Raw genomic sequence first — 43,779 nt, forward strand, 5'->3', positions numbered from 1 at the left:
TTGTGACGTTGACATGGGCGCTCCCCAAACACTAAAAGTGTTAGAGAAATTTCCAAATGTTCCGCGCTTTCAAGACTTTCGCAAGATGTTTGATCAAATGGGAAATCAAATCGAGGCGGTAGCTATTGGTGTACCAGATCATTCCCATTTCCCTATTACGATGATGGCGCTTGGATTAGGGAAACACGTTTTCGTTGAAAAACCGATGGCACGTACCTTTCAAGAGATTGAACTCATGATGGCGGCGGCCAAAAAGCATTCTAAATTAGTTACCCAAATGGGAAACCAAGGTCACTCGGAGGCTAATTTCTTCCAATTTAAAGCATGGAAAGAAGCAGGTATAATCAAAGATGTTACCTCAATGACAGCCCACATGAACTCCCCACGCAGGTGGCATGGTTGGGATCCAAAGATCAAAAGCTTCCCAGCGGCAGAACCTATTCCATCTACATTGGACTGGGATATTTGGCAAGGAGTAGCGCAAACGCATGATTATCAGAAGGATTTTGTTAATGGCCAATGGCGCTGCTGGTTCGATTATGGTCTGGGCGCATTGGGAGATTGGGGTGCACATATTATGGACACTGCACATGAATTTTTGGAATTGGGATTACCGACCGAGATAAATATGCTTCGCGCGGACGGCCATAATGCATTTTTCTATCCGATGTCGTCAACCATCCAATTCAAATTCCCGAAACGCAAGGATATGCCCGCTATGGACATTACCTGGTATGATGGTTTAAATAACCTTCCATCTGTTCCTCAAAACTATGGGACAACTGAATTAGATCCGAATATTCCGCCGGCTAGTAATGGTAAAATCCAACCCGCTAAATTGAATCCGGGTAAGATTATTTATGGTAAAGATTTAACGTTCAAAGGAGGGTCACACGGCTCATCATTATCCATTTTAGGTGATGCAGCCAAAGATTTGAAATTACCTGAAGTACAAAAAAGCCCATCCAACCATTATGCTAATTTCCTTAAAGGGTGTATGGGACAAGAACAAACGCGTTCTCGTTTTGAAATCGCGGGACCATTGAGTCAAGTGTTTGCCTTAGGGGTGTTGGCCCAACGGTTAAATGCGAAGTTGACATTCGATCGCAACACAAAACAAATCACAAATAACGCCTTGGCAAACAAGTTACTTGCGGGCCCTGAACCTAGAAAAGGCTGGGAACAATATTATAAAATCTAATTTCTACCGTAAATATTCGGGTAAAATTTGATTTGGCCGTCGGCATCAAAATCAACCAAACTATACCAAATCACCAGTGGAATAGATCGGTTGATTTTGATGTATCTCGGCGTCAAATCTGAATATGCCGCGTTAACATCTAACGTATCCACCGCCTTGGAATCGGGCTTGAGTAAAAACCGTCCCAAATCAATTGGGCGCTCAACACGGATGCAACTATGACTATAAAAGCGCTTCTCATTTTTAAATAATTTTTTCTCCGACGTATCATGTAGGTACATCCGAAACGGATTGTCAAACTGAAACTTCATGATGCCCAATGTATTCCATTTGCCCGAACGCTGACGCATTTCATAAGGGAAATAATTAGCGTTTAAGCGTGACCAAGGCACTTTTTCAGGCGCAACCTTTCTCCCCTTTGTATCAAATATTTCTAAATGACTAGCATAAAAATACCGTATATTTTTACGAATCTCCGGAACTAATTCCTCTACACTTATACTCCGGGGTACATGCCAATACGGCGTAATGATGACATTTTTTATCGGACTTACTAACGTTTTAGATGGCCTTGAAGCTTTACCTACCACCACGCGCATGGAGGCCTTTTCCACCTGACCATCATATGCCCGTAAAATTGTCGATGGAATATTGACCAAAACAACGGATCGATTTTGGCGCAAGGTGCTAAGCCAACGGTATTCATTGACGGCTTTGATGAGTAAATCCTTTTTTTCGTCTGAGATATTCACTGAATCACGAAGCATGGCCAACAACCGAACCACTTCAGGTGATCGATTAATTAGATGATTAGCTAATGATTTAAAATTTGATGTCAGTTGTATATTTTTACGATCAATTTTCAAACCTTGATAGCGTAAATTAGGTGTTCGATTTCCATCGCGTAGATCTTTAAAAAAAGTTTGCGCAAAGGTATTTACAACTAATGAGTCAATGGGTTTTTGGCCTGTTATCATTGAATCCAATGCGCCACGATTGTAATCTGCTATACGCAAGGCTAGCGATGGAGCAGAACGAATCAAGCTATCTAGGGTGAGCAACTCAGCCAGGGGCATCGTCTTTTTTTGACCTAAACTCGAAAAACCTATGAATAGGCATAAAACGAAAAACATTAAAAAATTCCTCATATGGGCGAATTTAGCCATTATTTAAGGAAATTTAGTTTCCACTCGTCTGTTTCTTGAAAGTTGACGGAGACACCCCAACCCGCTTCTTAAACAATCGGGTAAAGTAGGGCAAATTCTCAAATCCAGCCTCATAACATGTCTCACCAACATGACGTCCTTGGATAAGTAATTTTTTGGCATAATTGACCCTATATTGATTTACAAAGTCAGTATAGGTCAAATGCGTTGCCTGTTTAAAATATCTGCAAAAGGCAGGAACCGACAAACTTACATGCTCTGCAATGAGATGCGTATTGATTGGCTCTAAAAAATGAGCCTCTACATATTGGTACACCTGATGTATGCGTGCTTGCTTTTTCAAAACCAATGCATTCGCAACGGGTCGCGCACCCAATTCCATGTATTCTGCACTCGCGGCTAAATCTTGAAAGATGCCCATCAACTCTATAAATTGACTAAATCGGTCTAAATGATGTAGCTTTTTTAACCTATCTCCAGCTATCCGCTTCGTCTCACCCGTAAATGCCAAACCCTGTTTTGCCCGAGCAACAAGTTCTACAACCTGAGTTAATTCTGGAATTCGTGCCAAACCTTGTTCAAAATAATCCGCCGGAAACTGAATCACCACGGTCTCCACCGTCGCTTTTACTCCATAATCAAAATTCAAATGTGGAATGTACGAACCAATCAGAGCCAGATCACATCCTTCATAGGTAGCTAAATGATCCCCAATATGGCGAATACCCTTTTCTGCTTCTACGTAAACCAACTCAATCTCCGGATGAAAATGCCAATAAAACACCTCATTTAAATTAGGTGTCTGCAAAAATCGAAACGAACTATCCGCATCAGGACGGATGGACTCCAAAGCTATTTTCATACCTAAATTTACCAATTTAATGTATATGTCAAATTAAATTATCAATGCAGGTCAAAAATTGGCGAATACAAAGAAATTCACCTATCGATAAATAGTCGAAATTTGATTCAAGAAAAACAAACTGCATGGAAACGAAAATCCCCAATAATGCTCATTATGAAATTCCTGGCAACCCATCTACTGCAAAAAGTAGCGCACTCAAACTGAATGATCGAAAAAACGGTCGTGCACTTCGTGTGTTAAGCGATGAAGATTGGACGTTTTGGATAACGAATGGCTACGTGGTTATCAAACAGGCAGTTCCGCGCGAGCAAGCGTTAAAAACAGCCGATTTTTTATGGGAATTTGAGGAAAAAGATCCCCATGATTCAGCTACCTGGTACACCGCCCCACGTGCAGAAATGAAAATGAAAGAGTTAGCCGGCACGGGCATGGTAGAATGCTACAATAACCAATTATTATGGGATAATCGATCGCAAAAACGCGTCTATGACGCCTTTGTTGATGTATGGGGAACAGAAAAACTTTGGGTCACCATTGACCGAGCCAATCTGAACTTTCCTATTCGACCTGGCCACGAATACAAAGCCTTTATTCATTGGGATTATGACCCAGAAACAAAACCGGTCAATGTACAAGGGGTACTCGCTTTAGCGGACCAACTCGACGAAAACATGGGAGGATTTCAGTGCATCCCTGAATTATTTCGTTCCTACGATACCTGGAAATTAACCCAACCCGATGACCGCGACCGCTTCAAACCAGATATCACCGGTTTTACCCCCACCAAAGTTAAGTTGGCAGCCGGTGATTTATTAATCTTCAACAGCACTCAGCCACATGGAATTCGTGCAAACAATAGCGACAAGGTACGCTGTGCCCAATATATATCCATGATGCCAGCTGAAGAGGACAATGCTTCATTGAAAGATTGGCGCATCAACTCCTGGAAAGACCGCATAGCACCCGAGGGATATGCATTTCCAGGCGACCCAAGGAAATGGGAACAAACAAAATACACTACTGCTAAACTAAATGATCTAGGCAGAAAAATTCTAGGCCTCGATGCTTGGTAAAGCATTTTTGACCTCAAATCAAGTTCTTGATTTTAAGTTTAGGAGAGGATCAAAATCCCCCATTTCCCCCTACCTTTGGCAAACCTTGGAGGATTGCCAAAGGTAAGTTAAAAACCATTTTTGTAAAGCTGCAAAATTTCCGCTTCCGTCAGAGTTCGTGACCATATCCCAAGCTCATCGATTTGCCCTTCGGCGTTAAGTCCCTTCGGAAAACCACCTCCCATTCGATTCACACCTGAAGATTCCAGCGCATTCAAAAAGACAGCCCCCACCGTTTGTTGCATAAATCGAACCCCGTTTTTATACACCGTCACTTCACCCGAAGTCGTAATCCCCTTCACCTCCGAAAATTGAATCACATAAAATTCCCATAAATTTGGCGTAAACGGAATATTCATTCGAAAAATAGACAAAACGCCTAGCTTTAGCTCCAACGAATAATTTTGACTACTCCCCTCAGCCCCCAAACTAAAACCATAGCGTGAACTAGCTGTAATTCCTGCAACCTTTTCTTGACGTTCAAATTGATTGTCCCAAATAAATAATGGCAACTTGGCATCTGATTTTTTGGCCCAAAAACAGATGGTACTCGTTTGTTTCAACAAACCTGAAGGCACCTCAGCAGCGGTAGGTTGAACGGACGAGAAAACTAAAGAAGCCTTGGATTTCCCCAAATGATCCACTGAGAAAACAGCCTTATCCAACTTAGCATGTCGCAGGTTTCCCGATACATCCAATAGATTCCCATTCAGGGGATAATATGCGACCAATCCGTCTTGAAGCGATTTGGCAACGGGGGAAATTGATTCCTGTTTGGAACATGAAGCCAAACCAAGTGCCAATGAAAAGAAAAAAATCAGTTTCATTAAATACAAATTAGTTCGTTAAAAGGTGTGTGCAAGATATCTTTTTTCTACATAAATCAGCCTGGCACATCAACGAATTGTGCAAGAACTAGTCTTGATTGTATAATCCCCCAACTCATTTTGGTCGGCATACTATTCCCCCTAACCTTTGGCAATCCTTAAAGGTTTGCCAAAGGTAAAGGTTAGGAATTTGAAAAATTAAAAATTGGAACGAAATCCAAGAAGCTGGACAAAAAAATCAGTTTTTACCTTATCGCCACATTCCCAAAACACTACCTTTGGCAATCCTCCAAGGTTTGCCAAAGGTAAGGGGAGGCTTTTCTTTTAGCCGCTTTTCAAGTACTTTTGACATCCATGAGCACAAAAAATCCGAAAGTATTTTTTATAACCCCACCATTTACACAATTAAATACGCCCTACCCAGCAACGGCTTATTTAAAGGGATTTATGAATACGAAAGGATTGGCGTCTTGTCAGGCCGACTTAGGTTTGGAGGTTATCCTACAACTATTTTCAAATACAGGACTCCAACAATTATTTGAATACATTGAAGGATCTGGAGAAAAACTGAATGAGAATGGTCAGCGGATGCTCCGACTCAAAAAGTCTTACCTGCGAACCATCGACCCGGTTATATCCTTTCTGCACGACAAAAATCCAACAATGGCGCACGTCATTGCCGAACAGAATTACCTACCTGAGGCATCCCGTTTTCAGCAAATAACGGATTTAGAATGGGCTTTTGGCAGTATGGGTACACGTGATAAAGCGAGGCATTTGGCAACACTTTACCTAGAAGATATTTCAGATTTAATCATAGAGGCCGTTGATCCACATTTTGGTTTCAGCCGCTATGCTGAAAGGCTTGGTAGATCAGCATCAACATTTCATGAATTACACCAAGCACTTGATGCACCTCTTACGTACATCGATGAATTACTGGTCGCACTTTTAGACTCCAAAATCCAACAAGAAAAACCCGATCTAGTCGCCATAACGGCACCATTTCCAGGTAATTTATACAGTGCATTGCGCTGTGGACAATGGATTAAAAAACACCATCCACATATTAAAGTAGCTTTTGGTGGTGGATATGCAAATACTGAATTGCGCTCCTTAAAAGAACCTCGTGTTTTTGAATTTGTCGACTTCATCACGTTGGATGATGGGGAAACGCCTTTGATGAATCTTTTGGAACATCTACAAGGCAATCGAGAGTTGAAAGATTTGAAACGAACCTTTTGCTGCATTGATGGATCTGTTACCTACCTGAATGGATCGAAGGATTCTGACGTGAAACAAAAAGATGTGGGCACCCCAGATTACACCGGTTTACCATTAGAAAACTATTTGTCGGTGATCGAAATTGCCAATCCGATGCACCGCTTGTGGAGTGATGGCCGATGGAATAAATTGACCTTAGCACATGGCTGTTATTGGGGTAAATGTACCTTTTGTGACATCTCATTATCTTATATCAAAGACTACGAATTCACCTCGGCACCCATGTTAGTTGACAGGATTGAAGCCATGATTACCCAAACCGGCAACAACGGTTTTCATTTTGTAGATGAAGCTGCACCGCCGGCATTGATGCGTGATGTGGCATTGGAAATTATCCGCAGGGATTTGACGGTTGTTTGGTGGACAAATATTCGATTTGAGAAGAGTTTTACAAAGGATTTATGCCAACTCCTGGTGAGGTCAGGCTGTATTGCCGTTTCGGGTGGATTGGAAGTTGCCTCCGACCGATTATTGACATTAATCGACAAAGGCGTTACGGTCGAACAAGTTGCCCAGGTAGCTGACCATTTTACACAAGCAGGCATATTAGTGCATGCTTATTTGATGTATGGCTTTCCAACACAAACTGCACAAGAAACGGTTGATTCGCTGGAAGTGGTTCGTCAATTCATTGAAAATGGGGTGATACACTCTGGTTTTTGGCATCAATTTGCCTTGACGGCGCATAGTCCAGTGGGCCTAAATCCGGACGCATATCACATCAAAATACTAAACCCTGAACCCGGTAGCTTTGCTAATAATGATTTAGAACATGCGGATCCGACGGGAACGGATCATGCCCAATTTAGTGAGGGGCTAAAAAAATCGTTGTTTAATTACATGCATGGCATTGGATTAGACATGCCGCTACAGGAATGGTTCGATTTTAAGATTCCTCGTACACAAATTCCTAAAAACTACGTTGCACGTATTTTAGCCCCAAAACCAGAAGAATTCCCCAAACCCAATGCTAAAATTTGTTGGCTCGGACCCATTCCTTCCATGGAAAAACGCTCTCGAGGTAAGTACATATTGCAAATGAGTTTGGGACGGGACGAGGAGGAATTAATAGTTTCTGAGCAATTGGGTATGTGGCTTGTTAACATATTAGCGCGCATCTCACTTGGACCTACCAAAACATGGACATTTGAGGAATTCCAAAAGGAGTTTAATCAATCAGGTTTGAGAGATTTTAGAAATTTTTGGGAGGGAGAAATCGTAGATGAATTGCGGGAAATGGGATTGCTGGTGATATAGCAATAAATAAAAAAGCCTCAGATTTCTCTGAAGCTTTAACCAAGTTGGCGGTCCGGACGGGACTCGAACCCGCGACCCCATGCGTGACAGGCATGTATTCTAACCAACTGAACTACCGGACCGTTTGGTATTTGGTGGCACAAAATTAGGAAAATTCTACTTGGATGCAATAGGTCTACTAAAAAAATAGTAAAAATATAGGCTTAAATTGAGCTAATTGCTTTATCCAATTGAAAATCACGGCTTTGCAAGTTTGCCAAATGAATGGTTCCAAATCTAAAAAAAATCAGTTACTCGATATTCTTTATCATTTAATCAAATCAAAAATTCCCTTTTCCCCCCTACCTTTGGCAAACCTTGGAGGATTGCCAAAGGTAAGTGAAAAAAATAACTCTAGAAATGCATTTTCCTGCCAACTACGAATACCCGAATGCTCCATACTTTGCGGAATACTTGAATTTTCCTGTTGAGGCAAATCTCTTCGAAGTATACGAAACGCAAACGGCTGAAATTCTACATATTTACAACAAACTCAGCGAGCAAGAGGGCAATTATGCCTATGCCGAAGGAAAATGGAGTCTGAAAGAACTTCTCGGCCACATGGTCGACTCGGAGCGTATTTTTGCTTACCGCGCCTTGGTTATTTCCCGTGGAGAAATGCAATCCCTACCCGGCTTTGACGAGAATGAATACATGCAACATGCCGGTTATGAAAACCAGTCCTTGGCAGCAGTTATAATACAATACCAAACCACACGAGCCGCAACCATAGCACTAGTTCAATCCTTCACGCTAACGCAAGGAAATGCAATTGGGCTTGCCAATGGTCACAAAATCAGTGTACGCGCATTAGCCTGGATGATCGCCGGACACGAAAAACATCATCTTAACATAATTCAAGCTCGATACTTAGCACATTTTTCTTAATTTCGTCCATGCAATTTTATAAATACCAAGGAACCGGGAACGACTTTATCATCATTGATGACCGAAGCCTAACGTTTCAACTCGACACTGCAGGGATTGCCCAACTCTGCCACCGCCGTTTTGGCATAGGCGCTGACGGACTAATGTTATTGCAAAATGAAACTGGCTACGATTTCCGCATGGTTTATTTCAATGCAGATGGTACCGAAGGAACCATGTGTGGAAATGGTGGTAGATGTTTAGTTCAATTCGCAGCAGAACAAGGTATCGTACAAGAAAAAGCACATTTTATTGCGATGGATGGACCGCATTTGGCTCACATCACTCCTGAAACCATATCATTACAAATGCAAGATGTAGCGAACATCGCCCAGCATGACGATGACTATTTTACCAATACCGGTTCCCCGCATGTGGTGCGTTACGTCCAACAAGTACAATTCACGGATGTGAAGAACATTGGTGCAGCAATTCGTTATTCGGAAGCTTATCTAGGCCAAAACGGAACGAATGTGAATTTCGCTGAGAAATTAGATCCCCAAACCCTCTTCGTTCGGACTTACGAGCGTGGCGTGGAAGATGAAACCTACTCGTGCGGAACGGGCGTTACAGCAGCTGCTTTAGTTTCAAACGCCACCAAAGGCATGAGCAGCCCCATTCAAATCAAGACTTTAGGCGGCGAATTAGCCGTGCAATTCGAAGGCAATAGCACCGACGGATACACCCAAATATTTTTAATTGGCCCAGCCAAACACGTTTTTACCGGAGAAATTTAGGATATGACATTTGACGCAACGACCCAAGCAAACATCGACCAATGGTTAAACGGCCCGTACGACGCCGAAACCAAAGGACAAATCCAAGCGTTGATCGTAGCCGGCGAACAGACCGCTTTGACGGATTCCTTCTACAAATCCCTGGAATTTGGGACGGGCGGGATGCGCGGCGAAATGGGCGTAGGTTGCAACCGCATGAATCAATACACCGTGGGCGCAGCGACGCAAGGTTTTGCGAATTACCTAAACAAATGTCTTCCGGGTCAAAAAATCAAAGTGGCTATCGCCCACGATTCCCGAAACAATTCCCCGGAATTTACACGCATCGCCGCAAATATCTTCACGGCCAATGGCATTGAGGTTTACCTCTTCCCTGCCTTACGCCCTACCCCACAATTATCGTTCACGGTACGCGAGTTGGGCTGCCAAGCCGGCCTAGTCATCACCGCATCCCATAACCCCAAGGAATACAATGGCTACAAGGCATATTGGGCCGATGGCTCGCAGGTCGTAGCGCCGCATGATAAGAACATCGTGGCGGAAGTGAACGCCATATCAACGGTTGCTGATATCAAATTTGAAGGAAATGATTCCTTATTACACTTATTGGACGAGTCGATTGACACGGCTTATTTGAAAACCATCCAAGCGAATTGTCGGAAACCGGAGGTCATTCAGCGTCAAAAAGACTTAAAAATTGTCTTCTCTCCGATCCACGGAACGGGCATTACCCTAGTACCAAAAGCATTGGAACTTTTAGGTTTTGAGGCGGTAACGGTCGTGGAAGAGCAAGCGATTCCAGATGGTAATTTCCCAACCGTCGTATATCCGAATCCAGAGGAAAAGGAAGCGATGACGTTGGCCTTAAACAAAGCCAAAGCAATCGATGCGGATTTGGTAATTGCAACGGATCCAGATGCGGATCGCGTGGGAGCGGCAGTGAAGAACCAGCACGGCGAATGGGTACTGTTGAACGGCAACCAAATGGCGAGTTTGATTCTATATTATTTATTGAAAGTGACGGATTTGAAAGGGAATGAATTTGTTGCCAAAACGATCGTTACCACGGATTTGATTGATAAAATGTGTGCGTCCAAAGGCGTCACATGCTACAATACCTTAACTGGCTTTAAATATATCGCGCAGGTTATCCGCGAGTTAGAGGGCAAAGAAAAGTTCATTGGCGGTGGCGAAGAGTCATACGGCTATTTAATTGGCGATGCAGTCCGCGACAAAGACGCTGTGGCCTCTTGTGCGATGATTGCAGAATTAACCGCTTATGCCAAAGATCAGGGCAAATCCCTGTTCGACTTCCTAGCAGAAATGTACATCGAGAACAATTTCTATTATGAAGGTCTTATTTCGCTTACCAAAAAGGGTAAAGTGGGTGCCGAGGAAATTAAGCAAATGATGATCAATTTACGTTCGAACGTCCCTGCATCGGTAGCTGGATCTAAACCGGTAACTGTTTTGGACTACGAAGGCCTGGTTTCCACAGACCTATTGACGGGAAAACAAACGCCTATTGCAGTTGGCCTAGGCATCGAAGCCTCCAACGTTATTCAATTAATCCTCGCCGACGGCTCAAAAGTCTCCGCCCGACCTTCCGGCACGGAACCGAAGATCAAATTCTATGTATCTGTGAATGCGCCTTTAGCGTCTGCAGCTGATTTCGATAAGACTTTCGCCAACTTGCAAGAGAAGGTTGGGGTGATTCAGAAGGATTTAGGATTAGTGTAGCTCTTTGGCAAACCTTTCAGGATTGCCAAAGTTTGAGATGCGTAGCATCGATTCTCATGAATAAATTAAACAAAGTAATCGGCGCGAAAAGCGCCTCAAACTTTGGCAAAGCTTGAAGCTTTTCCAAAGAGACTAGGCCAACTTAAACTCACTTGTAAAGTGGAATTCAATCTCGGGATTGTTCGTTTGGTTCATGCGAAGAATCCAATCGGAATCCGCCAAGAACACGTAATTCCCATCTTTATCTTGGGCAATGTTTTGGCCTTTTAAACGCACAAATTCTTGTAGTTTTTTCGGGTCTTCGGAGGTAATCCAACAAGCCTTAGTCACCGACATTCCATCAAAGCGACATTTAGCGCCGTATTCATGCTCCAAACGGTACTGAATAACTTCATATTGTAAATCTCCCACCGTTCCCACAATCTTGCGATTGCCTAATTGGGGCTGCGTAAATAATTGAGCAACACCCTCGTCGGTAAGCTGATCAATCCCCTTTTCCAATTGCTTGGACTTCATCGGGTCTAAGTTGATGAGTTCCTTGAAAATCTCCGGCGAAAAGCTCGGAATTCCTTGGTAATTCATAACCTCCCCTTCCGTCAAAGTATCGCCAATTTTAAACGTACCTGTATCATATAAACCAATTACGTCGCCCGGGAAACCTTCGTCAACGACCTCTTTATCTTGGGCCATGAAATTATAGGGATTCGCGAAACGGACATTCTTCTTCAAGCGAATATGTTGGTAAAACGTATTGCGGTGAAACACGCCTGAGCATATACGTAAAAACGCAATTCGGTCGCGGTGTTTCGGATCCAAATTCGCGTGAATCTTAAATACGAATCCAGTAAATTTCTTCTCATTAGGTTCCACCATACGCACGTCGGTTCCACGCGCTTGGGTAGATGGAGCGATTTTGGTGAAAGTGTCCAACAATTCTTGTATGCCAAAGTTGTTGACCGCCGAGCCGAAAAACACAGGTGCTAACTCACCGCGTAGATATTCTTCTCGATCAAAAGTTTCGTACACGCCTTCAATCAAATCCACATCTTCACGTAGCTGATTCGCGTCACGTTCTCCCACGCGCGTATCCAATTCAGGCGTGGCAATATCGACCGATACTACATTCTTCTCAATCTTCGTTTTGTTGGCTGAGAACAAGTTCAACGAGCGATCCAATAAATGATAAACGCCTTTGAAGTTTTGACCCATATTAATTGGCCAAGTCAGAGGACGTACTGAAATTTTCAATTTTTGCTCTAATTCATCGAGTAGGTCAAAGGGATTCTGACCCTCACGATCCATCTTGTTGATGAATATAATCACCGGCGTCTTCCGCATGCGACAAACTTCCATCAAACGCTCGGTTTGTTCCTCGACACCCTTCACGCAATCGATGACCAAAATCACTGAATCCACAGCCGTCAAAGTCCGATATGTATCCTCCGCAAAGTCCTTGTGACCGGGGGTATCCAAGATGTTGATTTTTACATCATTATACTCAAATGTCATGACGGAAGTCGCGACCGAGATACCTCTTTGGCGTTCAATTTCCATAAAGTCGGAGGTCGCCCCCTTCTTAATCTTATTCGATTTCACCGCCCCAGCCGTTTGAATAGCCCCTCCAAAAAGTAGCAATTTTTCCGTTAGCGTCGTTTTTCCCGCATCGGGGTGAGAGATGATACCAAAGGTCCGTCGTTTGGCAATTTCCGCGTCAATCTTTTGCATAATGATAAATCAAGGTGCAAAAATACGCCAAAAATATCGCTTAGGCAAAGGCCCTTGTCTCTTTGGCGAAGCTTGGCGCTTTGGCAAAGTTTGAGATGCGTAGCATCGATTCCCCCTAGGCTAAAGCCTAGGGTTAGCAATAACCCCAAATTTAAACCTGAGACACTTCGGTACTTGATCAACAAGTTGATATTGTGATTACCGGCACCCGTAACCTAGCTATTTCCTATTAGCTTCCATTATGAAATACTATCTATTCATTGATGAATGCGGGGACCATGGTCTGACTAAAATTGACTTTCATTTCCCTATGTTTCTCATCTGCGGCATACTTATAACCGACAATGAAAACGAAAAATTAAAATCAAAAATGTCTAAAATGAAAACGTTTTTTTGGCAAGACCATACCCCCATTTTTCACTCTCGTGAAATAAGAAAATGTGCTAATGAATATAAAATATTGCTTGATAAAAAAACTAAATTAAAATTTTACCGAGAACTAAATAAAATTCTTGAGAGACAAACATATTCGATTATTCCTGTTGGCCTTAATAAATTCAACTACGTGAAAAAATATGGGAATTTGGGAAATGACCCCTATGAATTGTGCCTTTCTAATGTCTTTGATTTATGTATTTCATATTTAAAGAAACAATCACATGCAAATGAATTAATAATCGTTTTAGAAAAAAGAGGTGAAAAAGAAGACAATAAATTAGCCTCTCACATCACTAAAATTATTTCGAAAGGAACCTTTAAAAACTCGATTGAATCTTTTAAATCATTTCGTATTACCTTCAAATTCAATCATAAAAAAGAAGATTTAATCGGCTTACAAATTGCAGATTTAACAGCATATCCAATTGCCAAATATCTATTGAATGAACAAGCTTTAAATCCTGCTTTTGATATTATAGCGATAAAAATCCTTCAACCTTTGAAAAAGATATTAATTAGATAAAATAAAAGAGCCAATGCGATGAACATTGACTCTTATACCGACCAGGCTACACCCAATCCAATGCAAATGTATAAAATAAATTAGCAATGCGTTCCAATCCTACTGATAATCTCAAATATTAATAACAACAGACTTTATTCTAAAGACAGATACAGCGCCACACAGCCTGCGGCTGGAAACCCCTAGGCTAAAGCCTAGGGGTATTAATAACCTAGACTAAAGTCTGGGGAATCGGCGCGAAAAGCGCCTCAAACTTTGGCAATCCTGAAAGGTTTGCCAAAGAAAAAACCCATAAAAAAAGCCCCTTATTCAGGGGCTTCTAATTACTCTCTCGTATTCAGATGCGAACGCGGTCGGCCATACACGAAGTAAACCACCAACCCAAACACCAACCACGCTATAGCGAAAATCTGTGCCGTCCGACCTAAATTAAAAATCAAAAAGGTATTCACAATGATTCCCAAAGGAGCCACAATGTTTAACCCAGAAACCTTAAATGGACGATCACGACCTGGATCACGGAAACGTAAAATCCATACCGCTAAACAAACCATCGTAAAGGCAAATAAAGTACCAAAGCTCGTCATATCTCCCAATAAAGAAATAGGGGTCAATCCAGCCACAATCGATACCGCAGCACCTACCAATATCGTCGATTTCCAAGGCGTCTTGAACGTTGGGTGAATCTCAGCAAAAAACTTTGGCAATAAACCATCTTTCGCCATGCCCAAGAAGACACGCGTTTGGCCTAACATCATCACCAACATCACCGAAAGTAATCCTGCTGTCGCCGCTGCCGTAATCACAAACACCGCCCAAGGCTGACCCGCAACATCAAATGCATACGCTACTGGCGCTTTCAAAGCATCCCCCGTGATATCCTTGTAATTCAACATACCCGTTAAAACCAATGATACGGCAATGTACAAAACAGTGCAAATCAACAACGAAGCAATAATCGCGAAAGGCATATCCTTCTTTGGATTAATTGCCTCACCTGCCTGTGTTGAAACCGCATCAAATCCGATGTAAGCAAAGAAAATCGCCGATGCACCAGAAATAATACCACCCCAACCATACGCAGGCAACATTTCACCACTCTCATGCTCAACCAACGTTTCCTCCGGTATGAAGGGAGTCCAGTTAGCCACATCAATGTAAAATGCCCCCATGATAATCACAAAAAGAATGACAGCTACCTTCAAAACAACAATCATGTTGTTCGCACTCGCCGCCTCTTTGATCCCTTTCACTAAAATCCAAGTCACAAACCACACTATAATCAATGCAGGTAAATTCACAGAAGGCCCCCCAAATGAAACGGGATCATTCGTTAAATTTTCCGGTAAATGTATCCCAAAGAGGTGTAAGAGCTTATTGAAATAGCCAGACCACGACACCGCAACGGTCATCGCACCCATGGCGTATTCGAGGATTAATCCCCAACCAATAATCCAGGCAAATAACTCACCAACGGTTCCATAGGCATACGCATACGCACTACCTTCCACCGGCAACATCGCCGCAAATTCAGCATAGCATAGCGCGGCAAAAATACAGCCAATACCCGCTATAACGAATGAAAGTGCCAAGGCTGGTCCCGCATGATAATGCGCAGCCGTCCCCGTTAACACGAAAACACCACCACCAATAATCGCACCGATACCGATGGCCGTTAAACTCCATTTACCCAATACCCGCTTGAGCTCACTTTTTTGCATGTCTTGCTCAAACATATGCATGGGTTTCTTTCTCCAGATACTGTTATTCATAGTTGATAAAATTTAAAAAATACATTAATGCCGGCCACCCTCTCGAACAACCGGCATCAAAACTTATTTCTTTGGTTTAGATGATGTTGCTAAGTCAATCACAATAGGCGCCGCCACAAAAATAGACGAATATGCACCAAATACAACCCCTATAAACATCGCAAACGAGAATCCACGTAATACGTCACCCCCGAAAATCAACAACACCGTAACTACTAAGAATACGGTTGTTGCCGTCATTACCGTACGTGACATGGTATGGTTAATCGACTCATTGATCGTTTTGATCATCAATTGTTTATTACCCAAATCTGGATTAATACCAATTTCCTCACGGATACGGTCAAACACAACCACCGTATCATTAATTGAATAACCAATAACGGTCAAGACCGCTGCAATGAATACTTGGTCAACCTCCAATTCAAATCCGAACAAACGAACGATTCCAACCATACCCAATACAACAAAAGTATCATGTAATAAAGCTACAATACCACCTAATGAATATTGCCACTTACGGAAACGAATCAAGATGTAAATAAAGATCGCAATCAAAGCATAGAAAATTGATACAAATGATTGCATCAAAATATCATCCGCAACAGTCGCTCCTACTTTCGACTCAGATACTACTTTGGGAGCAGCTGAAGCAAAATCCTTCAAACCTGTTTCCAATGCCGTACGAACCGTATTGTTTGCAGTAATTGATTCATCTTCAACCAAATATGACGTAGTTACTTTCAATTTTGTATCGCTGTTAAATGTTTTCACCTCAACACCTTTTCCACCAAAATCATCAACCAACGCCGCTTTCACTTTTTCAGTTGAAACCGCTTGATTAAACTCAATCACATACGAACGACCTCCTTTGAAATCAACACCTAAGTTGAAGCCACCTTGCATAAACACCACAATCGCTCCAATGGCAATTAATGACCATGAGAACCAGTATGAATATTTACGCTTTCCAATAAAGTCAAAGTTCATGCCTTTGAACAAATCACGTGAAATGAATGTCTCAAACGTCATTTCCTTCTCCTTACCTGCCTTGATCGCACGTTTTGCCATCCAGTTCACCAACAAGTGGGAAATGTACACCGCAGAAAATACCGACGTAACCAAGCCAATACAAAGCGTCACACCAAATCCTTTCACAGATCCTGAACCGAAAATGATTAAGATAATACCAATCAAAATCGTTGTAATGTTTCCATCCAAAATCGCACTTAATGCTTTTTCATAACCCATATTAATGGCGTCCAACAAACCTTTACCTGACCGCAATTCCTCACGAATACGCTCATTAATAAGTACGTTGGCATCTACCGCCATACCCAATGTCAACACGATACCCGCGATACCTGGCAAGGTTAATGCTGCTTGGATTTGAACCAAAACACCTGCGATAAAGAACACGTTGAAGAATAAGGCCAAATTAGCCATCCAGCCTGGAGTTCCATAGTAACCTACCATGAACACAATAACCAAAACTAATCCCAATAACATGGACATATAACCTTGATTGATTGCCTCCGCTCCTAATGAAGGACCTACAAATGCATCTTCCACAATACGCGTTGGCGCTGGTAATTTACCCGCCTTCAATACGTTCGCTAAGTCTTTTGCCTCCTCAACAGTGAAGCTACCCGAGATCGAAGAACGACCACCTGGAATTTCTCCGTTGATAACCGGAGCTGAGTATATGTATCCATCTAATACGATGGCAATGCGCCGACCGATGTTCGCGCCTGTCAAGTTTTTCCAAATACGAGCACCCGTTCCATTCATCGACATCGTTACTTCTGCACGACCTGTTTGGTCAAAATCTTGAGCTGCATCCGTGATGACGTCACCTTCCAAAGGAGCCTTTTGGCCTTCTGCTTGTTTCAAAGCCTCCAATGACAAAATCTCATCGCCATTCGTTGCTGGAATACCTTTCGCTGCCCACGCAAACTTTAAATTTGCTGGGAAAAAACCACGCACATCCGCACGACGAAACAAAGCATTAACACGAGCCGTATCTTTGACATACACCCCTATTCCATTTCCTGTTTGAATAAATAATTTCGTTAAAGCAGAACCAGCGGATGTATCCGCCTTTGCTTTGCCTGCAGAATCTTTAGCTGGAGCCGCTAATTGAGACGCCAACGCATTACTTGTTGTGTCTTTCGCTGGAGATGCTGCTGGAGCCGCCGCTACTTTCGGAGCTTTCGCCTCACGATCTAAAATAGCACCTAATGCATTTAAGCCAGCACCATATTCGTTCAATTCATAACATTCCACAAACTCCAATTTCGCTGCACCTGATAATAACTTGCGTGCACGCTCTGGATTTTCTACACCAGGTAATTCAACCTGAATACGGTTTGAACCTGGTAAACGTTGGATGTTTGGATTCGCAACACCAAACTTATCAATACGTGCTTGAATAATCTTGTACACACGATCAACAGCTCCGTCAATCTCCGCATCAATCACACGCTTAACTTGTGTGTCCGTAGATGTAGATGAAATTTTACCCCGGTTAACTGAATTAGAAAATACAGATGCCAATGTTTGCTTCGGAGCAATACGAGCGAATGCATCGTAAAACAATTCATTAAACGATGACGTCGACGTTGCTTGTGCAGCACTTGCTTCTGCTAAGGCTTTCTCGAAGTTTGGGTCATTCGACTGTCCAGAAAGTGCCCGTAAGATTTCAACTGGTGAAACCTCTAATACGGCGTGTAAACCACCTTCCAAATCAAGACCTTTTTGCAACGCATATTGCGTTACCTCTTGTAAGGTATATCCAATATATACAGGTTGCTTCCAAAGGGAATCAATGAAATGTAAACGCTTAGCCGCATCCACTTTGCCATCGGCAGCCGTAGCATACTTAATTGCTTGTTCTTTTAATTGGTTTGACTTCCATGTAAACGAAAGGAAGAAAATACATAGGGCTGAAATGATTGTTGACAGCCAAATAATGGCACTTTTGTAACGCATAACTTTATTTTTAAAATGTAAAAGGTGTTTTGTAAATGAACGTTTCCTTCGGACTAATTCCCTCCGGACTGACAACTGACAACTGACTACTGGTCACTGACAACTGACTACTAGTCACTGACGACTAGCGACTGTACCTCAGGGCGCCAGTGTGGCTATAAATTGAGTTAATAAGATTCGCATAAATTGAGTCCGGTGTATTATGGACGGCAATTTACACGCTAATTGAGGGGCTTGCACCGAGAAAATTTGCACACTCGGGAAGACAAAATCCTGCGGAAAATCGACATTCGTACTTGAGCTAACTTGATACACATGTTGCTCAGCAACTTGTATCGTCTTCTGCTGTTTCTCCGTTTTTACTTTTGCTTGGTCGGCCTTTACCAAAGATATCGGCTTCGCCACCAGCCAAAAAAGCACGGGCATAAACAACAATAAATGGAAAATATTAACCTTCTTTTGCATGATAGTGAGCAAAAATAGGATAAATTTCTTAGAAATCAATTCGGAAAGGAATTTTCGTAAATTTGCGTTTCGAAAAAGCCGCCATGTTTAATTATTTAGAACCTTCTTACCTACAATCGTTCATTCAATCTGCCTTGGCAGAGGACATTGGAGATGGTGATCACACCTCCCTTTCGACCGTTCCTGCTGAAGCAAAAGGCTCGGCCCAATTACTTGTCAAAGACCTTGGAGTTTTGGCGGGTGTGGAATTAGCTTTGGCGATTTTTAAGGAAGTTGACCCCATTTTAGCTGTGCAGGTTTTCATCCACGATGGCACCTGGATCGAACCAGGCCAAGTGGTTTTGGAAGTCAGTGGTTCTTCACAATCTATCTTAAAAGCAGAACGTTTGGTATTGAATTGCATGCAACGCATGTCGGGCATCGCCACATACACGCGTTCTTTAGTGAATATCTTAGAAGGGACCCGTGCCAAATTATTGGATACACGCAAGACGACGCCCAACTTCCGTTTAGCGGAAAAATGGGCCTGCAAAATTGGAGGTGCCGTGAATCACCGATACGGTTTGTTTGACATGATCCTCATCAAAGACAACCACATTGACTTTGCGGGTGGAGTAAAAGCGGCTTTAGAAAAAGCATTTACCTATAACGCATCCATGCCTACTCCCTTGTCGATTGAAATCGAGGTGCGCAACGAGGATGAATTAGATCAAGTAATGGCCATCGGTGGCGTCCAACGAATCATGTTGGACAATTTCAGCCCCGAACGCCTCCGCACAGCGATCCGGAAAATTGACGGCAGGTTCGTCACCGAAGCATCTGGCGGAATCAATGAACAAACGCTCCGCGCCTATGGCGAAACGGGAGTTGATTATATCTCTGTAGGTGCCCTAACGCACCAAGTGAAAAGTTTAGACCTTAGCCTGAAAGCGAAATGAATTTAGTAGACGAAGCCAAAGCCGTCGGGTATATTGCCCGCTCTACCCCAAAAGGAGTCGAGTTAATAACAGAAATCCAGCGCCTAAAAAAGGAAAAAAACGCCGTGATTTTGGCGCATTATTATGTAGATGGGGAGATTCAAGAATTGGCTGATTTTGTTGGCGATTCACTCGGATTATCCCAAGCGGCTGAAAAAACGGAAGCGGATTTAATTGTTTTTTGTGGCGTTCATTTCATGGGCGAAACAGCTAAAATCTTGAACCCATCTAAAAAAGTGGTGGTTCCTGATTTCAACGCGGGATGCTCGTTGGCCGATTCAGTTCCCGTAGCTGAATTTGCCGCTTTGAAAGCCAAACATCCAAATGCGATTGTAGTTTCGTACATCAACTGCTCTGCCGATATAAAAGCGATGACTGATATCATTTGTACCTCTTCCAATGCGGTTCAAATCGTCGAGTCTATTCCAGCAGATCGTGAAATCATCTTTGCGCCAGATGCAAATTTAGGTCGGTACGTAGCCCACAAAACAGGCCGCGATTTAATTCTTTGGGAAGGGGCCTGCATGGTGCATATTGATATTTCTTTAGAGAAATTAGCTGTTTTAAAGCAGGAATACCCAGATGCTTTGTTGATCGCCCACCCGGAATGCAAGGAGGTTATCCTGAAAGAAGCGGACTATGTGGGATCGACAACTGCTTTATTGAAATTCGTAGAAACTTCCCCGAACGCTACCTTCATTGTAGCAACCGAAGCGGGAATCCTACACAAAATGAAGCAAGCGGTACCGCATAAGCATTTGATTCCGGCACCGGCCAATGAGCAAAATACGTGTGCTTGCTCCGAATGTCCCTACATGAAAATGAATACGCTCGAGAAGTTGTACAATGCCTTATACTACGAACTACCTGAAATTCATTTAGAAGAATCCATCCGAATCCCGGCCTATAAGGCAATGAAAAAGATGCTGGAAATTTCCGCCTAGTAGAGACGCGAGGTGCGAAGTCGCTTTGGCAAACCTTTTAGGATTGCCAAAGTTTGAGATGCGCAGCATCGATTCCTACACCTAGGATTAAACATCAGACTGAAGTCTGGGGAAATCGGCGCAGAAAAGCGCCTCAAACTTTGGCAGTGCTGTAAGCTTTGCCAAAGAAAAAAAGACGCGAAGTATCTCGTCTCTACATGTCTAGCTCAAACATTGCCTCTATCTCCACCGGAATGTTATCCGGCAAAGTGCCCATACCTACCGCGGAACGAACTCCAATACCGTTTTCCTCCCCCCACACTTGGGCAAATAATTCCGAACAACCATTAATCACATAGGGATGACGCAAAAAGTCTTCCGTCGCATTGACCATGCCTAACACTTTGATGACACGTTTTATGCGATTCAATGAACCTAATTGTGCCTTTAGCGTCGCTAATATCGTCAATCCCACTTGTTGGGCCGCTAACTTCCCCGCCTCAATGTCCATATCGGCACCAATCCGACCAATAATCAAGGAAGCATCCGGCAACACAGGTCCGTGACCTGAAACGTAGTAGAATTCGCCCACTTGTAAACCGGGTTTGTAAACGCCTAAGGGTTTGGGTGCAGGTGGCAAAACAAGGCCTAAGGCCGCAAATCTTTCTTCTGGAGTACTCATGATTTAGTATGTAATTGTCTAATAATTTCAGCGATTAGTCCGGTCCAACCGGTTTGATGATTCGCTCCTAAGCCTTTCCCGGTATCCCCATCAAAGTACTCAAAGAACAAATGGGAATCATCATGCAATTTCTCATGCCCATCGTACATTGGAATGACTCCTTTTTCATTGGGAATGAACATGGCCAATAAACGCCTAGATACCCCTTCAGCAGCATCTTTGATGTTCATCATTTCGCCTGAATTAGTCGGAAATTCTACCTCATAATCTGTTCCGTAATATTCCGAAAACTTACTGAGTGAATCTAAAATCAAATAATTCATTGGGAACCAAATAGGTCCGCGCCAATTGGAATTTCCACCAAACATACTTCCCGTAGACTCCGCTGGCGTATAATCTACTTGCAAAGTTCCCCCATCAAAAGCAAATTTATATGGATGCTCCTTATGGTGTTTGGAAAGCGACCGAATCCCAAAATCAGATAAAAATTCCGTCTCATCAAACATCCGTTTCATGATCATTTTCATCCGATGTCCACGTAAAATAGATAACAAACGCGTCTCCCCTTTACCTGGTTCGTACCAGCGCGAAATCAATCCAGCTAAATCAGGGCGGTTGTTTAAAACCCATTCAACACGGCGTTTAAAGGCAGGTAGTTTTTCGAGCATTTCCGAGGTCAAAACTTCCACAGCAAAAAGTGGAATCAATCCCACCATCGATCGCACTTTGAGCAACTCCGCACTTCCATCCTGCTTATGCAACATGTCGTAATAAAACTGATCATCCTCATCCCACAAATTCAATTTATCCCCACCGATTGTCTGCATAGCGCCAGCAATATGTAAAAAGTGCTCGAAGAATTTGGATGCCATATCCTGATAAACCGGATTTTCAATCGCAATCTCACACGCAATACGCAACATATTTAGACTATACATGGCCATCCAACCCGTCCCATCCGCTTGTTCTAGGTGACCGCCGGTAGGTAATTGCGCCGACCGGTCAAATACCCCAATATTATCCATCCCCAAGAAACCACCACCAAAAATATTATCCCCTCCTTCATCTTTTAAATTCACCCACCAAGTAAAATTGAGTAATAGTTTATGAAAAATCCGCTCTAAAAAGACTACATCCCCTTTGCCCCCATTCATTTCCTTATCAATCTCATATACCTTCCAAGTCGCCCACGCATGCACGGGTGGATTTACATCGGAAAATGACCATTCATAGGCAGGAATTTGTCCGTTCGGGTGCATGTAATATTCGCGGAGAATAACGGCTAGTTGGCGCTTCGCAAAATCTGGATCCAACCGTGCCAAAGGCAAGGTATGAAATGCCAAATCCCAAGCCGCAAACCATGGGTATTCCCATTTATCCGGCATGGAGAGAATATTCGCCGCATACATATGGCGCCACGTGTTATTGCGACCAATTTTACGTGAAGCATCCGGTTTAGGCATAGCAGGATCACCTTTTATCCATTCGAACACATTGTAATAATACCACTGTTTGGTCCACAACATACCTGCATAGGCTTGTCGCTGTAGATTCTTTAAGTTTTCATCCTGAATTCCAGGCTGTAATTCCGTGTAAAATTCATCGGCTTCGCGCTTTCTTTGATCAAAAATTTGATCAAAATCAACAAATGGCTCACGCAAGGTTAGATTTGTCAAACGCAGGCGATACACTTTTGTGCCACCAGCTGGAATCTTATCCGCATATTTAACTGATGCCTTCGTTCCAATGTGATTCGGATTTACGGCATGCTTGTGTTTATTGACAATGTAATCATTAATGCCATCTTTGGTGAAATGGGACAAATTGGGGGAGCCGTGTAAACGCTCAAAATTGGTCTCATTATCACAAAATAAAAACTCATCGGGATCCTCCGCATATAATTTAAATCGACCCACAACGCGGTGATCCACTTCGATAAAAGAATGTCCAACACCAGTCAGCATTGGTTTATAGTTATACTTTTCATAGCCCCAGCACCAGGTATTTCGATACCAAATCGTAGGTAAAACGGTAATTGGCGCAGCTACTTTGGACCGATTGACTACCGTTATTTGAATCAATATATCTTGTTCATCGCCTTTCGCATATTCCATGGAAATATCAAAAAACTCATTGTTGGCAAAGATTCCGGTATCCATCAACTCGTACTCTGGCTCTAAACGCGTGCGTTTTTTACTTTCGTCTATCAGTTTTTGATAGGGATAGGTTTGCTGCGGATACTTATACAGCATTTTTTGATAGGAGTGCGTAGGTGTGGAATCTTGATAATAATATAATTCTTTGACATCCTCCCCGTGATTTGATTCGTTTCCTGTTAGGCCAAAAAAGCGCTCTTTTAAAATGTGATCGCGGTGATTCCAAAAGGAAAAGGCGAAACAAACATGCTGTTTATTATCTGAAATTCCCCCGATTCCCTCTTCGCCCCAGCGATAGGCTTTTGAACGGGCGACATCATGGGAAATAGTTTCCCAGGCATTTCCATTGGCCGAATAATCTTCACGAACCGTGCCCCATTGACGTTCCGTCAAATAAGGTCCCCACTTTTTCCAACCTTTATTATCATTGCGTAGACTCAGTCGTTCGCGTTCGGCCCCTTTATGTGACATAAATTTAAAAATGCTTAGGTAGTATGTGCTTGCAAGCTACAAATATAAAATTTTTGATGGAAAACTAATTTGGAGAAAAGGGACAATTAGAATGGCCATGTAGATGATATTCATCTTTCTTTTTATATTCGAAATTCTAAATCAAAAAAATGAAAAAACTCACTTACCTCTTGTGTCTTTTGGCCTTTGTATCCTGCAAATCGGGTGATGCCAAAAAAGAACTAAGTACACTTGTCGACTCCTATTACGAGGAACAATTAAAACTAAATCCCATTTCTGCGACAGCGAATGGAGATAATCGGTACAATGATCAAATGAACATCGACTTCACCGATGCGCATCGAGCAAAAATCAAAGCCCTTTTAGAAAAAACACAAACGAGTTTAAGCGCAATCAATCGGGACAAATTGGACGACAATGATCAGATTACCTATGACATCCTGAAACGTGACATCGAACTAGGATTAGAAGGCTTGACCTATCCGGATAACTTAATGCCGCTGAACCAATTTTACGGTTTCCATTTAACGTTTGCCCAACTAGGCAGCGGGTCTGTGTTGCAACCATTTGCCACAAAAAAGGATTATGAAAATTGGGAAAAACGGATGCACATCGGTGCGGCGTATATGGATTCAAGCATCGTATATTTCAAAAGAGGAATCGCTGCGAATATCGTTTTGCCAAAGGCTTTGGTCGAAAAGATAATTCCCCAATTGCAATCGTTTCAGGTAGTGGACGTTAAAAAAAGCACGTTTTACGGTCCTTTGAATAATTTCCCAAAGGATTTCACAGAGGCAGATAAAGCGAAATTCACCAAAGAATACACGCAGATTATTCAATCTGAAATCATCCCAGCGTACGGTAGACTTGCCCAATTTATACAAACGGAATACTTGCCTAAGTCGCGGCCAACAACCGGGATATCGGCGATTCCGAATGGAGCGGCTTATTACCAATACTTGATTAAAGTCTTGACGACAACCAATAAACCTGCGGATGAAATTTACCAAACAGGTTTATCTGAAGTGAAGCGCATTCGGACCGAAATGGAGAAAACAAAGCAAGCGGTTGGCTTCAATGGGACACTAGCTGAATTCTTTACCCACATGAAAACGGATCCTAGCTTTTATCCATACAAAACGCCAGCAGAGGTTTTGGCCGCTTTTCATACGATTCACAAGAAGATGGAACCATCGTTGAAAACGATGTTTGGTCGGGTACCCAAAACCCCATTTGAAGTTCGTCAAACCGAAGCCTTCCGTGCGGCATCGGCTTCTGCGGAATATTTCCAAGGATCTGAAGATGGTAAAAGACCCGGCATTTTCTATGTGCCTATTTTGGATGCGACCAAATTCAATACGACATCGGGCATGGAAAGTTTATTTTTACATGAAGCCATTCCTGGGCATCATTACCAAATTAGTCTCCAGCAAGAAAACGGCCAATTGCCTAAGTTCCGTCGCTTTGGTGGAAATTCAGCCTATGCAGAGGGTTGGGCGCTTTACACGGAAAGTTTAGGAAAAGAATTGGGATTATACACAGATCCATACCAATACATGGGCGCTTTGGGTGACGAAATGCACCGGGCGATTCGTCTAGTCGTGGATGCAGGAATGCACTCGAAAAATATGACCCGCGAAGAAGCCATTGCTTACATGATGTCGAATGAACCTATTTCTGAAGAGGGAGCCGTTGCGGAAATCGAACGCTACATGGCGATTCCCGCACAAGCGTTATCTTATAAGATTGGTGCTTTGAAAATTCGTGAGATTCGCGAACGTCTGAGTAAAGAAGTAGGTCCCAAATTCAAGCTTTCTAATTTCCATGACGAAATCCTGAAAGATGGCAATATGCCATTGGATGTGATGGAAAACAAGATGAATCGGTGGGCCAAAGGTTTGTAGAGACGAGATGCCTCGCGTTTATTTCTTTGGCAAACCTTTCAGGATTGCCAAAGTTGGCCCATGCATGGAAACAATAGACGCGATTCAAATCATGTAGAGACGCGATACCTCGCGTCTTAAACTAAACAGACGCGAAGTATCGCGTCTCTACAACAATAAAAAACAGACGCGAAGTATCGCGTCTCTACATAAGTCACAGAATTTCGTTTCAAACAAAAACGCGAAGCGTCGCGTCTCTACCAAATACTATGATCAATCTAACCACTACATTCTCCATCCCACGTTCGCCTTATTTGATTCGAGCGAACAGCCGCATTCTATGTATCGGATCTTGTTTTGCTGAAAATATGGGACAGCGATTAGCTGATTTACCATTAGAAGTATCAAATCAAGCATTGGGTACACTGTTTCATCCCTTGAATATTTTAAGGGGCTTGAGTCCACAAACCCTGCAACAGTCGGATTTGTATAAACAAGGTCATTTATATGTCCATCCCGATTTCCATTCGCAATTCATGGGTGAAAATCCGGAGGAGTTTATTACAAAATTGACCGAAATCAAAGCAAAGACCATAGCGTTTTTAGCATCCAGTCAATACCTAATTATCACATGGGGTACTGCCTTTTATTACGAAGATCAAGTGCTGGGTAGGGCGATTGCCAACTGCCATAAACAGGCATCTACTCGATTCATCAAAAAGCAAAGTACCGTGGATGAAATCTGTTTGGCTTACAAAAATTTCATCCTAAAAAATCCACATCTCAAAATTATTATCAGCGTATCGCCCGTCCGACATACACGTGATGGGATGCCGGAAAATGCAGTTTCAAAAGCAACGCTTCGATTAGCGGCGGATTTATTGGCGACCAAGTTCCCGGACCAGGTGATGTACTTTCCTGCCTATGAAATTATGCTAGATGAATTACGTGATTATCGGTTTTATCAAACGGATATGATTCATCCTACGGACCAAGCAATTGAATATATCTACAAGCGCTTCAAACAAACACACTTTGAAGATGCCCTCATGGAAATAGCGAAAAGGTGGCAAGAAATGATTGCTACCATCCAACATCGGCCGCATCTTTTGCAATATCCACAACATTGTGAAATTTTAAGACGACTCAGAAATGAAATTGAAATGGATCAATCAGGTCTGGATAAGTCCAAGCTTTACGCGAAAATAGACCAGCAACTATTGGCCTTATCTTGATAGAATGACGTATATTTGGCGTTTCAAAGGAAAGCAAGTTATATGGGCGAATTGAGTGTTACGAAAGAGATTATCATTGGTGCCTTGAGCACGGTACAAGAACCAGATTTGAAAAAGGATTTGGTGACCTTGAATATGATTAAAGATGTGGAATTGGGCGTCGGTGAAGTTCGATTCACCGTTGTATTAACCACACCAGCCTGTCCTTTAAAAGAGAAAATTCGCAAAGATTGTGAGGATGCCATTCATAATTTGGTCCATCCAGATTTAAAAGTGGTTATCAATATGACTGCTGAAGTGACGACACTCCAGCAACAAGATCCCTTGATTCCAGGAGTTAAGAATGTGATTGCGATTGCTTCTGGAAAAGGTGGGGTGGGTAAATCGACCGTAACAGCCAATTTAGCCATGGCCTTGAAAAAGGCAGGTGCCAAAGTAGGTATTTTAGATGCCGATATCTCAGGTCCATCAATTCCAGTCATGTTTGGTGCGGAGGATATGCAGCCCCTAGTGCAAGAAGTAAATGGGAAAAATCGCATTCAACCGATCAACCAATATGGCATTAAACTCATTTCAATGGGTTTTTTAGCACCTTCTGACAGTCCAGTACCTTGGCGTGGGCCGATGATGACACAGGCTTTGCGGCAATTCTTTGGTGATACAAATTGGGAAGAATTGGATTATCTATTAATCGATTTACCTCCGGGAACTTCGGATATACATTTGACATTGGTCCAACTTATCAAGGTGACGGGTGCGGTTATCGTAACGACGCCACAGAAAGTTGCTTTATCAGATGCGACAAAAGGATTACAATTTTTTAAGCAGGCAGGAATTAATGTGCCAATTTTGGGATTGGTAGAAAATATGGCTTATTTCACACCGGCTGAATTGCCGCAAAATAAGTATTACTTGTTTGGCCAAGACGGAGGAAAAGCGCTTGCAGCGAAATACAATGTACCTTTTTTAGGTGAAGTGCCTTTGGTACAAGCGATTCGTGAAGCAGGTGATTCTGGAAAACCGATTGCCGCAGATAATAGTCCAAGTGCGGAAGCATTTACGTCTATTGCAGCAAGTTTGGCCCAACAAATTGCGATTACTAACGCACAATAAAAACATGGAAAATCATCCTTTATACACGCGGGTTCAAGTAGCATTAGACAGCATTCGCCCCTATTTAATTGCCGATGGCGGGAATGTAGAAATCGTCGAAATTTCTACGGATAATATATTGAAACTTGCCCTGGTAGGAAATTGCCAATCATGTAATATGTCGGCCATGACCTTTCGTGCCGGGATTGAAGAAGCCATTAAACGCGAAGTCCCTGAAATCGTTTCAGTAGAAGAAATTAAAGACTTATGATGCGGATTGGAATATTTTTTGGGGGCCAAGCACGTGAACGCGAAATAAGTTTCGCGGGTGGAAAGACGGCGATGGCGCACATCAATAAAGCATTATTTACGCCTATACCGGTGTTTGTGGACGGTTTAGGGAATTTCATATTAATTAAGGAGGAGTTAATTTATCAGGAATCGATTCGGAATTTCTTCCCTCCTGTTGCATTCCAAACTGCCCCTTTTTCAGTTTACACAGAATCATTGACTGATTTGACTGACTATGATGCCATGATTGCGTCGATTGGCACGCAGATTAGCCCGGCTGAATTTTCAGCTCATTTTGATTTTGCATTTATCGCCATGCATGGACCAGGCGCAGAAGATGGAAGCATTCAAGGTTTACTAGAATGGTATAATATACCCTATTCTGGTCCTAGCGTACTTGGTTCGGCGATTGGAATCGATAAAGCCAAACAAAATCTTTGGTTGGAAAAGAGTGTCGGTTTAGATAAAAAATATTTTGTGTTGCAGCGGGCCGACTATGAAGCTTATGGTCGGGAAACGTTGTTTGAACAAGTCAAAAAAGCCATTGGTATTCCTTTTGTGGCGAAAGCGCCGCATCAAGGATCATCGATTGGTTTGGCATTTGTGAAGCAAGATTCATTAGATGATTTTGATCAAGCGATCAAAAAATGTCTATTTATACAAGAGATTCAACGGACGGATTGGTTGACTTATTCGGAGGATGACCAAGTCGCTTTGCTACAAAAAATGGTGAATTTGGATGAGGGAATTGGATTTCCTGTTCGGTTTAATCACCAAATCTATACCCATCCGTCAGCATTATTAACAGATTTACGCGAATATTTTACGCATACGGTAACGAAAGCCAGCATCCATTCGATTCATTCGGAAGATGCGGTCTTATTGGAGGCCTTTGTGAATGGAAATGAATTTAGTTGTGGGGTAATTCAGACGCCACGCGGTGAGGCGGTTGCCCTTCCCCCTACCGAAATTGTCATCGACGAATCGGTTGAGGTATTTGATTTCAATGCGAAATACAAATCAAAACTTACGCGTAAGCGCATCCCAATGGATGCTTCGTTGAGTCATTTGCAACTCATTCAGGAGCAAGTGAAGCAGGCGTTTGATGATTTGGGATTTGGTGTTTGTACGCGCATTGATGGTTTTTTACGTGCGGATGGTGTAATTGTATTACATGATCCCAATACGATTCCGGGGATGTCGCCTTCTTCATTGATCTTCAAACAAATGGCGGAGATTGGACTAACGGTCACGGATTCCATCACATATTTCATTCGTCAATCCATTCGGGAGCGTTTACGTACCGGAAAAAATTACCATACATTCCGGAAATTATTGGAGGGTTTAGATGCTGAAATCAAGAAGGTTTTAGCTGAAAAAGCTTTGCAGACTCCTGTGACGATTGTGATTGATACGGAGGATTTGGAGGGAAGTTTTGAATCGGCACGTGCCCAAGCCGCATCATTAGCAGCACAAGGAAATGTGGCGTATCAAGTGGTGATGCCCGTAGAAATGGAAGAAGGGACGGTTGAATATCCTGTTCATGTGGCGCAATTAGCCAAAGAAAGTGGCAAAGAATTTTTTGAAAGTATTCATGCAGGCGTTCATCCACTGATTGCGCATACGCGTCAGGCAGGTGCTGAAATCACTGCTTTTTATACGCATTAATATGGAATTAAATCCGTTGCAATATCCGATCGGCAAATTTGCTGCTCCTGAAATCATCACTCCGGCTTTACGTCAGGAATGGATTCAAACCATTGCGGATTTACCAGGCCAACTGGCAACTTTATTGGACGGAGTAGATGAAACCTTGTTGGCAAAACCTTACCGGGAAGGTGGGTGGTCGGCCCGCAAAGTGATCCATCATCTATACGACAGTCACATTAATAGTTACATTCGTTTCAAAATGGCGTTGACGGAGGACAACCCAACGATCAAACCATACGACGAAAACACGTGGGCGGAGATGCCGGATGGCAATGAAGCTCCAATCGCCTGGTCGATTGAAGGCATCAAATACATTCATTTGCGCTGGGTTTACTTAATGGAAACGATGGGTGAGTCGGACTGGTCGCGCACTTATTTTCACCCGGAGCGTGGGATTACCTATCGACTCGACCGAGTGCTAGGAATTTATGCGTGGCACTGCGTGCATCATTTGAAGCACATTCAATCAGTCATATAGACTCTAGAAGTTGGACGTTAGACGTTATTTTTCCTTCGGACTGACGACTCCGGACTAACGACTAGCGACTGATGACTTTCTTTTTGTTCCACGGTGCCGTGGTATTCCTAGCCATATCGATGGCCAAACCAATCATCAAAAGGGTAAATAAAATAATAACCCAGCGGAATATTTTTTGGTTTTTCATCTGTTTCAGTTAAGCGTCAAATTTTAATGTGGCACTATCTTGGGTGACTTCCGCCCAGGCGTGTAAATTTGGCCACTGTAAATGAACACAATTTGCGGTTTCCATGTTTCGAGTTTCGCCTAAAAAATAGGAGGCGACATAGGAAATTGAAGGATTATGTGCGACCAAGTAAATGACAGGACTTTCTTGTTTAACTAACTCCTGGACATACTGAGGACCTGTCGCATGATACCAAAAGTCCGAAAACACCCCTTTTTCATCCGAGAGTACCTCGAACGTTTCACGCGTACGAACGGCGTCCGAAACTAACCAAATCCCTTGGGGCATAGCTGCGTTATTAATCTTTTGCGCTAACTCATTGGCTTCTTCAATTCCTTGACTGGAAAGTTTCCGAGCTTCGTCGGGACTTGTATAAGGTCCCGCATGGGCATGTCGGATGAGGATTAATTCGATCATGATTTGATTAATGGGAATTCGCCTGCAGCATGTTTGGCACCCATCTTAATGTAGTGGTCAGCACCGTGTTTTAATGATTCGATTTGCGTCTCATTTAAGGTTTTAACAACCTTCGCAGGCGAACCTAGGACCAAAGAATAATCCGGAATTTCCATTCCAGCCGTAACTAAAGCGTGAGCGCCGATGAGGCAGTATTTGCCAACTTTGGCACGATTCAATACGGTGGCGTGCATGCCAACTAAAGATCCTTCGCCGATTTCAGCCCCATGAACAATGGCGGAATGGCCAACGGTTACGCGGGCGCCAATGATGGTTTTATCGCCTTCATCTGCATGTAGAACGGCATTATCTTGAATGTTGCAGCCATCGCCTAAATGTATTTCCTCAACATCTCCGCGGATGACCGCACCGTACCAAATGGACACGTCTTTTCCGATGATCACGCGTCCCATGACGCTCGCTGTGGGTGCAATAAAAATAGCCATCCGATTCTTTTTTTGCCAAAGATAAACCATTTTGATAATTTGCTACATGAAGAAAACTTTATATGAAGTTGGCAACTGGTCCCCCACCGATTGCATTTTATCGCTAGGTTGTGGGGCCGCGTGGTGGGAAATCAAGCAAACCATGGAGCAAGAGGCGGGGGAGTTACTTCTATTAGATAGCAATAAAGACGTCTTAAATTGGCCAGATTTGGATGAGGCCATCGCCTATTTTGAAGAACAATACGGAAAAAAAGCGACGACCCCTGCATCTATATTCCTTGCAGATGCAGCCCAAATTCCGCTCTCTGATGAGACTGCTGATCAAATTTGGCTATTAAATTCATTACATGAACTAGATAACTTGGAGGCTGTTTTAGCTGAAATAGACCGTGTTTTAAAGACAGATGGCTGCGTGATTGTGGAAGAAATTATGACTGGGGGAGTGCATGAAGGATGCGGAAAACGTTTGTTTACACGTTCGGAAATCGTCGGCCTATTTGCTTCGCATGACTTGCATGTTGTGTATGAAGGGTCTAAAGATGAAGAGGCCGACTACATAAAATTCGGCCGATGAGGCTTGATTCCTAGCGATGGTTTTCGCAAATTTGTAGCTTCATGAGCAGCATTAATAAACCTTATATTATTGGAATTACCGGAGGGAGTGCTTCGGGAAAAACACTATTTTTAAAGCGCCTGATGGAGCAATTCCCATCTGATGAAATATGTTTATTATCGCAGGACAATTACTATCGTCCAATTGAACATCAGACAAAAGATCACAATGGAATCGAGAATTTCGATTTACCGGGGGCGATCGATGACGAAGCATTTGCGGCCGATGTTGAAAAATTACGTGCTGGAGAGGTAGTTTCACGTGCGGAATACACCTTCAATAATTCAACAAAAGTTCCCAACATGTTACATTTTTATCCCCGCAAAATATTAGTTGTGGAGGGAATATTTGTGTTTCATTTTCCGGATGTGGCTCGGCTATTAGATTTGAAAATTTTTATAGATGCCAAGGATAAGATTAAACTTGAGCGTCGGATCAAACGTGATAATGAGGAGCGTGGGTATGATTTACAAGATGTGATGTACCGCTGGAAATACCACGTTAAGCCTACGTATGAGCAGTATATTCGACCGCATAAACGATCGTGTGATATTGTGATTCCCAATAACGGTCATTTCGAGAAGGGCCTAGAAGTCATTGTTCACTTTTTACGCGGCCGGTAGACGCTGCCGGGGTCTACGACCCCGGCAGCGTCACTCCACTAACGCGCTAAAACAAACTTTAGTATCTACCTAATTTCGAATATTGATTAGTTGGCAATTCCCCTACCAATCGCCCAAATAGCCACTTTTCAAACCTGACTCCCGCTAAAAAAACCAATTACTTGATAAACTGAGGCATCCTTTTTTACGTAAAAAAGGCACTTGTAGACTGATATTCTACACCTCGCACACAATTTACCCATCCACGAAATCGTTACGGGAAGTGACGCTGCCGGGGTCTGCGACCCCGGCAGCGTCTACCCCCACCTACTGCGCATAATCTGGCACAATTTCATTACTGCCTAGTTGGACCGACTCATGCAATGTCCCATCTGCATCATTTACAAATTTAAATTGAGCTAATAACGCTAGACTTAGCCGCAGGTTAACTATTAACTTTCCAGCAGTCCCCGGGAAACCGGTAAAGTTGATCTGACCGTATTGATTAATCCCACCCGCAGAACGTAAAACCCCATTTAATGTCACATAGCGCGACGAACTTGTTTGTAACATTCCTGTATCCTCCACATTGGGCCGTTGGCCACCCGCAGGAATACTAAAATCACCCTCCCAACCATTCACTTGTAAAATCTTGCCAGGAGTAAATGTTCCTGGACCAATAAAGGTCATTCGATGCACACCTGACCCAAAAACCAACCTTGAATCTTCATTCAGATGAATCAATCCAGCTGTTTCTGTAAAACCTTCGGTTCGTAATAATCCGCCATTGAAATAAAATGCACTTGCATTTGGAATAACTTCATTCGCCCCTAATGCCAATATTCCCGAACTAACTTTCGTATATCCAGCATAGTTATTTGCTCCACTCAATGTAAGGATCCCATCACCCCATTTTTCCAACATACCCAAACCGGAAATAATGCCCGCCATTTTTACATGACCCAGAGCAGCCACTTTCCCAACCTTCAACAAAAACCCTGCCGTTGAAACTCCACCCGATATCCGCAACTCATCGACATCCGCAGAAACCACAGCAGCGGAACCCAAAGTCACAGGACCTGTCCACGTATTAAGTCCAGATACACTCGCCAATGCCCCATCGCCAGCAACCATCGAACCATTAATTGTTAAAGGTTCTGCAGCCATTGTCACCCCACCACGCAATTGCAAACTCGCTCCTGATGTAACCGATGTACCCACCGCCGTAGAACCAAGTGCATTCGCAGATTCCACAAAAACCTTACCCGCAGATACGGTCGTTAAACCCGAATAACTGTTATTCCCACGTAGCAACAAAGAACCTGTCCCATCTTTCGACAAAGTAGAAGTACCTGAAATTGCACCCAAAACTTCATGATTCGACACACCACCAAAAGTCAATCCAATCGAATTAGCAACCGTTCCAGAAATCCCCAGCACCCCAGCATCCGAATTCATCCGCACCGCCAGCGTACCCAAGGTAATCGGCCCAGCAAACATATTCGTACCCGAAATATTCCGAAGAGCACCGAGAGCTCCAACTCCCGTTCCATTCAACGTTAAAGGTTCCGCCGACACCGAAATACCACCGTCCAACTGCAAACTCGCACCATCCGAAACCACCGTCCCTAACGAACTAGCCCCTAATCCATTCGCATGCTTCAAGCGAATGATACCCTGCGAAATCGTCGTCAAGCCCGTATAGGTGTTCGCAGTACTCAATTCCAAAATACCTGTCAAACCATTTTTCACAAGTGCTATACCTCCTTCAATAGAACCCGCAAAAGCAGTCGTCAAACTCGGATTAGTATAGCTCAATGTCAATGTACCCCCATTCCGAATCGTTCCCGCACCCGCAATCGAACCCACCGTCTCACTAAATCCACCCATATCCCAAACAGCACCCGATGCCACCGATACATCCGCAAAATCCCAAATACTGGTTGCGGTCATTAACTTCAACGTACCTGCATTAATGGAAACTAATGGTGTTTGGTTTGCTACGCCTTCTGTAGCAAATCCTCCATAACTGTAATTTCGCAGCAGGAATGTCCCTGAACCGTTCTTAACAAACCCGCCTGCTTTCACAATACTTGTTGACGTCTGTCCCAAATTCTGCCCACTCGATTCCGGCAAAGCATCCGTTTCAACCGTCAAAATTCCCGGAAAAGCATTTAATAAATTTGTTCCCGCCTGCGAGGTGATATTGGCATTCGCCGTAATCCCTAAAGGCCCAATCAAAGTTATATTTCCTCCATTTCCCCCACCCGAATTCGTAAAGGTCGACGCATTATTCCCTCCCGTTGCCGTCAAGGCTCCGTTTAACATAATGCCTCCCACTGCTTTTAAGGTGATATTTCCAGCACTTCCAGCCCGCGAAGCGGAAATGTTCGACGTTAAATTCCCGGAAGATGTATTGATTGAACCAGCCGCAGATACGGTAACATCCCCCGTCAATGACACAAAATAGGCCTCTATACCCGGATAGGCAAGCGCAGCAGTCGTAGAACCTAAGGTCATACCTGCAAATACATTTACGGTCCCACGTGCAGTTAAAGTCAGTTTTCGTGCGGAAGCCGATGCATTGGATGCCGATAAGGCCCCGGTTACAATGATCGCACCCGACTGCGTTCCCGACCCATTCGATGTCAAAACAGACACATCACCAGTAGCCAATTTAGTCTGAACCTCGACCACATTTAATATCGCATTATCCGTATTGGGAGTAAACGTGTGAACACCTCCAACCAATGCACTCCACACACCATTACTCGGTGTTGCCGTACTCACAATCACATTGCTATAACTTGTTGGATTGATCACCATGTTATCACCCGGCACGATCTCAAACGTTCCATCCGTCAACATATGCGCATAATGATTCGTAGGTATCGGACTCTCAAACAAGATTTGGTCAAGCACGTAGGTACTGACAGATGACGTGAATCTCACCCGACCTACCGTACCAGAAGTTTGATTTGAATAATCACCCTGCCAGCCTAGGATACGCAATCGCTTGAAATCGAACAGTTGGCTGACACCTGAAAAGGTCAAATAATGTGAACTTGTTGTTCCTAGATCCAACACGGAATTGGCGGTTAAATACAGCATTCCAAGCGTATTGGAATAGTTATTTGTCGCCAAAGTTCCTCCATTGAAATAGAAAGCACTGGCAAGCGGAAGAGCCTGGGCAATCCCTAATTGGATCTTTCCTGCCGACAAACGTGTTAGGCCTGAATAACTGTTTGCTGCATTCAATGTGAGGCGATTTAAACCAGTTTTCTCCAGAGAGCCTACTCCAGAAATCACCCCGGAAACAAGTATATTACCCACGCCCGTAGAAGAACCCAATGTCAAAATAACTGGATTGGAAACGGCCGACAAACTCAAATCACTTTCCGCATTGATGTACACGGATGAACCTCCAATTGTAATTAATCCTAGATACGTATTCGACCCATTAATGGAACGCAAAGCCCCAACCCCTGTCGCCGTTGCCCCACTTAAGGAAAGGGCTTCAGTCGGTATCGTAATACCCCCATCCAAAATCAAACTCATACCCGAATTCACTGTGGTAGAACCTGAAACAGCACCCAACGCATTGTTATGTTGGAGCACCAGCGCTCCCGCTGAAACCGTCATCGTACCCGTAAAGGTATTATCGCCACTCAAGATTACATTTCCCGCACCACTTTTCGCCACATTTGCCGTTCCTGAAATTCGTCCCGCATAGGTATGCGCAATCGCCCCATCCCAAGTCAACGTACCCACAGAAACAAGATTACCTGAATGTGTCAAACTTGTTCCGGCTCCACCTAGCGTCACATTCCCCCCCATCGTCAGGGTGCCCTGCATCGTAAAATTCCCAGCGTCCACCCGAATGGATGTCGGTGTGGAACTCGTCGTAATGGAACCAAGCCAACTATTATCCCCACTCCTACTGATTAATGACCCTAACGAACCTAATCCAACACCCGATAGTGTTATGTTTTCTGATATCTGAACCCCACCTGCGACTTGTAGCACTGCACCCGACGCAACGGTTGTGGCCCCAAAAACATCCCCTAACGCATTATTATTCGTTGCCAAAATACCTCCCGCATTCAACAAAGTCGCCCCCGAATAGGTATTCGAATTTGACAAGGTTAAAATTCCCACTCCATTTTTGGTCAAGGCCAAAACCCCCGAACCATTTTCCAACAATCCACTAAAACTACTAGCCAAATTATTCGCTCCCACCGTCAATAAACTCGTTGCCACACCACCATTACGGATGATCCCCGAACCTGCGATGTTATGAACCGTCTCGCTAAAATCCTTCATTTCAAAAGTACCCGAAGCATTCACCGTCAAAATACTCGTGTTCGTCACGGACTCGGATGCGCCTAATCGCAAAGTACCCGCATTCACCGTGGTGTTTCCCGTATAGGTATTCGTGCCTTTTATAACGAACACCCCAGCTCCTTCTTTGGTCAGATTCAGTCCATTGAATATTCCGGCCGACTGCCCATCGTTCACCCCACCACCGGTGGTTGGCGTTGTATTTTCCGTTTGAACGATGACAGAACCTGAAATACCATTCCCACCTACGGACGTTCCTCCATTATTGGATACATTAGCCAGCATCGTTATACCGCCCGAGCCTTTTAATAAAATTGCCCCTCCATTTCCAGCAACATAACTCGCCGAATTACTCCCCCCAACGGCTGATATGGCACTCGAAATCCGCAAATTTCCTAAAGCTTCTAAACTAATATCTCCCGCCGCAGGAATCGTAGATCCCGATGATGACGAATTCGTATTGGTCGACAAAGTCCCTATTACACTGATATCCTTCGCCGCTTGGAAAATCAGATTAGTTCCCCTACTCATCGCCCCTGCAGGACCATATGTTAAATTTTTATTAATCCAAATATTCGCCCCAGCATTGACCGTTTGTGTATACGTTGCCAAAGGATTTCCCAAAGCAGGCATATTCACATCAAATAAAACTGATCCAAATTGCGTACCCGTTGGGCTTGCCGTATTGATCACCACCGAATTTGTGGCCAATAAACCTCTTAACTCTGTGGCATTAATAAGCGCATTGTCATCCGAAGGTGTGAACGTATAGATACCGGATGCTAATACAAAAGCTCCGTTCGATCGCACTTCATCCGAAATTCGAATATTACTATGGCCAGTCACATTCGTAACATCTGCCATGGGAACTAATTCCCCTGTTGCTAATTGTGTTGTATAATGGGTACTTGGGCCAGCTGCATTATAGAATCGAATTTGGTCCAATTTCTCCCGAATTAAGAAGGGTGAATTCCCCCAGAAAATCTGCCCATCTGTCCCGCTTGTTCCGGAACCATACGGCCCTACCCAGCCGTTAATTCGTAATTTTCTGAAGTTAAAATCCCCCATCGCGTTGAAGGTTAAGGCATGAACCCCCGAACCTAAGGTAATCAGTGAATGATTCGTTACGTGTAAAGTCCCAATAGTTTCTTGATAGCCGTTTGTCTGAAATTCCCCACCATCCAAAAACATCACACCCGTGTTAGCAATGGATTCATTGGCGGCTAAACGTAAAATTCCAGCGCCCACTTTGGTATACCCCAAATAGGTATTTTGTGCACCAAATTCCACCGTACTCAATCCTGTTTTATCAAATGCCCCTGCTCCCGAAATAATTCCATTAAAACGCAAGATCGTTGCGCTCGTTGGCAATCCTACATTCAAAATAGTACCCGAATTCACCACATTTCCACCAATCACCAAATCAGATTCCGGAAGTATGGTATTCGTTGTTCCACTCAAATTAACAGTTCCATTCCATGCATTTGCTCCAGCTTGTGACACCAAACTCGCGACACCCGATGCTGAACCCGTCAGATTCAATACCTCACTCGCCACCGTAATGCCACCGGGTAAAATCAATTTAGCTAGCGCAGCAACGGTGGTCGCACCTGAACCTAAGCCAAGTGCCTGGTTGTTTGTAATCGTCATCGTACCCACTTCCACCGAAACAGCTCCGGTAAATGTATTTTCATTCGAAAGCGTGATATTTCCTAGGCCTCGTTTGGTTAATGTACCCGCTCCACTAATAATTCCTGAAATAGTAGCCTCTGATATCCCATTAACAAGTTGGCCCACCGCCGCATTCACATTGCCCGCAATATTCAATTGCGAAGTACCGGTTCCCAGATAAGTCAATGTCACCGTTGGCACACTAATTTCTCCATTCAAATTCAATCCAGTTGATTCCACTTTAATCGTCGAAGCGACAGTACCAGTCGTCACCCTACCCCCAATCGTCACAATCCCCGTTTGAATTTGCAAGGCACCATTCGCGGAAATGCCCGTACCTGCGACCGTGAAGTTTTCAGTTCCAAAATTCAACGGACCTTTTAATTGAGCGACAGCTCCCGAAAGAACGGATACCCCACCGGCATTCGAACCAAAGGCATTGACTTGGGAAGCAATCCAGGTTCCGCCGCCAACGGTGGTGGCACCCGAATAGGTATTGGCGAATGTTGGCTCAAAAGTTCCCGTTCCCATTTTTGTTAGGGATAAAATTCCAGCACCATCTTCGATCAAACCACTAAAAGTTGTATTGACATTATTCGACCCAAACGTCAACAAGGACGGACCCAACAAGGAGCTACGAATCGTACCCGCACCACTCAAACCCGCGAGCGTCTCACTCCACCCAGCCAAATCGAAGGTTGTTCCGGATGCTATCACCATGGCACTCGTATTCGGTATGGATTCTGAAGCCCCTAAAATAATCATACCTGTATTTAACATGGTGGCACCTGTATACGCATTTTCCCCTTTTAACTGCAAGGTCCCAAGCCCATTTTTAATGAGGGAAGCTCCCGTGATGACACCACTGGTTTGGCCTTCGTTATCCACGGTAGCAGTCATCGTATTTTGTATGGTCACGTTACCTCCAGCACCCCTATTCGATATACTATAGGATGACAAGCCGCCAGCTGCCACTAAATTTCCAGCGACGGACAATCCCGCGGCCTGTAAATTTAATATGCCAGCAGCCCCTCCAAAACCGGCAGCATTTGTACTTGTATTCGCTCCTCCAGCCGTGGAAATAGAACCGGTCGTCGCCACGTAAATCCCGGCACCCGCCACCAGGGTGATGGCTGGACTGGCCAAAATACTGTTCGAGGCAACATTGGTAGCAACAGGGCTCACACTTAATGCGGCATTGATTCGAATGTTTTGACCAGCCGTGAAACTAACACTCGGCGCACGACTTGAGGTAGGAGAAGTTGACCCTATCGACATATTTTGATTAACATGTATATCGCGAGCAGCCGTCACCGTAAATGATCGAACAGTCGTATTATTGTTCGTCACGGTGAAGGCCTCATCAAATAAAATCGCTCCAGCTTGCCCCCCATTCGCAAAAGCGGTGTTAAGTACTACATTGGACGTTCCCAAATTCGTTTGTAACTCCAAGAAATTAATATTCGCATTGTCATCGTTCGCTGAAAATGTGTTCGTGGACCCAGCAAGTGCCCATGCCCCATTGGATGTTGGCTCATTCGAAACGCGAATATTTACCTGGCCGGATACCACATTGGCCGCTCCTGTTGGTATAATTTCACCATCCGACAATTGTAAAGGGGCATATTTGGCATTTCCATTCGACTCATCGATGAAGCGAATCTGATCCAATTTATCACGAACTAAGAAATTTGAATTTTGAATAAAAACTTGACCAGCTGTACCTGGAGTTCCTCCATTAAATACCCCTTCCCATCCGAGAATATTGAGCATTCTAAAATAGAAGGTACCTAAGGTATTCGCACGCAAAATATGTGGCGTTGAAGGTCCAAGTCGGATACTCGAATTAGCCGTAATATTGAAAGTCCCTAAGGTTTCATTAAATCCATTTGTATTTAACTCACCCCCATTCATGGTGAAAATATTATCGGGAATCACATTTGCGGCACCTAGTTTCAGTGACCCGCCATTCACTTTGGTATAACCCAAATAGGTATTCAGCCCTTGTAACGTTAATTCATTCGTTCCCGTTTTTTCCAATGCGCCCGTACCGGAAATATTGCCGCTTAGGAGTATATTGGCCGTGCCCGTTCCAGTTGTTCGGCCAACTGTTAAACTCGTCGCATTATTCAGAATATTTCCAGAAATCTCCAAACCCGATTCGGCATTGAAATAGACCAAAGTCCCTCCAAGGGTTATATTACCAGACCAAGAATTTAACCCATTGATACTGCGCAAGGCACCATTGCCCGTGGAACTTGCCCCGCTTAGCGTCAGTGATTCTCCATCAATGGCTAAGCCTCCATCGAGGATCAAACTCGCCCCTGAATTCACCGTTGTTCCAGCTGCATTCGACCCCAATGCGGTGGCATGTTTGATCGTTAAATTTCCAGCTAAGAAAGATACCGCACCACTAAAGGTATTGGCTCCACTTAATTCCATGGAACCAGCATCGGTTTTTGTTAGTCCACCGGTCCCCGACAAAATCCCGCCAAATTTCAAACTAGTCCCTTGCACGACAGTTGTCAGGGTTTGATTCAGCGTTACATCCCCAGTCTGATTCCATGAACCCGAAACAATGAACATCCGACTTGCGGCCGCGGTACTTATAGGACCTGCCCAAGATACGTCGCCACTCACTAAACGTAAAGCTCCAGCTGAAGAAATACCCGTTCCTGAAATAGTCAAAGATTCATTTGCCACCGTCATGCTACCTTGAACTTCCAAGGCCGCACCTGATGCCACCACAGTCCCTTGAGCATCAGTACCCAAACCCAAAGCATTGGTCATGTTGACTTTACCAGCCGTAACAGTCATTAAACCAGAGAAGGAATTGGCTTTGGTTAAATTCCAAGTTCCTGTTCCCTCTTTGGTGATATGAACCGTACCTGTTCCATCTTGAATAACTCCATTAAATGTGGCCATGGTAGCTTCCTTTCCAGTAATTAACACGGAATTAGACAGCCCTACACTACGGACAATTCCTGAGCCCGTTAAATTTCCAATGGTCTCCGAAAAATCACCTAATTCCAATACATTAGACGAACTAGAAAGGGTAACGGAACTTAAATCAGGGATGACATTCGCTGCCCCTAAGCGCAAGGAACTTGTCTCTGCTACCACCGTCGATCCGGTATAATCATTGGCCCCCTTGAATTGGTAAATACCTGAGCCATATAAAGTTAGGTTAGCCCCACTAATCTTACCGAGTTGGCCATCATTATCGCCCCCCACCGTTAGGCTGGTCGCATTTGTTCTCAATTGAACATTCAACGAGGTTCCCATAAAGTTACTTCCTGTAACCGAGGATCCTCCATTTGCTAATAGATCCCCACCAATACTTAGACCTCCTAGCGCTGTAATTGAAATAGCACCTGCGTTACCGCCTCGGTAACCAAAAAAGCTATTATTGACCCCCTTCGTACGGATGGATTTACCTGAAGCTAGATTAAATGAACCGCCAGCCGTAATTTCCATGTTTGCACTAGGAAATGGAGTTCCTCCATAAGACAGATCAGCCGCCGAAGTCGTAAAATTTGCATTAAAATGAACATCACCGACACTATTTAAGCGTAATTCAATTCCGCCTACTGTGGCAGGTTGTGTAGAAAATAGGCTCATGGGCTGATTGAGTTGAAAATCAGCTCCCGCATTAAATGTCAAATAGCGAGATGCCACACCTGTGTAAACTGGGGCAATCGGTTCATCTACCACAATAATCCCGGCTTGGGATGCACTCGCCAAACTCGAATTGATAACCACCCACCTGAAATTCGTAAATTTTCCAGCCAACAAATTCAAATCCCCGGCATTGATATTGGCATTTTCATCGCTTGGATTAAATGTATTTACATTTCCTGCTAAGGTCCAAACCCCATTCGACGTAGGTTCATTCGAAATACGCACATTGGCCCTTCCTGTCGTAGCATTTGCTGCACCTGTAGGAACTACTTCTCCACTCGCTAAATGAATAGGCGCATGTTTGGCTAATGCTGCCGTAAAGAAGCGAATTTGATCTTTTTTATCTTGCGTAAGTGTCGCGCTTGAGCCGATAAAGAACTGACCTGCTGTTCCACTTGTCCCGGCAGAAAAATTGCCTTCCCAACCATAAATTTGTAGCATTTTAAAATTAAAACTGCCCAAAGCCCCTACCCGAAGCGCATGCGATGTGGTGGATCCCAATAAAATGGATGAATTTGCACTCACACTTACGTTGGCAAGCGTTTGATCAAACCCATTCGTCTGCAATTCTCCTCCGTTTAAACTTAACGAATTGGTGATTTTAATCGCATTCGCGACACCTAATCTCAGATTACCCGCGGTTATTTTCGTTGAACCCGAATACGTATTGGCGGCGTTGAGACGTAGACTCCCTGTCCCTGTTTTTTCCAAAGCACCCCATCCAGAGACAATGCCATCAATTGTTAAATTTCCCGTAGAAGCAGCGGTTCTTCCTG

29 protein-coding genes and 1 tRNA gene are annotated in these 43,779 nt (G+C 43.6%); 17 read left to right on the plus strand and 13 right to left on the minus strand.

Going from position 1 to position 43,779, the window contains the following annotated elements:
- Window positions 1–1,201 (plus strand): Gfo/Idh/MocA family oxidoreductase (locus tag ACIQ6T_RS07440; protein ID WP_395785266.1); only part of this gene is annotated, 1,201 nt, incomplete at its 5' end.
- Here the strand turns inward: ACIQ6T_RS07440 and ACIQ6T_RS07445 are convergent.
- Together ACIQ6T_RS07445 and ACIQ6T_RS07450 are read right to left on the minus strand one after the other, a co-directional pair.
- Window positions 1,198–2,349, minus strand: a complete 1,152-nt coding sequence (locus ACIQ6T_RS07445) for a L,D-transpeptidase family protein (RefSeq protein WP_395785267.1) — start codon at window positions 2,347–2,349, stop codon at window positions 1,198–1,200. The genes ACIQ6T_RS07440 and ACIQ6T_RS07445 overlap by 4 nt on opposite strands.
- Before the next feature lie 31 nt (window positions 2,350–2,380).
- Window positions 2,381–3,229, minus strand: a complete 849-nt coding sequence (locus tag ACIQ6T_RS07450) for a helix-turn-helix domain-containing protein (RefSeq protein WP_395785268.1) — start codon at window positions 3,227–3,229, stop codon at window positions 2,381–2,383.
- Window positions 3,230–3,354: 125 nt separating this feature from the next.
- On the opposite strand from ACIQ6T_RS07450, the gene ACIQ6T_RS07455 reads away from it, so the two are divergent.
- Window positions 3,355–4,305, plus strand: a complete 951-nt coding sequence (locus ACIQ6T_RS07455; protein WP_395785269.1) for a phytanoyl-CoA dioxygenase family protein — start codon at window positions 3,355–3,357, stop codon at window positions 4,303–4,305.
- 107 nt (window positions 4,306–4,412) lie between these two features.
- On the opposite strand, the gene ACIQ6T_RS07460 is transcribed toward ACIQ6T_RS07455, so the two are convergent.
- Window positions 4,413–5,171 carry a LamG-like jellyroll fold domain-containing protein gene (locus ACIQ6T_RS07460; protein ID WP_395785270.1) on the minus strand — a complete coding sequence of 253 codons (759 nt, stop codon included), beginning with the start codon at window positions 5,169–5,171 and terminating at the stop codon, window positions 4,413–4,415.
- A 354-nt stretch (window positions 5,172–5,525) separates the two neighbouring features.
- Here ACIQ6T_RS07460 and ACIQ6T_RS07465 point away from each other — a divergent pair, with 354 nt between their 5' ends.
- Window positions 5,526–7,712, plus strand: a complete 2,187-nt coding sequence (locus ACIQ6T_RS07465) for a B12-binding domain-containing radical SAM protein (protein ID WP_395785271.1) — start codon at window positions 5,526–5,528, stop codon at window positions 7,710–7,712.
- 45 nt (window positions 7,713–7,757) lie between these two features.
- On the opposite strand, the gene ACIQ6T_RS07470 is transcribed toward ACIQ6T_RS07465, so the two are convergent.
- Window positions 7,758–7,834, minus strand: a tRNA-Asp gene (locus ACIQ6T_RS07470).
- 277 nt (window positions 7,835–8,111) lie between these two features.
- Here ACIQ6T_RS07470 and ACIQ6T_RS07475 point away from each other — a divergent pair.
- Genes ACIQ6T_RS07475 through ACIQ6T_RS07485 form a run of 3 tightly spaced genes read left to right on the plus strand, consistent with a single transcriptional unit; the run spans window position 8,112 to window position 11,155 of the window.
- On the plus strand, window positions 8,112–8,639 hold the full coding sequence (locus tag ACIQ6T_RS07475; RefSeq protein WP_395785272.1) for a DinB family protein: 528 nt from the start codon (window positions 8,112–8,114) through the stop codon (window positions 8,637–8,639).
- Between the two features lie 8 nt (window positions 8,640–8,647).
- Window positions 8,648–9,415 (plus strand): diaminopimelate epimerase, encoded by a 768-nt coding sequence (gene dapF / locus ACIQ6T_RS07480; RefSeq protein WP_395785273.1) that lies wholly within the window; start codon window positions 8,648–8,650, stop codon window positions 9,413–9,415.
- A 3-nt stretch (window positions 9,416–9,418) separates the two neighbouring features.
- Window positions 9,419–11,155: a phospho-sugar mutase gene (locus ACIQ6T_RS07485; RefSeq protein WP_395785274.1), complete on the plus strand. Its 1,737-nt coding sequence runs from the start codon at window positions 9,419–9,421 to the stop codon at window positions 11,153–11,155.
- Between the two features lie 132 nt (window positions 11,156–11,287).
- On the opposite strand, the gene ACIQ6T_RS07490 is transcribed toward ACIQ6T_RS07485, so the two are convergent.
- Window positions 11,288–12,880, minus strand: coding sequence for a peptide chain release factor 3 (locus ACIQ6T_RS07490; protein ID WP_395785275.1), 1,593 nt, complete (start codon window positions 12,878–12,880; stop codon window positions 11,288–11,290).
- A gap of 241 nt (window positions 12,881–13,121) precedes the next feature.
- On the opposite strand from ACIQ6T_RS07490, the gene ACIQ6T_RS07495 reads away from it, so the two are divergent.
- Entirely contained in the window at window positions 13,122–13,841 is a 720-nt protein-coding gene (locus tag ACIQ6T_RS07495) for a DUF3800 domain-containing protein (RefSeq protein ID WP_395785276.1), read from the plus strand.
- A 323-nt stretch (window positions 13,842–14,164) separates the two neighbouring features.
- Here the strand turns inward: ACIQ6T_RS07495 and ACIQ6T_RS07500 are convergent, their stop codons facing one another.
- The 3 genes from ACIQ6T_RS07500 to ACIQ6T_RS07510 form a co-directional block, all read right to left on the minus strand.
- Window positions 14,165–15,613 (minus strand): APC family permease, encoded by a 1,449-nt coding sequence (locus ACIQ6T_RS07500; protein ID WP_395785277.1) that lies wholly within the window; start codon window positions 15,611–15,613, stop codon window positions 14,165–14,167.
- A gap of 63 nt (window positions 15,614–15,676) precedes the next feature.
- On the minus strand, window positions 15,677–18,604 hold the full coding sequence (gene secDF / locus ACIQ6T_RS07505; protein WP_395785278.1) for a protein translocase subunit SecDF: 2,928 nt from the start codon (window positions 18,602–18,604) through the stop codon (window positions 15,677–15,679).
- A 138-nt stretch (window positions 18,605–18,742) separates the two neighbouring features.
- Window positions 18,743–19,069, minus strand: a complete 327-nt coding sequence (locus ACIQ6T_RS07510; protein WP_395785279.1) for a hypothetical protein — start codon at window positions 19,067–19,069, stop codon at window positions 18,743–18,745.
- Window positions 19,070–19,152: 83 nt separating this feature from the next.
- On the opposite strand from ACIQ6T_RS07510, the gene nadC reads away from it, so the two are divergent.
- On the plus strand, window positions 19,153–20,007 hold the full coding sequence (nadC, locus tag ACIQ6T_RS07515) for a carboxylating nicotinate-nucleotide diphosphorylase (protein ID WP_395785280.1): 855 nt from the start codon (window positions 19,153–19,155) through the stop codon (window positions 20,005–20,007).
- Entirely contained in the window at window positions 20,004–20,990 is a 987-nt protein-coding gene (nadA, locus tag ACIQ6T_RS07520; RefSeq protein ID WP_395785281.1) for a quinolinate synthase NadA, read from the plus strand. The genes nadC and nadA overlap by 4 nt, the downstream gene beginning before the upstream one ends.
- A 193-nt stretch (window positions 20,991–21,183) precedes the next feature.
- On the opposite strand, the gene ACIQ6T_RS07525 is transcribed toward nadA, so the two are convergent.
- Together ACIQ6T_RS07525 and ACIQ6T_RS07530 are read right to left on the minus strand one after the other, a co-directional pair.
- Complete coding sequence (locus ACIQ6T_RS07525; RefSeq protein ID WP_395785282.1) at window positions 21,184–21,651, minus strand: RidA family protein; 468 nt, start codon at window positions 21,649–21,651, stop codon at window positions 21,184–21,186.
- Window positions 21,648–24,278: an MGH1-like glycoside hydrolase domain-containing protein gene (locus ACIQ6T_RS07530; RefSeq protein WP_395785283.1), complete on the minus strand. Its 2,631-nt coding sequence runs from the start codon at window positions 24,276–24,278 to the stop codon at window positions 21,648–21,650. The genes ACIQ6T_RS07525 and ACIQ6T_RS07530 overlap by 4 nt, the downstream gene beginning before the upstream one ends.
- A 149-nt stretch (window positions 24,279–24,427) precedes the next feature.
- On the opposite strand from ACIQ6T_RS07530, the gene ACIQ6T_RS07535 reads away from it, so the two are divergent.
- The 6 genes from ACIQ6T_RS07535 (at window position 24,428) to ACIQ6T_RS07560 (ending at window position 30,967) form a co-directional block, all read left to right on the plus strand.
- Complete coding sequence (locus tag ACIQ6T_RS07535; protein WP_395785284.1) at window positions 24,428–26,182, plus strand: DUF885 domain-containing protein; 1,755 nt, start codon at window positions 24,428–24,430, stop codon at window positions 26,180–26,182.
- 248 nt (window positions 26,183–26,430) lie between these two features.
- Complete coding sequence (locus ACIQ6T_RS07540) at window positions 26,431–27,396, plus strand: GSCFA domain-containing protein (protein WP_395785285.1); 966 nt, start codon at window positions 26,431–26,433, stop codon at window positions 27,394–27,396.
- A 42-nt stretch (window positions 27,397–27,438) separates the two neighbouring features.
- Window positions 27,439–28,509, plus strand: coding sequence for an Mrp/NBP35 family ATP-binding protein (locus tag ACIQ6T_RS07545; protein WP_395785286.1), 1,071 nt, complete (start codon window positions 27,439–27,441; stop codon window positions 28,507–28,509).
- Between the two features lie 4 nt (window positions 28,510–28,513).
- The gene (locus ACIQ6T_RS07550; RefSeq protein ID WP_395785287.1) at window positions 28,514–28,759 is read left to right on the plus strand and encodes a NifU family protein; all 246 of its coding nucleotides are present in this window, start codon (window positions 28,514–28,516) and stop codon (window positions 28,757–28,759) included.
- The gene (locus ACIQ6T_RS07555) at window positions 28,756–30,447 is read left to right on the plus strand and encodes a D-alanine--D-alanine ligase (protein WP_395785288.1); all 1,692 of its coding nucleotides are present in this window, start codon (window positions 28,756–28,758) and stop codon (window positions 30,445–30,447) included. Before ACIQ6T_RS07550 ends, ACIQ6T_RS07555 begins: the two co-directional genes overlap by 4 nt.
- Window position 30,448: 1 nt before the next feature.
- The gene (locus ACIQ6T_RS07560) at window positions 30,449–30,967 is read left to right on the plus strand and encodes a YfiT family bacillithiol transferase (RefSeq protein ID WP_395785289.1); all 519 of its coding nucleotides are present in this window, start codon (window positions 30,449–30,451) and stop codon (window positions 30,965–30,967) included.
- 196 nt (window positions 30,968–31,163) lie between these two features.
- Here the strand turns inward: ACIQ6T_RS07560 and ACIQ6T_RS07565 are convergent, their stop codons facing one another.
- Entirely contained in the window at window positions 31,164–31,610 is a 447-nt protein-coding gene (locus tag ACIQ6T_RS07565) for a SixA phosphatase family protein (RefSeq protein WP_395785290.1), read from the minus strand.
- A complete protein-coding gene (locus tag ACIQ6T_RS07570; RefSeq protein ID WP_395785291.1) occupies window positions 31,607–32,095 on the minus strand; it encodes a gamma carbonic anhydrase family protein in 489 nt (162 codons plus the stop codon). Before ACIQ6T_RS07570 ends, ACIQ6T_RS07565 begins: the two co-directional genes overlap by 4 nt.
- 46 nt (window positions 32,096–32,141) lie before the next feature.
- Between ACIQ6T_RS07570 and ACIQ6T_RS07575 the strand changes: the two genes are divergently transcribed.
- A complete protein-coding gene (locus tag ACIQ6T_RS07575) occupies window positions 32,142–32,669 on the plus strand; it encodes a class I SAM-dependent methyltransferase (protein WP_395785292.1) in 528 nt (175 codons plus the stop codon).
- A gap of 41 nt (window positions 32,670–32,710) precedes the next feature.
- Window positions 32,711–33,331, plus strand: coding sequence for a uridine kinase (gene udk, locus ACIQ6T_RS07580; RefSeq protein WP_395785293.1), 621 nt, complete (start codon window positions 32,711–32,713; stop codon window positions 33,329–33,331).
- A gap of 306 nt (window positions 33,332–33,637) precedes the next feature.
- Here udk and ACIQ6T_RS07585 read toward each other — a convergent pair whose 3' ends face one another.
- Window positions 33,638–43,714: an autotransporter-associated beta strand repeat-containing protein gene (locus ACIQ6T_RS07585; protein WP_395785294.1), complete on the minus strand. Its 10,077-nt coding sequence runs from the start codon at window positions 43,712–43,714 to the stop codon at window positions 33,638–33,640.
- Window positions 43,715–43,779: the final 65 nt, after the last annotated feature.

The organism is Aquirufa sp., from assembly GCF_044377215.1.
Classification (GTDB): domain Bacteria; phylum Bacteroidota; class Bacteroidia; order Cytophagales; family Spirosomataceae; genus Aquirufa.

What these genes read in the sequence shown, in the direction of transcription:
- ACIQ6T_RS07445 (WP_395785267.1), bottom strand. Translation starts at nt 2,349, where the DNA reads ATGAGGAATTTTTTAATGTTTTTCGTTTTATGCCTATTCATAGGTTTT.
- ACIQ6T_RS07450 (WP_395785268.1), bottom strand. Translation starts at nt 3,229, where the DNA reads ATGAAAATAGCTTTGGAGTCCATCCGTCCTGATGCGGATAGTTCGTTT.
- ACIQ6T_RS07455 (WP_395785269.1), top strand. Translation starts at nt 3,355, where the DNA reads ATGGAAACGAAAATCCCCAATAATGCTCATTATGAAATTCCTGGCAAC.
- ACIQ6T_RS07460 (WP_395785270.1), bottom strand. Translation starts at nt 5,171, where the DNA reads ATGAAACTGATTTTTTTCTTTTCATTGGCACTTGGTTTGGCTTCATGT.
- ACIQ6T_RS07465 (WP_395785271.1), top strand. Translation starts at nt 5,526, where the DNA reads ATGAGCACAAAAAATCCGAAAGTATTTTTTATAACCCCACCATTTACA.
- ACIQ6T_RS07475 (WP_395785272.1), top strand. Translation starts at nt 8,112, where the DNA reads ATGCATTTTCCTGCCAACTACGAATACCCGAATGCTCCATACTTTGCG.
- dapF (WP_395785273.1), top strand. Translation starts at nt 8,648, where the DNA reads ATGCAATTTTATAAATACCAAGGAACCGGGAACGACTTTATCATCATT.
- ACIQ6T_RS07485 (WP_395785274.1), top strand. Translation starts at nt 9,419, where the DNA reads ATGACATTTGACGCAACGACCCAAGCAAACATCGACCAATGGTTAAAC.
- ACIQ6T_RS07490 (WP_395785275.1), bottom strand. Translation starts at nt 12,880, where the DNA reads ATGCAAAAGATTGACGCGGAAATTGCCAAACGACGGACCTTTGGTATC.
- ACIQ6T_RS07495 (WP_395785276.1), top strand. Translation starts at nt 13,122, where the DNA reads ATGAAATACTATCTATTCATTGATGAATGCGGGGACCATGGTCTGACT.
- ACIQ6T_RS07500 (WP_395785277.1), bottom strand. Translation starts at nt 15,613, where the DNA reads ATGAATAACAGTATCTGGAGAAAGAAACCCATGCATATGTTTGAGCAA.
- secDF (WP_395785278.1), bottom strand. Translation starts at nt 18,604, where the DNA reads ATGCGTTACAAAAGTGCCATTATTTGGCTGTCAACAATCATTTCAGCC.
- ACIQ6T_RS07510 (WP_395785279.1), bottom strand. Translation starts at nt 19,069, where the DNA reads ATGCAAAAGAAGGTTAATATTTTCCATTTATTGTTGTTTATGCCCGTG.
- nadC (WP_395785280.1), top strand. Translation starts at nt 19,153, where the DNA reads ATGTTTAATTATTTAGAACCTTCTTACCTACAATCGTTCATTCAATCT.
- nadA (WP_395785281.1), top strand. Translation starts at nt 20,004, where the DNA reads ATGAATTTAGTAGACGAAGCCAAAGCCGTCGGGTATATTGCCCGCTCT.
- ACIQ6T_RS07525 (WP_395785282.1), bottom strand. Translation starts at nt 21,651, where the DNA reads ATGAGTACTCCAGAAGAAAGATTTGCGGCCTTAGGCCTTGTTTTGCCA.
- ACIQ6T_RS07530 (WP_395785283.1), bottom strand. Translation starts at nt 24,278, where the DNA reads ATGTCACATAAAGGGGCCGAACGCGAACGACTGAGTCTACGCAATGAT.
- ACIQ6T_RS07535 (WP_395785284.1), top strand. Translation starts at nt 24,428, where the DNA reads ATGAAAAAACTCACTTACCTCTTGTGTCTTTTGGCCTTTGTATCCTGC.
- ACIQ6T_RS07540 (WP_395785285.1), top strand. Translation starts at nt 26,431, where the DNA reads ATGATCAATCTAACCACTACATTCTCCATCCCACGTTCGCCTTATTTG.
- ACIQ6T_RS07545 (WP_395785286.1), top strand. Translation starts at nt 27,439, where the DNA reads ATGGGCGAATTGAGTGTTACGAAAGAGATTATCATTGGTGCCTTGAGC.
- ACIQ6T_RS07550 (WP_395785287.1), top strand. Translation starts at nt 28,514, where the DNA reads ATGGAAAATCATCCTTTATACACGCGGGTTCAAGTAGCATTAGACAGC.
- ACIQ6T_RS07555 (WP_395785288.1), top strand. Translation starts at nt 28,756, where the DNA reads ATGATGCGGATTGGAATATTTTTTGGGGGCCAAGCACGTGAACGCGAA.
- ACIQ6T_RS07560 (WP_395785289.1), top strand. Translation starts at nt 30,449, where the DNA reads ATGGAATTAAATCCGTTGCAATATCCGATCGGCAAATTTGCTGCTCCT.
- ACIQ6T_RS07565 (WP_395785290.1), bottom strand. Translation starts at nt 31,610, where the DNA reads ATGATCGAATTAATCCTCATCCGACATGCCCATGCGGGACCTTATACA.
- ACIQ6T_RS07570 (WP_395785291.1), bottom strand. Translation starts at nt 32,095, where the DNA reads ATGGCTATTTTTATTGCACCCACAGCGAGCGTCATGGGACGCGTGATC.
- ACIQ6T_RS07575 (WP_395785292.1), top strand. Translation starts at nt 32,142, where the DNA reads ATGAAGAAAACTTTATATGAAGTTGGCAACTGGTCCCCCACCGATTGC.
- udk (WP_395785293.1), top strand. Translation starts at nt 32,711, where the DNA reads ATGAGCAGCATTAATAAACCTTATATTATTGGAATTACCGGAGGGAGT.